A 57,671-nucleotide genomic window follows, 5' to 3' on the forward strand; every position below is an offset into this window, starting at 1 on the left:
GAGACCACGAAATTACAAAAAATCATATAGCTAAACCAATGAATTTCCTTTAAAGAAATGTATTTTAGCAACAAACAAACAATATTGAGTTTTCTTTATAACATTGGCATTAATTTAACGCATTTTGGCTTAAAATGTTTAAGTCCTTTTAACGATAAAATCAAATCCGGCGTTAGAGGGCGTGCAGACACTTTTAACACTTTAAAAAAGCATTTAAATACCGAAAACAAAACCCTTTGGTTTCATTGCGCCTCTTTAGGTGAGTATGAGCAAGGGCTTCCTGTTTTTAAAGCATTAAGGAAGCATTATAAAGATCACAAAATAGTGCTTAGTTTTTTCTCTCCATCCGGTTATGAGATTAGAAAAAACTCACCCATTGCAGACCTTGTGGTGTATCTGCCTTTGGATACAAAAAAGAATGCCAAACGATTTTTAAATATTGTAAATCCGGAGCTTACCATTTTTGTTAAATATGATATTTGGCCCCATTTTTTATACGAAATAAAAACCCGGAATTTAAGAGCCATATTGATCTCGGCCAGCTTTAGAGCCAATCAGTCCTACTTCAAATTTTATGGTAAGCAGCTAAGGCGGGCTTTATTTGCTTTTGAACATATTTTTACTCAAAACGACGTTTCAAAAAAGTTACTCCATTCCATTGGTTACAATCATGCAACGGTTTCGGGAGACACCCGTTTTGATAGGGTATACAGCCAATTGGAATTAAACAATACGTTAAGTTTTATTGACGTATTTAAAAACAACGAATTATGTGTTGTAGCCGGTAGCACATGGCCGGAAGGCGAAGCCTTATTTGTTGATTTTATTAACGCGAATAGACCTAAAAACGTAAAATTCATCATTGCGCCACATAATATCAAACCAAATCAAATAAATAGTTTAAAAGAAAAGTTACTGGTTGAGACTGTTTTATTCTCAGAAAAAGACGACCAACCGCTTAGAGAAGCCCGGGTTTTTATAGTAGATACCATTGGTATCCTTTCTAAAATTTATAGTTATGCTGACATTGCCTACGTTGGTGGCGCTGTGGGAAATACGGGATTACACAACACGTTAGAACCTGCCGTTTTTGGTATTCCCATTATCATAGGAAGTAACCATACAAAGTTTCCCGAGGCCCAGGCGATGATTGATAAAGGCGGACTGTTTGCCATTTCCAGTCAAAATGAATTTGACTTTATTCTGAATAAATTAATCCATAAAGGTGACTTTCGTCGAGAAAGTGGGTCAAAAAGTTCAGAATATATTAAAGAGAATCGGGGTGCTGTCATCCAAATTCTCGATTATTTACGTATATAACTTGAATTTCTGATAGCTTGTTAAGAATTTTAACATATCCTTTTTGATTTTTGTTAAAACCCATTAACTTAGTAGTCAAATTCTTAAACTTATTTAATTAACACTAAAACAATTATCATGAAAAAACTAATTTTTAGTACTGCTATCTTATTAGCATTAAGTTTATCTTTTACTTCTTGTAGAGACACTAAAAAAACAGAAGAAGCTCAGGATGCCGTTGAGCAAGCCGCTGAAGCTGTAGGAGATGCAGCTGAGGAAGCTGCAGCAGATGTTGAAGAAGCTGCCAAAGAAGTAGTTGAAAAAGCTGCTGATGCTGTTGAAGAAACTGCTAAGGAAGCTACAGAGGCTGCAGGAGAAGCTGTAGATAAGGCTGCTGAAGCTGCTAAAGATAAAATTAAAGAGACTTCAGGACATTAATTCCTAAAAAGCCCTTTAAAAATAAAAAGCAGCCAGTTGGCTGCTTTTTTTATTCCGTTCAATCATTAAAATCTTCAAAATAACTTTTTTCACTTACAAGGTCCTTGATCCTTATAAAGTCCAACATTCCAGTACCCTTAAATACATTTTCCAAACCTATTATTTTTCCATTCGCCTGTTCATAAACCCCGGAATAAATTTGTTCATTATTGACAAACACCGAGACATTTTTATTTTCTACCAAAATCCTTAAATCATTCCATGAACCAAGGTTTAACCTAAACAATGACAAATCATCATGAACACCACTTAGAACGGTTTCCCCTATTTTCATCCCGGAAAATTGGGAACACCCTGCTTCCATAAGGTTTAAATGATTAACTTCATTTTCGCATATGATCCTAAAAATAAAATCATAGCATGTAATACCTCCTAATTCTTTAGAATTTTTAAATCTCAGGTTCAATTCGAAATTATCCCCATCAATATCAAATTCCTTAAAAAGCCTATGTGTCACATAATAAACCTGATTGGTATTAAAGCCTATGGAATCCAGGTATTTCGGTGGATAATACAAACTTCCTGAAAGCGGAATCGTATCAATTTTTTTATCTATCCAAAAACTATTGTTAGTGGCTTCATTATTAAAATAACTATCCCATGCATTGGATAGAGCTAAAACCCTTTTTGATTCCAGTGTTTGATCTTCACTGATTAAATCGACAAAATAACGCCCCGGAATTTGATAGGTGAAATTTCGTCTAAATTTACTTTTATCAACTAAGATGGTCTGCGGCCCCCTTACCGGATGGTTAAAGCCAAAATCGATATAGGTGCTATCTGAAGTAACATTTGAAAGATCATAATTTACCGATATAGTATAAGGAACAACACCTATGGAATCTACCAAATCAAACTCAAACGCCTCTATAGCCTTAGAGTTTTTAGGTTTTTCAAAAGGTCTATAAATAAAAAAGACTGTTACCAGCAAAAGAATTAAAACAACAATAAACACAGGTTTATTGCTTCTTGGTTTTGCAGATTCCTTATTACTATTTGTTCTAGTATTTACAAATTGTACAAAGGCTTCCCAACTGGAATACTCTAAATATTTGGCTAATGCTTCTTTAGTGGCCTGCTGAGGATTATAATATTTCTTGTACTTAATTTTCCCAAAAAGTCGTTTTAACGTATGCGGACTAATTGAAATATTTGACTTTTCGGATATAAGTTTTGAAAGCTTTACATACTCGGATTCCCTCCAATCTGCAGATGGTTTCCAGTCTAATTTTCTTTCTATTTCCTGGAGGCAATATTTTAAGTATTCCTGCTCAATCATTTAAATTATGCAAACTTTGAACATATTTTGCACAGCAATTTAAGTTAATATTTAGAAAATACAAGATAAATTTAAAAGGACTTTCTTTAACATTAAAGGGAATATTCCAACTAAAAACCACTAAACTAGAAAACATGAAACGACTCAATCAGACTTCATTTTTATGGACTTTCGCCCTGGTAATACTATTTAATATTCTAACAGCTAAGGCGCAAGTCAAGATTTACGAAGGCACTGAAGTTATTCCAACCTACAAAAAAGGTGAAGATCAAAAGAGTCCGGTGTTTTATACGGGAAGAAGTGTTCAAGGAGCTCAAGGGCATGTTTATCCTTATCCCTCCCAAACGGACTTAGGCCGAGAACTCGTGGATATCACTTATAATATGGTATATCTTGAAAATGAGTATTTAATTGTAAAAGTGCTTCCTGCCTTTGGTGGCAGATTATTCTCGGCTATTGATAAAACCAATGGCCATGAACTGTTCCATACCAATAGTGTAATTAAGCCCGATTTGATCGGCACACTTGGAGCCTGGGTTTCAGGAGGCATAGAATGGTGCTTCCCGCATCACCACAGAACCACCACCATGTTACCAAGCGATTACAGGCTTGTAAAAAATGATGATGGCAGCGCTACCATTTGGATTGGTGAAACCGAAAAAACCATTCGGGCCAGAGGTGTTGTTGGAATGACTCTACGTCCAGGGAAATCTTATATTGAAGTTGATTATAGATTGAACAATACCGATACGAAAACACAAACCTTTCTTTTTTGGGCTAATGTTGCCATCACCGCTAACGATGATTTCAGAACCTTTTGGCCGCCGAGCCAGGAAATTGGTGTTTTTCATAATAATCGAAGTTTTATTAAGTGGCCTATTTCTAATGAAACGGAGAGCTATGGAAGAACCAGTTATAAAGAAGGTGTAGATCTGACCTGGTGGAAAAATCACCCCAATCCCGTATCATTCTTTATGTGGGACATTAAAGAAGGTTTTATCGGCGGCTATGATTATGGTGTCAATGCCGGTACGGTTCATGTTGGAGACCCTCATAAAAACAATGCCTCTAAATTGTGGCAGTTTGGTCCCGGGCTTCAAGGTCAAAATGCCAGACGAAAATTAACCGATGACGGCAAAGCTTATGTAGAATTGATGACCGGAACCTTTTCTAACAACCAACCGGATTATAGTTGGTTTTTACCGCATTCCGTAAAAGATGCTAAAAACTACTGGTACCCCATCAGAGATTTAGAAGTAGTTAAAAATTCGACGGTTGAGGCTTCTGTTACATTACAAATGCGAAATCCTAAAACGGTTTTCTACGGATTCAATACCACCCGGAATTATGAAAATGCCAAATATGTCTTAAAATATGATTCGGAAACAATTGCCGAAAACACGATTCAAATAAACCCCGCTAAACCATTTACCACTACCTACAAATCAAAAAAGCCATTGGACGAGTATAAATTGTTTGTTCAATTAACAGATAATAAGGGTAATGAACTTGTATCATACAAACCATACAAACCCCTTAAGCCAGAATTACCTGAAACACAGAAAAGCGTTCCAAAACCAGTGGAAATAGAAACGGTAGAGGATTTATACCTTGCAGGTAGATTTGTAGAGCAATTCAATCGTCCGGGAAAGAATCCTGATGATTATTACCTGGCGGCTCTTGAAAAATCTCCAACTGATTATCGCACTAATATTGCTTTGGGTATTAGAAGAGTTAATCAAACCAGATATGAAGAAGCCTTAAAATATTTGCAAATAGCCTCTGACAAACTCAATATCAAGTATTATCAGCCTAAAGAAGGAGAAATTTATTATTATAAAGGTCTCGCATACCGAGCTTTAGGCAAGATAGAGGAAGCTTACAAAAATTTTGCGAGAGCAACCTGGTATTATCAATGGTTTGCTGCCGGTAATTATCAGTTAGCACAAATTGAAAGTACCCATGGCAATTACCAAAAAGCCTTAGAATACATTCAAGACGCGTATTCAACAAATACCCGGGATGGAAGAATTAATGTGCTTTACAGTGCCCTCCTCAGAAAAACCGGGAACCCGGATAAAGCACTTCAAATTATTGACGATTTAATTGCTTATGACCCACTAAACTTTTCAGCCTTATATGAAAAGGGCCTAGTTGAAGGCAATGCCTCTTTAAACCATTGGCATAAAAACATGCAGGACTTAAGCAACAACTATATAGAGGTGGCATCTAATTATATGAATGCCGGTTTATATGAAGACGGTATTAAATTATTGTCATCTATTGACAAACCAAGCAGCCCTTTGGTGTATTATTATATGGCTTGGTTTTACAGCCAGACCCAAAATTCAACTAAACTAAACTATTGCTTACAAAGCACCAAAGGGCTTTCATTAGATTACTGTTTTCCATATCGCAATGAGACGGAAACGGTTTTAAAACACGCTATAAAGAATGACCCAAACAGTGCCACTGCTTATTATCTGCTGGGAAATTTACTTTACGACAACCGAAAAGAAGAAGCCATTGAAGCATGGGAAATGGCAGGTAAATTAGACGGTAGTATGGCAATGGTTTGGAGAAATCTGGCTTTTAGTTCCTATTACCATCATAAAGATATGGAACAAGCTATAGACTATATAAGCAAAGCCATTTCATTGGATAATTCCAGTCCGCTTTGGTTCGCTGAATTATCAAAATACTATGATGTTTCCAAAAGTGATCATAAAAAATGTTTAGCCATTTTGGAAAACAATATAGAGACTGTTAAAAAAGACGTTCAGGCACCTAAAACGCTTGTTGCATTGTATAACATTGATGGGGATTACGATAAGGCTTTAGACTTTTTAAAAACGCATCGCTTTAGAACCTGGGAAGGTGGTAGAGAAACCTATTGGAGTTATGTTGACGCTAATATTTTAAAGGCTTTGCAATTGGCTGAAACTAAAAATTACAAAGAAGCGATCGCACATTTAGATGCAGCCATGCTATACCCTGAGAATTTGGAAGTAGGAAAACCAACGCATGATGAAAAAAATGCCATGATCCACTATTTCAAAGGTAATGTTTACAGCCAAATGAAGCATTCAAAAAAAGCCAGGGAGAGTTATCTAAAAAGTACAACATCGGTAAATACCTGGCGTATGTATGACCTGTTATACTTCCAGGCCGAATCTTATAAAAAACTCGGAAAAACAGAAAAAGCCAACGCTATTTTTAGTGATTTAATTGAAAAAGCAAAAGCCTATAGAGAAAATGGTTTGAGCAATACTTTAATTGCTGTTGAAGAAGCTTCTGCCACCAATAATAAAGCTATTTCAAGATCTTACTATCTTGAAGGTTTAGGCAACAAAGGCTTAGGTAATATAACCGAAGCCGATAAATTATTTCAATTAGCCTTAAATGAATATCAAAACAATTTGTGGGCTAAAGTAATGAGTGAACATTAGTTTGTTATTATTATATTTTTAGTTAGTTAAAAAAAGCAGCTGTAATGGCTGCTTTTTTAGTCTATTTTTAAGCTTCCACCTCATATTATAACCATTAATTAGTTGTATTTCTTAAAATAGAAATTGCACCACCTTGTTCCATCCATTGTTCGCTAATTAAAGTTTTTCTTTCTCCTGAAAAAATACTTAAGTTACTTCCTAAAAGAATATCCATATCACCATCGGCATCAATATCCCTGGCCCTAACTAACATGAAACAATTATTTAATGTCTTTAAAGGAGAAAAGGCCTTAAACTGCCATGGCTGTTCCTGGCTACTTACATTTTCAAAGTAAAGAAAAACTTCATTGTCTTTGTTTTCAAGTGAGGCATAGTAGCCTATAGAAGCGATATCTATATCACCGTCACCATCGTAATCCGCACAAGCGGTACCATAAGCTCCTTCCTGTTTATGAAACCAAACTTGCTCAAAACTATGGTTCCCTTTATTTTCAAAGATCCTTATGCCGTGGTATGGCTTTAAGGCACTAATAAAATCATCACTGTCGCCACTGGAACAGATGATATCATCGTCTCCATCCCCATCAAAATCCATTAACTCAAAATGGGTCGTACCATAATAAGGCGGCAATGAAATTAATTGTTGTTTTTCGAATTTAAGACCGCCTTTATTTAAAAACAGATAAACACTTTCATCTTCCTGCGAAATCAGTACATAAAAATCTTTAAGTCCATCTTTATTTACATCTTTTAAAACAAAATTGATCGCCCCTGATTTAGCATGTATTGTGGTCTTATCAATTTTTCCTTTATTAGTATAAATGTTAATCCCTCCCAAATATTTACCAAATTCGGAAATCATAATATCCATGGCGCCGTCTTTATCTAAATCGTCAACAATAAAATCTACCGGCCTTTCCAAATTATTAATAAAAGTATTCGGTTTGTCTATGAGCACCGACAAACTTCCTGTAGGTTCATCTATATTAAACATGCGTCCCATACTTAACAAAAGTTCTGTGGCACCACTATGCTTTACCTGAACTAGCGGAGATTTTATGCTGTAGCTTTCTAATTCATTGCCAGAAGCATCCATTTTGGAATAAAAGGAAGCCCCATCTTCTTTATTATAACCGACCAAAAATTGGTCTTCCCTAAAATTTAGAAAGGTGAGTCCATCACCGGAAGCTTTCCACGGAAAAACTTCATGCTCAAACAAACCCAATTCGGGAATAAACATTGGTTTTTCGGAATCAGGTAAATTTTCAGGTGAATTGTTGTCGTAATATTGAACAATGGCTTCCCATTCTTTATTGGAAACTAAACTTTCTGAAGGAAATAAGCCGGAGGCTGTTAAACGTTCTTTAGCTACTTTATTCTTAAAATCATCCAGAGTCTTTCCTTCAGGCACTTGCCCTAAATGAAGCCCCATTATGGGCAGTACTTCTTGCCAATAACGCTTGGGCATTACCTGTGGCTCAGGAAATTCGTGACAACGCGCACAATGCATTTGTGCTAATGCTTCTCCATCTATAATATTTGTGCTATCAATTTCAGTACTTTTTAAGGCCTTCTTATCAGATTTACAATTGAAACAGAGCAATATAATCAAAACGAATACCTTGCCAGTTTTCATATTTTTAGTTGTCTGTTTCAAATTTGTAATGGCCATAAAGGATAAAAGCACTTATTTTAAATTTAGCTCTAAAATAAGTGCTTTTTATTAACAAACAGCTTTGTTTATACTAATTGAAAAACTTTTTCAAGTTCAATCCATTTTTCACCATCCTTAGCCCAGGGCAGTTCTTGCTGATAGTTCCACATTAAATTTTCCCACTCCTGAACCTTTGGGTTATTGGCATCCATTTCGGCTTTCTTCACGGGATCAAACGTCTCATCTACTCCCATGATCATGAACATGCGGTTTCCGGTTAAGTAGATTTGCATATCTACTATACCGGCATCCTTAATGCTTTTGGTGATCTCAGGCCATGCATTACCGGCTGCATGGTATTCCTTATATTCTGCTATTAATTTTGGGTTATCCTTTAAATCACAGGAATAACAATATCTTTTTGTACTCATTAACTTTGCCTTTTTAAATTTCTTTTGTTACTACTGAATCCATAAAATGCCACAACGGCCAAGCATATTAATGGTAAAATGAATGAAAAATTCACTTCCGGAATAAACCCTAATACCTTCACATCAGAGAAACCATCACCTCCCCAATCTAAAATAGCGCCCTGGGCAACCGGCATTAAAGCACCTCCTACAATGGCCATCACCAATCCGGCAGAACCAATTTTAGCCTCATCACCCATGTCTTTCAGAGCAATTCCGTAAATAGTGGGGAACATGATAGACATGAAAACGGAAATTCCAACCAATGAAAGCAATCCAGCTAACCCCGGTAAAAGGATGGCTCCTGCACTCATTATAACGCCTCCTATTCCAAACAACATCAATAATCTTGATGGATTTACCTTTTTCATTAAAGCAGTACCAATCCAACGACCTGTTAAGAACGAAATCATAGCAGCGATATTAAAATAGGTAGCCGTATATTCTGTTCCGGTTGTGTCATTTAAATTATCGACATATTGGAAAATATAGGTCCAACACATAATCTGAGCACCCACATAAAATGCCTGACTTACAACTCCTTGCAAATAATTTCCGTTAGCAAATAGTTTCTTGAACGATACAGATAATGACATCTTATCCTCCTCGGCTGTTTTGGGCATTTTAGTAGCAATAATAATGGCCATAATTACAAGAACTAACACCCCTAAAGCGATGTATGGTACACTAATAATTCCTAAATCATTTTCACGAATGGCCGCGAGCTCTGCTGAGGATAAAGCGTTGTAAGCCTCTTCAGTATAATCATCGGAACGCAAGGCACCTATCACAAAAACCTGTGCTATTACCATCCCTGTTAAAGAACCAATAGGGTTAAATGCTTGCGCTAAATTTAAACGTTGCGTCGCCGTTTCCTTATCACCCATTATTAAGATAAGTGGGTTAGATGTGGTTTCTAAAAATGCCAATCCACAGGTAATGACCCAAAGTGAAATCAAGAAGTAATTAAACTGTTCATTGGCGGCTGCCGGATAGAATAAAAATGCACCTACAGCATAGAAACATAATCCTAAGATAATTCCCGATTTGTAACTGTACTTTCTAATGAAAAGTGCCGCCGGTAACGCCATAAAAAAGTATCCAAAATAGAATGCAAATTGTACTAATGATGCTTGCACGTTTGATAATTCCGGCATGACTTTTTTGAATGCTGACACCATTGGATTTGTTAAGTCATTCGCAATGCCCCATAAGGCAAATAATGACGTAATAATTATAAAAGGAAATAACAATTCCTTTCTAACAACCGGTATACTTTTTAGTTTATCCATAATCTTATTTTATTGGTATTTAGTTAGGACTGCAAAATAAAAAAGCCAAAAGGCTTTTCTTGGCTTCTTTGTCTTTTATTATGCAACAAATGTTTATTCTGTTAATAAAGATCGGTCTAAATGAACATAACCACCATCTACGGTAATAAACTGCCCGGTAGTATGCGATGATTTCTCTGAAATAGCAAATAAACATTGGTCTGCGATTTCCTGTGGTGTGGTCATTCTATTTTCCAAAGGAATCTTTTTAACAATAGATTTTAGTTTTTCTTCACCATTCTCCAGGGTTTTTATCCAGCTATCGTAAGCAGGCGTCCAGCTTTCTGCAATAATGATGGCATTTGAACGAATCCCTTCTTTAATTAAATCAACGGCCCACTCCCTGGTTAATCCTAACACACCGCCTTTAGAAGCAGCATAACCGGAAGTTCCTCCTTGACCGGTTAATGCTACTTTAGAACCTATATTTAAAATATTTCCTTTTACTTTTTTGATCATAGGCAAGCAGTACTTGGTCATCGCAAAAAAGCTTACCATGTTCAATTTTAAGGAGTACATAAAATCGTCAATGGAAGCATCCAATCCGGCACCATCATTAACCCCTACATTATTGATCAAGGCATCTACTCTACCGTACTTGTCCTCAATAACTTTGGCAGCAGCTTCAATCTGTTTATAATCAGATAAATCGGTTTTTATAAAAATAGTATCCACGCCTTTCTTTTGAAGCGCTTCGGCATAACCATACCCTCTATCATTTCTATCTACAATCACAGGAATGGCTCCTTCATTGGCTACAGTCTGAACGATAGTCTCTCCAATACTGCCTTTAATTCCAGCTGCGCCTGTTACCACAACAACTTTGTCTTTTAATCCTAAATCCATATTTATAAATTATAAAATTTCACAGCGTTAAGCCCCATGATCCTGGCTTGTTCATCAGGACTTAATCCCGCTATAAAATCAGTAGTTAATTGTTTTACTTTACTATAATTCCCTGCTACCAAACACACCGGCCAATCGGATCCGAACATAATCCTATCGGTTCCAAAAGCTTCTAGAACCACATCCATATAAGGACGGATTTGTTCTGGAGTCCATGTATTAAAATCAGCCTCGGTAATCATGCCAGACAGTTTACAGTATACATTTTCCTGTTTGGCTATTTCTTTCATTAGCAAGGCCCATCCATCTATAAATCCATCCTTTATATAAGGCTTGGCTATATGATCAATCACAAATTTTTGATTTCCAAAACGTCTCACCAATTCTAAAACGGCTCCTAACTGATGGGGGAAAACCAAAATATCGTAGGTAAAATTGTATCTGTGCAAAGCGAAAATCCCTTTTGTAAAATCTGGCCTTAGCACAAAATTGTGATCAGGCTCTCCCTGAACCACATGCCTAAACCCTTTTACACTTTTGAAATGCGTATATCTTTCAAGGTCTTCCTCAACAGCATAACTCCTTAAATCTACCCAGCCGACGACACCTTTTATAAAGTCATAGTCTTCGGAAAGTTGAATTAAAAAGTTGGTTTCCTCCAGTGTTTGATCCGCTTGCACGGCAACACAACCATCAACGTTATTGTCTTGATAGACCTGTTTTAAATCTTCTGGCGAAAAATCGCGACGGATCACCTTCATAGAGTCGTCAATCCATTCGTGTTTTTTAGGCTCGTAATTCCAGAAATGCTGATGCGAATCTATGATCATGCCTTACTTTGTAAAATTTTGTAATGTTGCCTGCATACCGTTGTTAACTATACTTTCCAAGTTATTAGTTACGGCATCCAATACTCCTTCGTATTTAGTTAAATCCTCACCCCAGAAATTGGTGTTCTCAAGCGTCGCTTTTGCTGCGGCTGAAATATCGCCGGTGGCCCAGTGTGTTTTAAAGAAATCCAGGGCTGATTGATCATCTTTTAAAGGAATAGCCTCACCGTTTCTATCGCCTTTATAAAAGGCTATCAATGCCGCCAAAGAGAATAATAAGCGCTGTGGCAAGTCCCCTTTTCTTTTAATGTATTCTAAAACGGAAGGCAAGACCCTTGTTTTGTATTTAGAAGTGGAATTCAACGAAATACTAATTAAAGCATGCTCTAAATAAGGGTTTCTAAATCTGTCTATAACATCGTTGGCGAATTGGTTTAACTCGGCTTCCGGTAAATCCAGGGTTGGACAAATCTCTTCAAAAATGGTATCTCTTAGGAATCCTCCAACCACATCATCTTCCAAAGATTCACGTACTCTGTCAATGCCGTATAAGTAACCAACCGGCACCAATGAGGTATGTGCCCCGTTAAGGATTCTAACCTTACGCGTTCTGTAAGGCTCCATATTATCAGTAAATACAATATTCAATCCGCAAGCTTCTGCCGGAATTTCTTCCTTCACAGCTTCCGGGCCTTCGATTACCCATAAATGGAACTGCTCACCCTCCACCACTAAATTATCTTTATAACCTAATTCTGCGGTGATGGCATCCATTTTATCACGTGGATATCCCGGTACAATTCTATCTACCAAGGTATTACAGAAGATGTTGTCATCCTCGATCCATTCTTTAAAATCGGTTCCTAAATTCCAATCATCTGCATATTGTAAAATGATTCTTTTCAGGTTATCACCGTTTCTATCTATTAGTTCACAAGGAATGATGATTAGACCTTTATCTGAAGTACCTCCAAACGTTTCGAAACGCTTATGTAAAAGGGCCGTTAATTTTCCCGGAAAACTCGATTGTGGTGCATCATCCAATTTATCATCGGCATTATATGCAATTCCTGCTTCAGTTGTATTCGAAATCACGAAACGTAAATCCGGATTTTCTCCAATGGCCAAATAATCCGATGGATTTTCGTAAGGATTGATTCCCCTTTGAATACAATCGATTATTTGATGCTCGCTGATAGCTTCGCCGTTTTTTATCCCGTTTAGATAAAGCGTGTACAAACCATCCTGATCGTTTAACATTTTGATTAATCCTTGATCAATAGGTTGTACCACTGTGACACCAGCATCAAAACCTGCCTGTTTGTTCATTTCATGAATCATCCAATTGGCAAATGCCCTTAAAAAGTTACCTTCTCCAAACTGAACTATTCTCTCAGTATACGTGTTTACGCATGCTGTATTTCTGTTTAATGAATCCATTCTTTTTTTCTTTTCCTGCAAGGTCTCCGGACCTTGCAGGTATTGTTTAACTTATTTTTTAAGACTTACAAGGTTTCAAAAACCTTGCAAGTCGATTTGCTTTTTTGTTTGTTGTTTTTTAAACCTACAAGGTTTTAGAAACCTTGCAGGTTCATGTTGATTTATTTCTTTAATTAAAGTGAAACGCCTCTTTTCCAGGGAATAAAATCATTATTACCGTGAAGCACCGCTTTTGAAGGCACTTCTCCACTGGCCACTTTTATAATATGATCTAATATCTTTTCGCCCATAGATTCTATGGTATCCTCTCCGGTAATAACCGTTCCGGCATTGATATCAATAATATCATTCATACGTTCGTATAAATTGGTGTTACTGGACATCTTTAAAACTGGCGCTACAGGATTCCCCGTTGGTGTTCCAAGGCCTGTTGTAAATACAACCACATTGCATCCTGAACCTACCAAACCGGTAGTAGACTCCACGTCATTACCAGGGGTACATAATAAATTTAAACCGGGATCGGTAACCTGCTCTGTATAATCCAACACCTTAACCACTGGCGACGTACCCCCTTTTTTAGCGGCTCCTGCCGATTTCATAGCATCGGTAATTAAACCATCTTTAATATTTCCCGGAGACGGATTGTTTTCAAAGCCTGAACCAACAGCTACAGCAGCAGCGGAATAGGCGCGCATTAATCCTGAGAATTTTTTAGCATCTTCTTCCGTTTCACAGCGATTGATCAACTCCTGTTCAACCCCATTTAATTCAGGAAACTCTGCTAACACTGGTGAACCTCCAAGTCTAACCAATAAGTCGGAAGCATACCCCAAAGCAGGATTTGCTGAAATTCCGGAAAAACCATCGGAACCACCACACTCCAAGCCAAGTACCAACTTACTTAATGGAGCTGGTTTACGTCCAAGCTTATTGGCTTCTGCCAATCCGATAAACGTATGTTTAACAGCTTCTTCAATAAGTTGTCTTTCACTGGCACTTTTTTGTTGCTCCAGGTAATATACCGGCTTGGTGTTTTCCGGATCTATAGCTGAAATAGCCTCCTGTAACATACTGATTTGTGCATTCTGACAACCTAAACTAAAAATGGTTGCCCCGGCCACATTCGGATTGGATATATACCCGGCCAACAGATTACACAATACAATAGCATCTTCCCTGGTACCACCACAGCCTCCATCGTGTTTTAAAAACTTAATACCATCCACATTCGGGAAGACCCTGTTTTTGGTCATTTCCTCTTTAGTGGTAATAATGGGGGTATTCAATATAACTTCGTTTGAAGCTCCTGATTTGTATTGTTCAATAAGCGCATCGGTATTAACCGCAAAATCCTTTTTGGTCTCATAACCTAACTTTTCGGAAAGGGCACCTTCCAGAACATCTACATTTCTGTTTTCACAAAAGGTCAAAGGGATCACCAACCAGTAATTGGCGGTTCCAACCTTACCATCTTTTCTATGGTACCCATTAAAGGTTCTTCCTTCAAAATTTGAAACGTCCGGGGCAGACCAATGATACACTTCCTTGGTATCCTGGAATTCTGCCGATGCATGCTTAACATTATCAATGGTAATGGCACAACCTTCCTGGATGGGGTCGGTAGCCTTACCAATTAGCACCCCATACATATAAATTTGGTCTCCTACATTGAAATCGTTTAAAGCAAACTTGTGCTTTTGCTTGATATCTTCTTTTAACACCACTTCTTTTCCTGCAACCACTGTTTTTAACCCTTTTTCCAAAGGGGTAATAGCAACAATAATGTTGTCTTTCGGGTCTATTTGAACGTAACTCGCTGACATGTTTCTCTTAATTAAAGTTTACAGTTGCTTTCATAACGCCTGTTTCCGGTTTTAACCAGCTATCAAAATGTTCTATCATTTCTGTAAATGGCACATTGTGCGTAATGAAAGACGCTGTCGGGAATTGATTTAAAACACTGATTACATGCTCAAAATCTTCCGTAGTGGCGTTTCTGCTGCACATTAAAGTCATTTCTTTGGCGTGTACCTTTGGGTGCGTATAGGTCAATTCCCCCTTTGATAAACCAACCAAAATAAAACGTCCGCCATGAGACATATAATCCGGACAAGACTCTAAAGCATATTTATTTCCTGAAGCATCAAATACGGCAGTACATAAATCACCATTGGTGATTTCGGACACTTCATTTACAGCATTTTCTCCAGCTTTCACAATGTAGTCCACACCAATTTTTTCTTTAGCATATTGTAAGCGCTGCTCGTTCATATCAATGGCAATCACTTTGGCTCCTGCTATCTGAGCCAATTTCATGATACCAATACCAATGGGTCCACAGCCTACAACCGCAACAGTTTCTCCAGGCTTGATATCAGCTCTTCTAATAGAATGCGCTCCAATGGCCAATGGCTCCACAATAGCCATTTCATCATCACTTAAATTGTTTGCAGGCAATAAAATATCTGCAGGAACCGAAATTTGTTCTTGCATGCCGCCATCACCATGCACTCCTAATACTGTAATATTGGTACAACAGTTGGTTTTTCCATTTCTACAGGCAATACACTTACCACAGCTAACGTAAGGCATCACGACCACCTTATCTCCGGCTTTAATCCCTCTGTCATTTTCGTCAATCTCTAAAACTACAGAAGCCAATTCATGACCTAAAATTCTAGGATAGGTAAAAAATGCCTGATTTCCTGCATAGGCATGTAAATCCGTTCCGCAAATCCCCACTTTATTAATTTGCAATAAGGCTTCGCCTTCTTTTCTTACCGGTGCTTCTTTTTCTTTCAAAAGAAATTCTCCCGGTTTTTCACAAACTATGTACTTCATTTTTATATTTATGTAAAATTTTATTATCTGTTCCAACGATTGAACAATATGTCTTAAAAAATAACCAAACACACGAAAACCCTTGTCCTATCTAAGTTTTTAAATAAAAAACAGAACGCAATAGTATTTTGATTTTTGGTTAAAAGTCACTACTTTTGTTCAATCGATTGAACAAAAGTATAAAAATATTTTAAAATCAAGAAAAAAACAACCATAAAAGATATTGCCGAGGCATTGGGCTTAACACCTTCTGGTGTTTCAAAAGCCATGAATGACCATCCCAGGATTAGTGATAAGACTAAGGAGGATGTTAAAAAAATGGCTAAAAAAATGAACTATCAGCCCAATCATCTTGCCAGTGCCCTGCGCAAAGGCAAGAGTAATTTGATTGGTGTCATCATTCCAAGGAATAATAGTAATTTCTTTTCTTCTGTGGTTGAAAATATTGAAGGGGTTTTAAATGAAAAAGGCTATAACGTCATCATTGCCCAATCCAATGAATCCCATGAAAAAGAATGTGATTGTATTGATGCCCTGCTAAGTGCCCAGGTAGATGGGATCATAGCTTCCATGGCCAATGAAACCACCAATTTAAAGTACTATCAAAAAATAAAAGAGAAAGGAACACCTTTAGTGCTTTTTGACAGAGGGGAAAACGATTTGAATGTAGACTATATCTGTATTGATGATTATAACAGTAGTCATAAAGTAGTGGAGCATTTGGTAGATCAGGGTTGTAAACGCATAGCCCATATAGCAGGTTCCAGCCATATTAGAATTTACAAGGAACGTGAAATTGGTTACAGGGATGCTTTGGAAAAATATAATCTCCCCATAGAAGACGAACTTATTGTTGAATGTAATTTGAGACTTGCTGATGGCAGACGTATCATGCGGCAACTTCTGGAACTGGATGAAAGACCCGATGCCGTTTATGCCTCAGGCGATTATGCAGCCTTAGGAGCACTGCAGGTACTTCAGGAAAGCAATATTAAAGTTCCTGAAGAGATAGCTTTAATTGGTTTTAGTAACGAACCTTTTACCTCTTTTGTTTCGCCATCTATTTCAACGGTAAACCAGCACAGTGAAGCCATGGGAAAGTTGGCGGCTGAAACTTTTTTAAACCGAATTGAAAACCCCTCAGAAAAAGTTTCTTTAAATAAGATTACCCTTAATACCGAGTTGATTATCAGGGAATCCTCAAATAAGACTACTTAACTAACTCCATTTTTAAGGGAGTCCTTAGCTTTTTAGCAAAAGCACTTAGGTACTGCTCCCAGGCATATTGGTTCTTAAATTGGTTGCTTTTGCTCCAGGTAAATCCTGAATAATAAATCACCTTGCCGTTTAGCACTTTTAAGTGCATAAAACCGTTACTAAGGTCTTTCTCTTCTGTTTCGTACTTCTCGCTACCCAGGTAATATTCCGGTGAAGCAACAATAGCTGTTCCCAACTCAGCCTCGGCATGTGGTTGCCAGTAGTTTAACCAGGTTTCATTTTTGTGTGAGGTCACCACACCGTCTTTTTCATGAAGTGTTAATCCCGCCGAAATGGTATCAACACCTTCAAGAGTTACTTCGAACTTTGAAAGGTTGCTGCCGTAATCCAAACTAATGACCCTGGATTCTTTAATCAGGTTGCCTTCCGGCCCCCAAAGGTCATATTCAACCCAAAAACTCGTTCTTATGGGCCCTGTAGTAATAGCTTTATGTTTGGTAAAATTTTTAGAAATATAATAGGTACTGTCCTTTTTGTAAGCCAGACCACCCACACCTCTACTTCTGCCTACGTGGAAATTATCCAGTCCTTCACCATCGTCTTCATGATAGGTCCCGGTTTTTTCAGTATACTTCTTATACCACTTATTGATAATTGAATATTCCACTTTTTTCAACCAGGCATCCACACCACTGGATAAAGTGCCTTCTTTAAGTTTGTTTTCAAACCTGTACTGGGCATCCGGACCAAAAATTCTAAATGCTACCCTATTATTTTCCCACGCATAATCATCAGTTCGCTCCGGAACAAATCTTGAATAACATACAACGTCAGCACTATCACTTTCAGTAGTATTTACAATTTCAAATGTTTTAGTGGCATTGGCCTTGATGGCAGGCTGAAATAACAAAACATCATGAACTCCATCTCCGTCGTTATCCACTAATTGCGACGTCAAAACCTCGTTTGTTTCTAAATCTTTGATACCCAAACCTTCAAGACTTTCAACACTCAAAAAAGATCTTGAAAGTTCTACGGTTTCATAAGTTCTTTCCAAATCCAGTGCATTTGTCACCTGAAATTTCAAACCTTCATTTTTCTCATTACAAGAAAAGAACACACATAAAAATGATACTGTAAAAGCTAACCTCAGAACTTTCATATCTTTTCGTTTTATATAATTAGCATTATTTCCACTTAACTGTTTACCCCAATAGCATAACAAAGTACAATCCTTCTAAGACACCCTCCTCAATCCTCCCTCAAGGGAGGAATCCTTACCAGCAAAACTGTCCCCTTAAGGGGACCATAGGGGTGTTTTTAATCCAATTCGAAAGAACCAATATCTCCTAAAACAATTATCTTAAATCCGGAATGTTTGCCACATCCATATCTGAGTAATCCAGGTTCTCTCCTGCCATGCCCCAAATAAATGTATAGTTGCTGGTTCCGGAGCCCGAGTGGATAGACCATGGTGGCGATATAACAGCCTGTTCATTTTGCATCCAGATATGTCTGGTTTCATCAGTTTGCCCCATAAAATGGCAAACGGCCTGACCCTCCGGAACATCTATATAGAAATACACTTCCATACGTCTGTCATGCACATGCGCCGGCATCGTATTCCAAACACTTCCTGTTTTTAAAGATGTCATTCCCATTTGTAACTGACAAACATCAACCACACTGTTTACAATATATTTTCTTAGGGTACGGGCATTCGCGGTTTCAGGAGCACCAAGTTCTACAACTTCAACGTCATCAACACCAATTTTCTTTGTTGGAAACGCTTTGTGTGCCGGTGTTGAATTCAAATAAAATTTAGCAGGTGCCGTAGCATCTTCGCTGGAAAAAACCACTTCTTTATTACCTTGTCCGATATATAGGGCTTCTTTATTATCAAGCTCGTAAACCGTGTCATCAACTGTGACCGCTCCTTTGCCTCCTATATTAATAATTCCTATTTCTCTTCTTTCCAGAAAGTACTCAGATTTTAATTCATCCACCGTATCCAGGGTGACATTATTAACAGGCACAACCCCTGCAACCATGAATCTATCGTAATGTGAATACACCCATTTTATTTCATCAATTGTCATGACTTCGGCTACTAAAAACTCATCTCTAAGTTCCTGAGTATCCATTCTTTTTACCTCTCTCGGAGAAGCTGCGTAACGCACTTCGCTATTTTTAATCATATCGATATTTAAATTTTAATGACTGTAAAAGTAGTAAATAATTTTAAAAATACAATCGATTGTATTTTTAAATATTTCCCTATCTTTGGTAAGATTCTATGAATTGAAGTTTGTAAATTCACATTTTCAAACAAACAACTAAACTAAAACTAAAATGAATAGGAAAAACATGAATGGTTTAAGTCTGATTCTCGTCGGCCTTATTCTGTTTTTAACGACAGCTTGCACAGAAAGCTCCAGGGAAACTCCAAGAGTTATTGAAGACTTTAATTATGACTGGAAATTTAATTTAGGTGAACTGGAAAATGCTCAAAAAAATGAGTTCGACGACTCTGGCTGGGAAACTTTAAGACTCCCTCACGACTGGAGTATTGAAAACGGTTATACACAGGAAGCATCTGCTGCCAGTACCGGTTTTGTTCAGGGCGGTATAGGTTGGTACAGAAAGTCATTCAACCTAAGCGAAGCAGATAAAGGAAAGGTGATCTCTGTAGTTTTTGACGGTGTTTATAACAATTCCAGCGTATGGATCAATGGCCATTTCTTAGGGACACGCCCTTACGGCTATAGTACATTTTCATATAACTTAACCGACCATTTAAACTACGATACACCAAATATCATTGCTGTTAAAGTAGACAGAAAGGCTTATGCCGATTCCAGGTGGTACACGGGTTCCGGCATCTATAGAAAAGTGCAGCTTGTAAAAACAAATCCGTTACATGTTGCGCAATGGGGCGTTCAAATCACAACTCCAGAGGTATCAGAAAGCCGGGCCACGGTGCATATAAAAACCATATTGGAAAACGCCGGTGAAACATCCGATGACAATTTAAAGTTACAATTATCGATAGTTGACAAAACTAATGCTCTTGTCGCTCAAAAATTAATTAATGTTTCAGGTATAAATGAGGAGACTTCCGCAGATATTCTAATTGAAAACCCACAGTTATGGCATTTAGATTCGCCTAATTTATACACACTTAAAGTCAATGTATTACAAAACGAAAACATCATTGATCACGTTTCTGAAGTATTTGGCATTCGTTCCTTTGAGTTTGATGCCAACAAAGGGTTCTTTCTAAATGAAAAGAATGTAAAAATCAAAGGTGTCAATCTGCATCATGATGCCGGTACGGTAGGTGCCGCGGTTCCAAAAGCCATTTGGGAATACCGTTTGGATCAATTAAAATCAATAGGTGTCAATGCCATCAGAATGGCCCATAATCCGCATGCGGTAGAACTTATGGAAGTTTGTGATGAAAAAGGCATTTTAGTCATGGCCGAGGCTTTTGACGAGTGGTTCAACCCTAAAGGTAAGAGCAAAGCTTACTTAGGTGATAATGCGGCTAAAGGTGAAATAGCCAGGTCTTATCCTGAATCCTTTAACGAATGGGCGGAACGTGATCTCAAAGATTTGATTCGTCGTGATTTCAATCATCCCTCGGTAATTATGTGGAGTATTGGAAATGAAATTGAATGGACCTTCCCGCATTATTCCCAAACATTCGCTGAAGTAAATAAAGAATCCAGTGAACAAGGTTATGAACTGGTTCCTGATTACAACCCTGAGAAAATTGCAAGAATCCTAAAAGACTTCCATGAAGGCGAAGAACCTTTAGCTAAAATGGCCGCACAATTGGTGAGATGGACTAAAGAAGTTGATACCACCAGAGCTGTTACTTGTGGAAGCGTCTTGCCTTCAGTTGGGCTGGTAACTGGCTATGGCAAAGTGGTGGATGTTTTTGGCTTCAACTACAGAGCCACAGAGTATGATGTTGCTCACAAAGCGTATCCTGATTTAAAAATATTAGGCTCCGAAAATTGGGGTGCTTATAGTGAATGGAAAGCTGTTAAAGACCGTGATTTCATTCCCGGGATATTTGTCTGGACTGGATTTGCCTATTTAGGAGAAGCCGGCCCCTGGCCTCGTAAAGGCTTAAATATTTCGTTTTTTGATTTTGTCGGTTTTAAAACGCCCCGAGGACATTTCTACGAATGTCTTTGGAAAGAAACTCCTAAAATATACATGGTAACAACACCGGCCGATGCCTCTGAATTTTCTTTTACAGAAAGAGAAGGCTGGAAATTTGATATGCAGTACACTGCTCCACCGGTATGGAAAATGCTACGCAAATGGGAATGGTATAACGTGTATCCTAAATGGAAGTACAATGACAATGACCCTATTGTGGTTCAAACCTATACTAACTGTGAAGAAGCCGAATTATTCTTAAATGGTTCATCTTTAGGCAAACAAAAACTATCGGATTTTAGTGAAGCGGATAATATTATAAAATGGTTAGTACCCTATAAAGCCGGTGAACTAAAAGTCATTGGTTATAATAAAGGCGAAAAGGTAGATGAATATACCCTTAACACCACCGAAAATAAAGTAGCTAAAATAGAGTTAGAATCTAATAAAGATACTTTATCTGCTGATGATTACGATGCCCTTGTAGTTACGGCTAAACTATTTGACGAAAACGGCAATTTATTAACCGATTTAGATAAAGACATCACGTTTAACCTTTCCGATAATTGTAAAAACTTAGGTGTTGATAATGGTTGGGAATACAATGTACAACCTCATAAGACCAATACCGTTACAAGTCACAACGGGAAAGCAATAGTTATTGTTCAATCTACTAAAGAAGCTGGAACTATTGAAGTTTCAGCATCCAGTAGTGGTGTTAGTTCTGAGGCTTTAAAAATTGAAGTAAAATAATATGCGGTATTTCAAACTTTGGTGCTTTCTTTTAACTATGGGTTTTGTTGCTCAATCATATGCACAAGACACAATAATAACATCATGGAAAGATTTTGAACGTCATGACCTTAAGTTTGAAAATAGGGAAACAAGAGTAGTAATTCCAAAGAAAGCTCTTGAAGGAACCCCCTGGGTCTGGAGAGCCAGATTCCCGGAATATCATGCTGGAATTGATAGTGCTTTAGTAGCACAAGGATTTCATGTGGTTTATATAAATACAGATCATATGTTCGGCAGTCCGGAAGCGGTTCAAGTAAGAAATAGATTTTACGATTTTATTGTTTCGAAATACAAGTTTCAAAAAAAAGTGGCTCTTCACGGACATAGCAGAGGCGGTTTGTTTACCTATAACTGGGCCAAGAAAAACCCTAAAAAAGTAGCCTGTATTTATGTGGATGCCCCGGTTTGCGATTTTAAAAGTTGGCCTGCCGGTTTTGGAAAAAGCGATGGGAGTAAAAAAGATTGGGAACAATTAAAAAAAGCTTATGGTTTTAATTCTAACGAAGAAGCCAAAGCGTATACGGATAACCCTATTAATAATTTAGAATTGTTAGTTAAGGCTAAAGTCCCTATTTTGCATACCATCGGATTAAATGATGACGTCGTTCCCCCTGCTGAGAATTCTATTTTGTTGGTGAATAATTATATTCGTTTAGGAGGTATGGCAACCGTATATCCATGTATTGAAGGCATTCAAAAATCAAAAGGGCATCATTACGCCATCGATAATCCTCAAATCGTTATAGATTTTATAAAAAAATATTCCATTTCAAATTCAAATTAATGAGCATCAAGAAGACCGAACAGATTACCATTCATGATATTGCAAGAGCTTTGAACATAGATAGTTCCACAGTGTCCAGGGCACTTAATGATAGTCCGCGCGTGTCTTCTAAAACCAAACAACGTATCCTTGAAAAAGCTACGGAACTTGGGTATCAACGCAACAGTTTAGCATCAAATTTACGTACCAACAAAACCAATACCATAGGCGTTATTGTTCCCAGAATTTCGCGTAATTTCTTTTCCAGTGTTATTTCCGGTATTGAAGATACTGCCCAGGAAGCCGGTTATAATGTTATCATTTGCCAGTCTTTTGAAAGCCTGGAAAGAGAAAAAAAGATCATGGAGACCTTAATGGCCAATAGGGTGGATGGTATTTTGATTTCCATTTCTATGCACACTGTCAATTATGATCACCTAAAGCCGTATTTAAATCTTGGCGGTTCTATCGTATTCTATGACAGACCCTGCCATTTTGAGAACTGTTCAAGCATCAGTATTAACGATTATAAAGCGAGCTTTCAGGCTACGGAGCATTTAATACAGAACGGCTGTAAAAACATTGTTCATTTCTCCGGCCCGCAACTCATTGACTTATATAAAAACAGAAAACAGGGGTATGTGGATGCCTTAAAAAAGTACGGACTTGAATTTAACGAAGCTTACTGTTTAGAATCAAAACTTTCGGAAGAAGACGGTGTTATTTTCGCCAAAAAAATTCTGGAAATGGGACATATTGACGGTATCTATTCTTCTAATGATACCGCTGCCATTAGTGCCGTACAGTACCTGAAAAGTCAGGGTGTAAATATCCCAAAAGATATTGCCGTAGTTGGATTTAACAATGACCCTATCTCTTCAGTTATTGAACCCGGATTGACCACTATAAACCAACCTGATTTTGAAATGGGTAAAATGGCATCAACTTTACTCATCAATCACATTGAAAACAAAAAGACCAAACCGGAATCGAAGGTTTTAGATATAGAACTCGTTATCAGGAATTCTTCTAAACACAACTAAACTCTTACCAGATGAAAATCACTAATGCCCTTTTATTTTGTCTTGCTATACTCTGCTTTTCCTGTAAAGGGGAGAAAAAAGCAACACAAAATAATGAAACACCGCTTTTAAAGGCTGAAAAGCAATTAGCCCTCTTATTGCAGGATGCAGAAAAAGCAAATAGAATTCCCAGAACCTTAGATGAGGAAGGCAATATACACTGGACCAATCCAAAATTTGATTGGACCGAAGGTTTTTTCCCCGGAAGCTGCTGGTATTTATATGAAGCAACCCAAGATGACCAATGGAAATTGGCTGCCGAAAAATTTCAGGCTTTTTATGAAGCCCACAAATACAAAACCTCTAACCATGACCTGGGGTTTATCTTTAATTGTTCTTATGGAAACGGCTATAGGCTTACCAAAAATGAAGCTTTTAAAGATATCATGACCACTGCTGCCGATTCTTTACTGACCAGGTTTAATCCGAATGTGGGCTGTATTAAAAGCTGGGATGTTGACAGTGGTTGGCAAGCTGAACGCGGATGGAAATTCCCGGTAATTGTAGATAATATGATGAATTTGGAACTCCTTTTTAAGGTAAGTGAATTTACGAGTGATCCTAAATATAAAGAAGCCGCTATTACTCATGCCAATACTACTATAAAAAACCATTTTAGAGATGATAATAGTTCCGTTCACGTTGTTGATTATGATCCTGATACCGGAGCGGTAAGAGGGAAATATACGGCACAAGGATATGCTAATGAAAGTTCCTGGGCTCGTGGACAAGCCTGGGGGCTATATGGTTTCACAGTTTGTTACAGGTTTACAAAAGATAAAACTTATTTAGAGCAAGCTGAGAAAATCGCCGCATATATTTTAAATTTTGAAGGGACTCCCAAAGACGGTATTCCTTATTGGGATTATCATGCTCCCAATATCCCCAACGAACCCAGGGATGTATCGGCTGCAACTATCACTGTATCGGCTTTATTAGAATTAAACACCTATTCTGATCGAGATTACATGCCTGCCATTGATAACATAATGACCTCACTGGCCTCAGATGATTATACTGCTAAAATTGGTGAAAACAAACACTTTGTTTTAAAACACAGTGTGGGAAGTATTCCACACGGAAATGAAATTGACGTGCCTCTTAATTATGCCGATTACTATTATTTGGAGGCATTAAACAGATATAAAAACTTAAAATAACACGTCATGCAAAAAATATGGATTCTAAGTTTGTTCTCAATGTTGGCCTTAAACTCTCAGGAACAGCCTAAAACGGTTTGGGAAGATTTTGTTTATGCCAAAAAAAATGGAACAACACCTATTTTACCCGATTTCTCATATGTCGGTTATAAATATAGTGAAGTCCCAATCCCTGATGTAGACTATAAGACATTTGATGTAACTGAATTTGGTGCTGTTCCTAATGATACGCTTTCGGATAAAAATGCAATCAAAAAAGCTCTTGAAGCTGCCGAGAAAAATGGTGAAGGTGTCGTTTATTTTCCAAAAGGGAAATACTATATAAACACATACGATGACGACTACAGCATCATAAATATCACATCCTCACGAATTGTATTCAGAGGCGAAGGCTCCGGAGAACATGGAACTATCTTGTTTTTCCAGAGAGATTTTCCTCCGGCAGACCCCAATAAACTGTGGACATGTCCTTCCGCAATAAAAGTGGCTTGTAACAAGAAAGATGAGGAAATCACAAAAGTTATTTCGGACTCTAAAAGAGAAACTTTTAAAGTAGAAGTTAAAGATGCTTCAAAAATAAAAAAAGGTGATTGGGTCATTCTAGAAGTGCAAAACAACAGTAAAGATTTGATTGAATATGACCTTCAACCGCTTACTCCGGAGCCCATATGGACATCTATCTTAAATAAGGGCGTTCAAGTTAATGAAAGACACCAGGTGGCAAATGTTAGTGGTAATACAATAACGTTTATGGAACCCATTCATTATGATGTACAAGCCAAACACAACTGGAGTTTAACGACTTTTGAACACTTAGACCACGTGGGGTTTGAAAATATAGCGTTTGAAGGCAATTGGCTCAAGGAGTTTGTTCACCACAGGTCTGCTCAGGACGATGGGGGTTGGAGTATATTACATATTTCAGATGTTATAAATTCCTGGATTAAGGATTGCTCCTTTAAGAATGTAAACAATTGTGCCAGTTTTGCATCCTCAGCGGCCAGTACTGCCCTTAACGTGACCATAGATGGCAAAATTGGACATAGTGCCATACACGCTCAAGGTTCTACGGGAATCCTTCTGGCTAAGATTTATGACAATGCTGGCATGCATCACTCTGTGGGTGTTGCCGGCGGCAGTAATATTGGAAGCGTTATCTGGCGATCTAAATATCCGCCACACACTTGTTTTGAATCGCATTCATCCCAACCCCGTTGTACCTTATTTGATAATGTAGAAGGTGGCTTTATGACCGGACGAGGTGGAGGTGCTAAATTTAACCTGCCAACTCATGGACGCTATCTGGTCCTTTGGAATTATAAGGAAACTGATGGACCGGAGTCTAATTTTGATTTTGTGGCAAAAGATTCCGATTACTGGAGGTTTGTCCCACCAATAATTGTTGGCTTCCACGGTACAGGAACAACCTTTAATAAAGACGAGGTACAGGTTTTAGAAAGTTTGGGTACTCCCGTAAAACCGGAATCGTTGTTTGAAGAGCAGTTAAAACTACGTTTAGGTAAATTGCCGGAATGGTTAGATAATATCAACGATTGAGATTATGCAACTTAGAATTTTCTTTTTGCTGACCCTAGTTTTTTCTTTTTTAAACTGTAAAAACGAAAAAGCAGTCATTAGAATTGAAGAAAGAAAACCAAATGTACTCATCGTTTTCCCTGATCAATTACGACGCTATAGCGCCGGTTTTTGGTCCGAAGTGCCTTATAAAGATTTAGCACAGGGCAAAGGTGATCCGGTTGTAACACCCACCATGGACAGGTTGGCAAAAAATGGGATTGTTTTTACTAACGCGGTTAGTAATTTCCCTTTATGTAGTCCCTACAGAGGTATGATGTTGTCGGGAAGATACCCTGAACAAAATGGTATTTGGAATAATTGCAAAGTTGGGCGTAATGAAAGTTTAAGAGATGATATTGAAACCATTCCTGACTTATTCTTCAAAGCAGGTTATAGTACGTCTTATTTTGGAAAATGTCATTGGTTAAGAAATGACCCCTTATTTGATAAAGACGGGAATTATGTAGGTTCCACAGAATCTCCCGGTGGTCATCATGTGAATCAGTACGATACCTATGTGCCCCCGGGGAAATCACGGCATAACATTGAGTATTTTTATCAGGCTTTAAAAGATGAACATTTTAACCCAAGAGTGTATTCCAATGACCCCGGTGCTATAGAAGGCAAAAAAGATGGTGAATTACACTTACCAAAAATATTTTCGGCTAAAAACGAAGCTGAAAAAATAATTGATTATTTAAGAAATGAACGGGGACAACGTGATGCTAACAAACCATTCTGTATGATCTGGTCCATGAATCCACCTCATAATCCCTGGGATGACGAGAACACCGATTTGGAATCGCTTCGCAAATACTATGACACGGACAAATTCCCTGAAATTGATAACCAATTGGTGGTTAGAGAAAACGCCGATTTAAAAGTTGCCCATTATGCACGTCATTATTATGCCAACGTCACGAGTGCCGATAAATATATTGGTCAGGTTATCAATGAGCTTGACGATATGGGCGCGTTGGATAACACCATTATTTTGTTTAGTTCAGATCATGGTGAAATGATGGGAAGCCATTCAAAAACGGGGAAGAATACTTTTGAAACAGAATCACTTGGCATCCCTTTTATTGCACACTGGCCTAAGGGCATTAAACCGGGAACGGAAGATGTTTTATTTAGTGTTCCCGATGTATTACCAACGGTTATGGGGTTGGCCGGATTACATGATAAAATACCATCGGACATTGAAGGCACTGATTTTTCGTCTTTATTGACCTCAGATAATGCAACTATTGAAAAGCCGAAAGCTGTGTTATTAATGTTAGGGAATTCTCGTGGTGTTTTAACCGACAGATATACATTATGCTTAAAAGAAAGTAAAAAATCCTGGGATAAACACGAGGTTAACACCATTGATGAAGCCTATTTTTATGATAATCAGGCAGACCCTTACCAAAAAAATAAGATCAAATTAGAAGATAACCCTGAGGTTTCAAAAACTTTATTAAACCATTTGGCAGTGCTTCTTAAACAAACCAATGATCCCTGGTTTCAGCAAAAAAAGCACAGCGATTTAATACCATACTAATAAGTCATGTCAACCTGTCCCGATAGCTATCGGGATTCAGGTTCTAATAACACCGCATAAGTAATTGGGCATGATTCTGAAGACACTTCGACTGCGCTCAGTGTGATATAGGAATTACTTTTTTAAATACTTCCTGAGTTTCTATTTATTTACACAAGTCTAATCTGTTGTAAAACTCCAAACCTGCCCAATGGCCTGTCCGCCTTTATCATCTTTTACAACTACCTTCCAATAGTAGGTTGTAGCGGCACTTAAATTAACGCTTAACGTTTTATCTGATTGATTATCTCCAACCTTAGTTGTCGGGTCACTATTGGTATCAAAATACACATCGTAGGTTAACGGATCGTTATCCACATCAGAAGCATCCCATTCTAAAGTAGTAGAAGCCGTATTTAAAGCTGCATCCAGTTGTGGAGCAACCAATTCCGGTGAAAAAGGCAAATGATTGGTTTCGCCTTCGCCCTCCGTATAAAATTGATAGGTTGACGAATACGCACTACTCGCATTTTTACTATCCACCGCTTTAACACGCCAATAATAAGCAACACCTTTTTCTAAAGTGACCGTTCTGGATGTTCCTGAAACCGTAATCGATTCTTCTATGGCGGAAAAATCATTCTTTTTTGATATCTCCAGAACATAAGAAACAGCGTCTCCGTCGGGATCCGTGGCTGCAGCCCATTTAAACTCTAAAACATTTGTGGTGCACAACAAATTATTAGTTGGATAAGTTAAGGACTCTACGGCTGAAGGGGGTTGATTTTCCTTTGGTGGGTCAACAGGATCATCATCACCGCCGCCTCCACCACTGGAACATGATGCTATTAAAATCCCTAATATAACCAGTAAACTTATTCTTTTCATACGTTTAAATTTTAGTAATTATCTATTAATAAATTAATTATAAAATTGAGAACGTATGTAACCACTCCGTTCTCACATTAAAATTTTTAAACATTCTCTTTTATGAAATAATGTTTAAAATTTATTAATGTTCGTTTCATCTTATTTATTCTTTATAATTTTAACAATAGTAGTAGGATCTTTACTTATCACTTTAGCAAAATAGATGCCCGGCGGACTATCTGCCAAACTAAGGTTGATGCTTCCATTCTCAATAACATACCATTTAGAGGATATTAGTTGCGAATGAATATTATATAGTTCTATCTCAATAGTCCCTTCATTAACAGGTAACAAAAATTGAAAATCTCCGGGCGTTGGATTGGGATAAGCAACAATACTTTTATAAAAATCGATGGTCTCCATGATTTCGCCTTCACAATCCTTAGAAGATTTTACGCTAACTATGTCACCCTGATTTACAGTTAAGGAAAGCTCCGAAGCCGATGTTTGGTATAAAAACTCACCATTCACCGAAACATTAAACGGTGGCGTTCCTTCAGTAATACTAACGGAATACGATTCTGCTTTTAAAGACGATTTCCCTGTGATATGAGTACCTTCTTTTATTTCAACACTAAAACACTGACTTTCACTTCCTCCATCTATTGAAATACATAGATCATAGGTTCCCGGATCTATATTTTCTAAAGTCTTTTCATTAGTGAACATGTAATCTGTTCCGTCAAAACTAACGATATAATCCTCTGCAAAATTAGCAGCAATAGTAACTTTTCCATTATTCTTATCCGGACAGGTCTCTGAGGTTACCGCAATGGTAAACTGTGTATCCAGAACAGACCACGGATCGCCTTCACCGGTATCTTCAATAGCATTAACACCTGCCGTCCAGCGCGTACCTCCCACTTCGTAAGCACCAATATCAGGAGCACTTCCTTTATAAGGTTTATCAAAACCCGAAATAACCTGTGCCTGATCCATTACAGAGCTTCCAACTTTCGGCATGAAGTTTTGGTTATCGGCATCTTCAAAAGGCGATTCTGAAGTAATTAAGTTATCCTGAATATCAAAGTCATTAGCAGTTTCACTAAACCAATCTCCTTTGTTAGAGAAGTTGTTATATATTTTGTTATTCTCTTGTACCCGACCATTCACCCAGGAATCCATAGCACGTTCCGCATTCCAAATGGTATTATGGTAAAAATCAAGATGTGTATTGTTCCAGTTTACCTGGTAACCGCTCCAGGACACATTCCAAACCACATTGTGATGCACCGTGTAGCCTTTGCTATCATTATCCAGGTAAATTCCAGCAGCTTTAGCTGGATCACTTGGGTTGTGGGAATAAGCAGGTGCCGTAGCATCATGAAACCAATTGTGGTGAATTTCGTTATTCTTTAAACTAGTGTTCCCTACCGTATAAAACACCCCGGAATCGCTGTTTATTCTTTGGGAAGCAGACACATCATTATAAGCTATTTCACAATTTTGACCTGCCACGTACATACCATCCCGGCCGGTATTAAAAATGGTGTTTTTTAATATTTTCATATTATCACCGCTTGATCTTATAGGAGATGCATGTATACCTACATAATCCGTGTTACTAATAATATTCCCTTCAAGCGTACAATCATCAGCAGCCCAACCGGCAATTAATATACCACTTACGGAACTGTGATTTACGGTACAACCTTTAATGATCGTATTATCTCCTAAAACCTCTATGGCAGCCTCACCCACCTGAGCGGATGTATTTGTAAGGGAATCATGGCCTTCGCTACCATGTGTTATTTTACAATTAAGAATTTCATTATTATCGGCATTATTGTGAATTTTTATACTTCCACCGAAAAAATTAATCCCTTCAATCCTGATATAGTCTCCCTGGATTTGAGCAGCAAACTTACGTGTGGCGTATTCAACTGTATTATCCGCCGGCATGCTACCATCTGCCGTTTGAAAATAAAGCACTTTTGCAGAGGCATCATAATACCATTCCCTGGCATGATCTAATGCTTCCAATTTATTGAACAGGAATAATTGCCCACGGTTATTCCCGGGATAATTTCTCCACGTTTGCGGATTATGGGTACTAAACGGCCATTTTGTAGTGTCAACAGATGTAAAATCTATCCTTGTTGATGTACTGGATGTTATGGTTCTGGTCCAACTGGCCCCGGAGTGAGCACCTAAATAATACACCAAGCCACCGGTCCAGTCTATATTTTGAATACCGCTTACTATAAAATGACTGCCATCCCCATCATCGACAGGATGACAATCTACAGTCCAACGATTATTATCCGCGTTATTTGGCCACCTGGCCAGGTCCATGTAGTTCTCATTATGGTAAACCGCTCTAAAACGACTTTCAATACCCATATCTACACTTACCTTATAAATGTTTCCACTATGTACCTGCCAACCATTTAACTTAGCCGTTGCCCTAATTTCTACATCTTCGCCATCAGCTGCTTTAAAGGTTAAATAGTTTCCAGACGTTCCGTTCTTGTTTATTATTAGTTCTTCTTCATATATGCCACCTTTAATGATACAAACATCGCCGGCAGACATCACTGATACCGCTTTACTGAAGGTTTTAAAAGGACTTGCCTCAGTTCCTGAATTGGAATCATCACCATCTGTTGCAACATAAATATTTTGCGCAGAAACAAATGAACCGATGAAAAAAAGTATAAAAAAGAGTAACCGTGTAGCTTTTTTCATATTTGCAATTTTAAGTTTCACAAAGTTAAGTCAGAAACAAACCACACTAAAATCAATCAGTACAACATATAGCTGATAATGGGTAACAAATGTTCTTTGAAAAGTTCTCTACAACGTTTAAATCCCGGTTATTTATGTTTTATTTATTAAATTCCCGCTTCAATTTTTACCTTAAGAACACCTAAAGCGACAAGTGGTTTAGCATACAACAATGAACCAACAATTTTCAGACATATTAAACCATTTCCACATTTTTGGATTATTGAATATATTTCTATTGTATATTCTCATACTGGCCTATTCAGACAAGAAAATATTACTATGGTATGGCGCTTTCGTTTTGTCTGTGGCATTGGATCTTTTTAATTATATAGGACTTTACTATCTCTATAATTATTCACCCAATTTCACCCTGGCTTATTTGCCATGGATAGGTTTTGCTCCCATAGCACTTTATAAATACACTTTGTTAAACTTGGATATTGACGGCCCTATTCATAAAAGAAATTTGCGTATAATGTTAGTAGGCTTCTTTATAATATTTGGGTATTTTATGGTCAAGTCATATTATGTACTCCTGGGTGATTTGAGCTTAAGGGAACATTTTTTCTTAACCGAATATGCTTACCCGAAAATGGAATACTTGCTTAACAACGGCATTATTATTACCATGGAACTAATAGGAATATGGCTTACGTTTTTACTTGTAAAACCTTATAAGGCGAACTTTAGAAACGACATCTATATACTATTGGTTTTTCTTCTAGTCATCACTTCATTCCATATGCTCTTTTTTATAGATGCTTTAATTTCGGAACCAACGTCCCTTATTTCGTCTCCTAACCATTTTTACCTAACCGTACTTACGGTTTTGGGCATGACCATCTCTTACAGAAAAATACTTGGTCTTAATTACAAACCGGAAATGCCAAGACAAAAAATCACCCAAGCAATCAAATCTGATAATGCCCAATTAAAAACCATTGAAGAAAAGATTTTAGCGGTTATGGAAACGCAGGAGCTTTATAAAAATCCAAAATTGCAATTAAAAGATCTAAGTAAAGCTGTTAAAATCTCTGATAATTATATTTCTGAAGTATTCACCAGGTGTCTGGAAACCAACTACTATGATTTTATAAACAGCTACAGGGTTGAAGAGGTGATCCGACTTATGAAATTAGAAACACACATGGACTACAAACTCATGGCTATAGCCGAAGAAGCTGGATTCAACTCTAAAACTACTTTTAATACGGCCTTTAAAAAAACTACCGGACTAACCCCTTCTGAATACAGGAAACAGCTTGCCAAACCTGTACAATAAAAGAATTTCTTGAAACCAGCTATCCTCGCGGGCATTTCACTTTTTTCTCTTCTGCACTAAGTGCTTCGCATTTTGACCTCAGGACCAAAAACCGAAATTCTGTTATTTAGATTCCCATTTTCTCGGGAATGACAAGTTCAACGGAAACCCGATGCAAGCATACGGGAAGTTCTTTTCAATTAAACGTTCGTTTAAGCTTAAGCGAACCTCTTTTTTTCTGAGCCAAACCCCTTCAAGCTTAAATTGTTCCTTAAACCGGCCCCAGCTCAAGTATTTTTGGCCAAACCAATTATACTAAACATGCTTTTATCAAATCTGGACCTTGTCATTCTATTCGTTTACTTATTAGGAATCATGGCTTACGGCCTTTGGATGTCCCGAGCCAAAAACAAAAATGTTTCCGATTATTTCCTGGCAAGCAAATCCTTGCCATGGTGGATTGTTGGAGGTTCTTTAATAGCTTCCAATATATCCGCCGAGCAGATATTAGGAACCAATGGCTCAGGTTATGCCATTGGACTGGCCATTGGCGGTTACGAATTAATGTCAGCTCTCACACTAATCCTGGTGGCCAAGTTTTTGCTTCCTGTATTTCTTGATAAAGGTATTTACTCCATTCCACAGTTTCTTCAGGATAGATTTGATAACCGGGTTAGAATCTGCTTCAGTTTTATTTTGGTGGTGCTCTATGTATTTGTAAATATTTCTTCGATCTTTTATTTAGGTGGATTGGCTATTTCTAACCTTACAGGTATCCCTATGTTGGCCGGTATCCTGGGACTGGTTATCTATTCAGCCAGTTTCTCCATTTTTGGAGGACTTAAAGCCGTGGTTTGGACAGATGTTATTCAAGCGTTAGTTCTATTAATTGGAGGATTGATCGCTGCAGGTGTGGCTTTAGCAGCTCTTGGTGATGGGAGCATAGTTAACGGAGCCATTAACTTATACGAATTTGCTCCTGAAAAATTTGAGATGATATTGGGCAAAGACCATGAACATTTTGATAGTGTTCCCGGCATTAGTGTTTTGGTAGGCGGCATGTGGATTGCCAACCTATATTATTGGGGCGGTAACCAGTTTATTATTCAACGGGCCTTGGCTTCTAAAAACATCAGGGAAGCCCAAAAAGGGGTTGCTTCCGCAGCTTTGCTTAAATTATTAATGCCTTTGATTGCTGTTATTCCCGGTATGGCGGCCTTTGCTTTACAGGCCGATATTGCTAAACCGGATGCGGCTTTCCCCTGGGTGTTAAGTGAATTGGTTCCCATTGGTATCAAAGGACTTGTATTTGCCGCTCTGGTAGCTGCTATTGGGAGTTCCATAAGCTCTTTGGTTAATAGTGTATCGACTATTTCCACCCTGGACCTTTACAAACCGCTAATCAAAAAGAATGCTTCCGAAAAGCATTTGGTCAAAGTTGGTAAAATTACTGCCACAGGAGCTTTAGTTATTGGTATGCTCACGGCACCGTTTTTGGGCATGTTGGATCTGGATCAGGCTTTTCAATTCATCCAGGAGTTTTCCGGGTTCATCAGTCCCGGGATTTTTGTCACCATAGTATTTGGTTTATTCTGGAAACGTACCAGTGCAAAACCGGCGCTTTGGGTAGCGCTTTTATGCGTACCGTTGTCGGTGGGACTGTTTGTTCTAACCGAATTGCCGTTCTTTTATCGTATGACTATTTCTTTTGTGGCGCTATCCACACTTATTATCATTCTTTCCTATTTCGATAGGGTAAACATTAAGGACAATATTTTAGACATCAAACCGGGTATGGTTATCCTGGGAAGTATGTTATTAATATCCATCCCTTTTTCTATTAGGGTTTTAACAGGTGATATTACACTACCCTTGTGGTTAGGCGGCACGGTGCTTTTCCTGAACTTATGTTCTTTGTATTTTATATTTAGCAACACAAGAAGCAACCCCAAAGCTATTCAAATCAATACCATGTTGTTTAAAACGGAACGATCGTTTAATGTTATGGGAATTCTGGTATTCCTAGTGCTTGCGGTTATTTACGGATTCCTTAACTAAATGTTATCTCTGATCGGCTTTGGCATATTTGGTATACACTTTTCTTCCATAAATAGCCACAATTAAAAGACATAAAAATGACAAGAAGAAAGAGTACCTCATTTCGGAAACCCCTAAAAATAACGTGTCTTCGTAACCAGGTCCTCCAAAATCTAAAATAGAACCTTGAACCAAAGGCATCAAGGCGCCTCCAACAATGGACATCACCAGAAAGGAAGACCCAAATTTGGCATCTTCTCCTTGTCCATCCAAAGCAATTCCATAAATAGTTGGGAACATAATAGAGAAAAACAAAGAGGTAGCAACTAATGAATAAATTCCCATCATACCCGGTAAAAAGATAGCTCCCAGCACTGTTGTCATACCACATAACCCAAATATCATTAATAATTTACCTGAATTTATTCTGGAAAGCAACACCGTTCCTGTTGCTCTTCCAATAAGAGAAAAAACATAGCCGGCCAATCCATATAACACAGCCGTTTGACTATCTATCCCCAGGGTTTCAGCATATTGATATACATAAGTCCAACACATAATTTGTGCTCCTACATATACCCCTTGTGAAATAACTCCAAAAGAAAATTTTGGTTGCTTCCATAAGCGTTTTACGGAATCCAAAAACTTAACCTTAGCACCGTGATGTTTACTTTTAGGCATTTTTACAACGGCAATCAAAACAAAAAATACAGCTACAACCAGTCCTAAAACCACATAAGGATTACGAATGACTTGTAAATCTGATGTTCTCACAGCCGCTTTAGCTGTTTCCGACAAGGTATCATAAATAGGTGTGACCCCGTCTTCGGCAAGGTTGTCCGACTGCAAAGATCCCAACACAAAGTTTTGCGCAATTAAAAGCCCTGCAATAGACCCCATAGGGTTAAACATCTGGGCAAATGTTAATCGCTGTGTAGCCGTTTCTTCGGCCCCCATTGCCAGGATATATGGATTGGCCGTGGTTTCTAAAAATGCCAATCCGAAGGTTAAAATATAAAGTGCCGCCAAAAAGAATCCGTAACTCTCCCAGGAAGCCGCTGGATAAAACAATAAGGCCCCAACGGAATATAAAGCCAGTCCAATCAATACCCCACTTTTATAAGAGTATTTATTAACAAATAATGCGGCTGGAATGGCCATGGTGAAGTAGCCTCCATAAAAGGCCAATTGGACCAAGGACGCTTGTTTATTTGTAAGTTCCAATACTTTTTGAAATCCCCTTACCATAGGATTGGTCATGTCGTTAGCAAATCCCCATAGGGCAAATAACGACGTGATCAAAATAAAAGGTATCAATAATTGCATACCGACTACCGGTATCTTTTTTTGCTCACTCATTTAATTTTGGTTTTTAGTGTTTGTCGGTTTTTGATTTTTTGACATAATACCATCTCTAATGCTTAATTACCCAATTAAAATGCGCCTTTTTGCGCTATACTTCAAAATAAAAATGACTCGTAGCTAAGGCTATGACTAATTTTTCTTTTTCATCTAACACAAAAAATCATCATTTTTATAAGTATAATTTAACATCAGAAATGGTATAAAAAAATACAATGCTAATTTCAAGACATTAAAATCAACATTGTATGTAATGTATGTTTAGATATTTATTTTTTTAACTTTCCGCAACGCTCAAATTTTAATTAAAAACAGCAGGCAATGCTCCCGTACTATCGGCAAAGGTCTCCACCTCAACGCCAACAGCATTCAGCATACTTACAAATAAATTGGACATATGAATGTGTTTGGCATCAAATACTTCATAGGAACCGTGTTTTAATCCCATGTTCTTACCTCCTGCTAATATCAATGGTAAATTATTGGCATTATGGGTAGAGCTACAGGCACTACCGTAAAGCACTAAGGTATTATCCAATAAGGAGCCATGCGCATCGCGGGTGTTTTTCATTCTATCCATAAAATAAGCGAACTGCTTACTCAACCACCGGTCATATTTACCTAAGCGTTCCTGGTAACCCGCTTTTTTATCATGGGTCATCCCGTGATGCCCACTTAGGTTTAAGGCTAATTTCGGGAAAGCATCACCCAAGCCCAGACCATCTTCACGTGCCATCATGTAGGTCATAACCCGGGTTAAATCGGTTTCAAAACCTAATATCATTAAATCCAGGGTGGAACGTAAATAAGCTTCTGGATCTACTGTAGCATCGGTATCTAAATTCAAACGGGACGCATCAAAATCCTTCATGGGAACGTCTAACCACTTCTCGTTGCGCTTTACCTGTTCTTCTACCTGGTTTAGCGTGGTCATATACTCATCCAGCTTGGACTTGTCATTATATCCCAAACGTTTTTTTAAGCTTTTGCTATCCTCTAATACCAGATCTACAATCTTTTTATCTTGCTGCAAGCTTTTCCGTCTTTCCTTGGTTGTGGCTCCGTTGTTAGGCGAAAAATAACGTTCAAAAATTTCACGTTGCCTATGCTCTGACGGAATGGCTCTTCCGTTAGCATCAAAGGATAAGGTAGAGGCCCTGGACTTGTATCCTACACCACCATCAGTAGATAAGGTCAAGTAAGGAATTCTGGTATGCTTACTCAATTTTTGCGCGGCCAGCTGGTCTATGGAAATGGAGTTGTTATACGTATTTCCTCTTAAATCGCCTCCTGTTAGCCATGTATCCCCTGCAATATGACCCAAAACATATCTACTATTGGGGTGACTTAAACCTCCTAAAATGGTCATGTCTTTTTTAAATGGCGATAAAGGAGCTATAGAATCAGTAAACTCATAATCCGATCCGGTCTTGTGTGGAAACCAATTCCACTGACTATACAGTTTATGGTCAGCCCCAGGCACACTAACGCCATTGGGGAAGTACACAAAACACATACGTTTGGGTTTGGCAGGGGCCTCGGCAAACTGACTTAATTTACCCATACCCATACACTCCATATAAGGTAGTAACACGGCTGCTCCAACCCCTTTTATAAAAGTTCTACGGTTTAGATGCCACGATTTTTGCATAATCCAAGTGTTTTGAAAACGATTTACTTAATATGATTTGTTCCAGAACCGATTGAAATTTATAATCGTCCTTTTTTACTGCTTCTACGATCCTGTCAATTTCTTTATCATCGGTAAAATTGACATCCCTTCCCAAGGCATAGGCATACAAGTGTTCTACTACGGACCTTGTAAAGTCATCTCTTTTCAAAGATAATATATATTCTTTAATTCCCTGAATACCATCTACTTCCGTTCCGTCAGGTAATTTTGATTTTGAATCTATGGGCCTGCCTTTAGCCTCTGTTATATATCTGCCAACGGCATCATAATTTTCAAAGGCTACACCGTAGGGATCAATTTTTAAGTGACAATCAACGCAAGAAGCTTTATTACGGTGCAATTCTAATTGTTCTTTTAAAGTTAGCTTCTCAAACCCCGGAGTTTCGGGATCTAATTCCGGGACATTTGGTGGTGGCGGAGGTGGTGGATCTCCCAAAATCTTCTCCTTTAACCAAACGGCCCTTTTAATGGGGTGCGCCTGAACCCCATCGGAATGCCCTGTTAAAAAGGCGCCTTGCGATAAGAGTCCGCCACGGTTCTTTTCCCTATTAATAACTACTGGCCTAAACTGAGTTCCCTTAACGCCTTCAACTCCATAAAACTCTGCTAAATTCTGATTGAGCATGGCAAAATCGGAGTCCACAAAGTTCATAATGCTCATGTTTTCTTTAAGCACATGATGTATAAAACTATAGGTCTCATTAGCCATATCTTCTTTTACAAAACGTGTAAAATCCGGATACAATTTGGCACTGGCGGTCATGTTTTCCAATCGGTCTACCCTAAGCCACTCGTAAGCGAAAGCTTCAATCATTCTTTTGATCTTCGGGCTTTCTACCATACGTTCTATTTGCTGTCCTATGTTGGCTTTTAATTTTCCTTGGGACGATAGTTCCGAAAGCGTTTCGTCCGGCGGTGAATTCCAAAGGAAATAAGCCATTTTAGATGCCAACAGGAACTCATCGGCTTTTATCTCGGGGCTTACCTTTTCAGGCTCTAACATATATAAAAAGTTAGGTGAGCATAATACGGCTACTAACACTTCCTTGATACTTTCTTCAAAAGTTTCAAAACCGGCTCGGGAAGCCTTCCAAAAATTAAAATACTTGTCCAATTCGCCATCAACCAAAGGCCTTCTGTATGCGCGCTCAATAAAGTTTTCCAGGACTTCGGCAGCATATAGTTCTTCATTATTCTTTTTATCGGAATCAAAGAATATAGCCGTATGGCTTTCAGGTGGCCACACGGGATAATAGGGCACTTCCAATTCTATGGATTTCACATTTAAAGGTGGGCCGTTTTCACCTTTTTGCTTAACCAAATGATTGTTCCAAAGCCCTACCATTAAAGTATTTGAAAGCTCCGTATTTTCTCCCGGATCATAAACTGGCACCGGCAAGTTTTCCAATTGCCCATAAAACTCATAAGTTTTTAAATCACCCGCTTCATTAGTGACTTCCCTGGTCACATCAAAGGTTCGGTAGTCCATACCATCATCTGTTCTAGTGGCGACAAAGGTCCTAATCGATGGGGTTAAATGGGCGTATTTCTTCTCGTTCTTTTCTGCTTCGGCCTTGAGTTCTTCGGTTAAGGTGCTTTGTCCCTCCTGAAGGGGTGTTACACGCAATTCCTTAAATCCGACAAAAAACTTCCCTCCCAAAAAGGTTTTATATGTTCCTTTTTTCAAATAGGCCAAAGACACCGGTGTTACAATTTCGGAACTATCTTTTAAGGTTTCATCCAGCTGTAGGCGTTCCTGAATTTTATTGAACTTCCCTATTCTTAAAACGAAAGATGGCATATCTTCATTTGGCACGTAAGGATGTACCAAATCTATTTGATAGAACCCGTCTTTCGGAATCTTAATATCTATATTAGCCGTTGAAAATCCGTCCACTTTCACAGGCGTCAATAAACTATCTTTTTCTACCAGATTATTATTTCCATAGGTATCATTTACAGCTGTTAAATGGATCATCTTACCTGACACCTCAGCGGGCTTATCTTCGCGCAGTTCAATTAAGCCTTCACGAAGTGCGATAGCATGTCCTTTGGAAGCTTCCACACGCAAGGCGAAAGGCCCTGATCTTGGATAGTTATTCTTAATGAGCATTTTTACATTAGGCGAAGGTCCTTGCCAGGAACGAGCGGGAACTTCTTTATGCGGTAAGGCCGAGTACAAAATCATTCCATCTTCTTCAACAGAGTACCTGTCTGATGATGACCCTCGCATACCTATCCCTATCATTTCTTTTATACTATCAGTACTATCAATATTAATTCCATTACCGTCAATCACGTCGATAATAAAATTATCACTTTTAACAGGAGCTGATTGATATCCTCCAAACTCAGCTGAAGGTTTGTCGACCCCTATATTTTTTCCGAAGGTCACCTTGTACTTTTTTGAAACGGGTTTATCCCTTTCTACAATGGCCATATCCAGGGCTTCCCTGGCAATCTTCTGATAGTAATCTAAATGCAGAGTGGACATTTGAAGTACTTCACCGTTGTTGGTAAAGCCCATTTTAGATTTCCCATCATCGGGTAAAACGTCTCCAAAATTAACTGGTAAATGCAATAACTGACTTAGTGTATTGGTGTATTGCGCTTTGGTCAATCTTCTAATGGTGGTTTCGGTTTGGCCTTCCTTTGCTTTGACAGCTTCTTCCAGGGAATTAGTAATCCAATCTACCACCATTCTACGTTCTACATCAGTTAACTGAGGTTTCTTCTTTGGTGGCATTTCACCGGAATTGATCATATCCAAAGCCGCATGCCAGCTCTCGGCATCATGGCCGTTAACCATATCCCAGTTTAAACGATCTAAACGCACATCGCCCTTTTGTTTTTTGGGACCATGACAACTAACACAGTACTTTTTTATGACGGGTTTAATATTATTAACGTAATGCAAGCCTTCTTCCGAAAGGGCTTCTTTCTCAATGGCCTCTTGCTTTAAAGCCAATGCCAGTTCCTTTTTCTCAGCTTCTTCTTCGGCTTTTTCAACTGCAGCTACTTCTTGTTTTAAATCGGGGTTCGCAGCATCCAAAGACGTAGAAATCCACTTTAAAATACTGTTTCGTTGTGCTTCGGTAAGAGGATCTTTTTCTTCAGGCGGCATGTTGCCTTCTTCAATTTCAGTGTAAACCGACTTCCACTTCTTAACATCTTCCACATTGGTAAACTTCCAACCTATATTATCCAATCTTAAATCCCCTTTTTGCTTATTATCGTTATGACACTCAAAACAATTGTTGTCCATGATGGGGTGAATGGTATCAGCAAATACCAAAGCACTGCTAACTTCTTCGGTTTTGGCCAGTTCCTTTATTTCTGAAATGATAGACTCGCTTTCTGTTTCCTTGATTCCGAAGAAGGCCTTCATGTTTTTAGGCATGTCCTTGGTTAGATAATTGGATCCGTGTGTCAGGGTACCGCCGTAATGTCCGGCTACCGATAATAAGATCACATTGACCAAAAGCACACCTCTATATACCTGAACATATAATTTTGATTGCCCATAAGCCCAAAGTCTGTACACTAACAACCAAACACATATGAAAGCGGTTATCCAGCCCAACCATTTGTGATAGGACAAAATTTGATCATTATAACCTCCGCTTGATGCCAAAAAGAACCCAAAAACAGCTGCCGGAATAAAACTAATGGCCGTAAACCAAAGCAACACTTTACCGGCGCTTTCTAAATCTAATTTAGGGGAAACAAGACTCACTATTTCCAATACCAAAACCCCTATCAAGGCCCCAATAGGCACATGCAGGATTAAGGGATGGAAATTACCAAAGTATGAAATGAGTTCATTGGTATGACCTTCACTTATTGGAAACACCAATAGGCTCACCAAAATAAGCGTAAAAGCTGCTGCAATGGAAATGGTTACTCTCATAAATTTTTCTGACTCCCAAAAAGCACATTTCTAAAAAAAGCAAGTCCCTGCCGGTTAAGAATATGTGCCTGAGCATAAAATTACTTAAAAATGCAGATGAATACCATCACATATTGTTCAATTTTTATCAATTATGATTCAAATTAAAAGTTGTTACTTTATATAAATCAAGCATTTAATCTGTAGCATTGCTCATTTGCTAACAAGTAAATCTATTGAAAAAATCCATCAATATTTTTTTTGCAAAGGTTTTGCACAACTTTTGCACAACTATATTTTTACTGTTTGGGCTTTAAATTTTTGATTATGAAAATAACATCGGCCTCGTGCCTCCAGGGGCGTTCATCCCAGAATCCATATTTATGCTTAAAGACTAACTTTTCTTCTTTTGAGAATTCTCCCGTAAGGGTATTAAACCACTGTCGAGTCGCATTCGAGTAATCAAACTCGGCATCCAGTTGTCGTTTTATATCATCAGAATGCACTTCTTTAGGAATGTATTGCATCACGACGCCTTCCTTATAATTGGTTAGGTTATATGACCTAACATTATATTTGGTTACAGGTTCAAAGTTTTCAAAGTTTACGGTTTTAAATAAATCCCGCATGTATTTGAAATATTCGAACTTGGGTTTGTAGACATCGTCCGGTTGCTCAAAAGGATTATGGATAATAGCGTTCCAGGAGGTTCCCTGCCAATAATAGGTAGTATAAGTTCCGGCAAATAAACACAGATAGTTTCTTCTTAAACAGGCTTCGGCATTGCTATAACCTCCGGGAAAGATCTCATAGGGTGATTCTTCATACCCGCCATGTTCAATGTTGAAAATGGGCTTATCAGGAAACTGTTTATAAGCACTTAGCATACTTTCATGTAGCGATAATTTCCAATCCTGAGTAGAAATAAAATCTACTTCATCTTTATATTTTCTACAAAAACTATAAGCATGAACAGATAACAAACGATCATAACTATCTAATTCACGTGTACGTTTAGTTCGCTCTAAAATATGTTCAACAACATTTTTATTTTGAGCAACCGCTATCTTGTTGGTTGCTTCTTTTGATACATCCCAAACTATATTAGGAAATGCCTGATATCTTTTAATTACATGATCGTAGTACATATTATCTGCTTCAGACCTAGCTTCCGGCCAGGCTACACGCTTATTCCATACGTAAATCATTAAATGGCTTATGATTTCATGTTCGTGCATTTGAGCGACTACCTGATCGAAATGTTTAAAGAAACCCATATTCAAGGCACTATAATCCGGATTACTGTTAGAACCTAGAAACGGAAAAATATCTTCTCGTTCGCCATAATTATGCTCCGGATGTTTCAGCAAGTTTTTATCCCTTACCCAATCAAAATCCAAACCATAGGCATATACGTTCATCACAATTTGATTGAAACCGTTCTTGTTTAACAGGCCTAGTAAATGTTTGGTTTTGGGCAAATCTTTATTACCATAATCCAGGGCGTATAACCAATCGCACTCAAAGGCTAAATTGAAGTAATGGGTCCCATCCTCATAAAAGAAATGTCTTTTATTATCGTCGCTTAGAACAATGCCTCCATGCCGATCTTTTTTCTGATTTTGAGTGATATTAATTGCCCCCTTCTTCCCTTTGAGACCTTTAATATCCGACTGAATCACAAAAGACTTTTTTCCGGTATTTGAACTGGAATACCGGAACACCCACTCGTTACCACCGTTATAAAAGAGCGGGACTTTTTGCTCACCTTCTTCTGATCTAACCATAGCATAAACCTCCTGTTGGAATGGTTTTTCAACCTTTTGTTTTGCTATATACACCAAATCATTGACCTGCCATTGTTGGGAGGTAATGGTTCCCGGAGCCTTCCAGACTTTAATTTGGGCAAATCCCAATGGCCCCAATAACAGGGCCCATACTAAAAACCGAGTCATTCTGTTCATAATAGTTCTAATCTAAATATTTGACATAGGTATAATAGACACCGTATTTTTTTTTGCCTTCTATAAAATCGGTAACCAAAAGTGTTTTCCCCTTTTGAAGATACACCTTAAAGGTCACAGCCTCATCTTTTGATTGAATGTCTTTTTCAATCATTTGATTGGCAATACGGATCCTGACTTTATGGGGGTTGATTGTTTTATAATCGTATAAATTTTTCGGATTCTCTTTTGGAATGCCAAGGATGGGTCCCGGACATTCTTTAGGCCATCGCATGCATGAAATTAGATACTCCCCGCTTTGTTCGATTTTTAAAGCATAGGTATTATTGGTATTTTTCATACCGGCTGAGACCTGTTCCGGTTTCCAAATACCACCATCTTCACCAATGGCGTGTTGAATGGTTAACTTGATTTCTTTTTGAGCGGCATTACCAACTCCATGTATAGGCAGTTCGTGGTACTCCGGATTCTTTTTGGTCTCCTTTAAAAACCTCATATTGTCCTTTAAGAGTTGTCTTACCAACTCCGGATATTCATTGACCACATTGTTCTTTTGTTTGGGATCCGCCACAATATCGTAAAGTGCCTTTCCATTTATCAAGCGCCACTGGTCTTTCATGATGCAGGTTTCGGAAACATCCTTTGGCTGTCGCCAATCTTGCCTATGATGCACAAAAACGGACCGTTCCGGCAAATTGGCATTCACATTGGTCAATACCGGTGAAAAATCGATACCATCAAGTTTTGCTTTTCTGGGTAAATTAAGATTACACATTGATGCCAACGTAGGTAACAAGTCTACATGAGCAGCCAAATTATGTATATCCTTTCCACCCTGTACATTACCGTTAGGCCATCTGATAAAAAATGGTACAATATGCCCACCTTCCAATTTAGAACCTTTGATACCTTCAAAACCTTTATTATAGCCTAGTTTCCCATCCGGGCTGTACCCGAACCTAGTACCATTATCGCTCATAAAAATGAGGATAGTATTATCCAATAAGTTCTTTTTCTTTAGAAACTTATAGAACCTGCCAAAATTCTCATCAATGTTGGCGATCATGCCATAAAGATTGGCATCAATGATCTTATCGCTTTCCAAATGTTTATAGGGCTCAGCATACTTCGGGTCTACAATCAAGGGATCGTGTGGTGCATTAGTTGGCAAGTACACAAAGAAAGGCTCCTCTGCGTTTTTATCAATGAATTTCATGGTTTCATTAAACCAGACATCCGTGCAATAGCCTTCAAATTGTTTGGGTTCGTTATTTACATAAAACACATCATCAAAATAACTGTTCCCCCAGTAATCGGATAGTTCGCCTACACCACCTGCCAAATGATGAACAGCCACATCAAAACCACAATCCGTTGGCCTGGTTGGATAATTATCCCCTAAATGCCATTTTCCAAAAAGTCCTGTTTTATAACCGTTTTGTTTAAACACTTCAGCCATGGTAATGGCATTTTCAGATAAAGCATCACGCCCCTTAAAGGTGGCCCAGGCACCGTTATTGATTGGATATTGCCCCGTCATAATAGCTGCCCTGGTGGGTGTACAAAGCGGACTTACATGAAAGTCAGCCATTCTTACGGACGCTTTGTAAAATGCATCCAGATTAGGTGTTTTTAACCAGGGATTCCCATAACAGGACAAATCCCCTATACCCTGATCATCTGTTAAAATTAAAATGACATTTGGACGCGTTTTGGTTTGGGCAAACATCCAATTGTTTACGGCCAACACCAATAGCAATAACAAAACCTTTATTTTCATTAACTCGTAGCTTTTAAGAATTCACAAATTAGTCATAAAACCTGTACAAATCCATTATATATGGCCTTAAAACTACAACTTATGACAAAGTCTTTTGAAGATTGAAACTATACAAAGCTTATACCTGAATTTTAATATAATGGGATTGTTATTATTTTTTATCAAACCCCATATTGCCTTATTTGTCCTTTAGCCGTTGTTTTAAAAACATGGCATGAAGTTTTTTAAGCATTTTTGGATGTTGTGATGCTATGTTTTTAGACTCTTTGGGGTCATCATTTAAATTAAACAATTCCCACTCTTTAATTTGAGGTTCTCCGGTACCGTATTTCACAATTTTCCAGATAATCATTTTTTGTTTTAACCGCCAAACAAGAAACTACCGCTAACGCAAGAACAAGTGGTAAAGCATTTAATCTCATACCTTTGCTTTAAAGATCTCTACCGTAATCCCACCCTTTGCGTGGTACCGGCCCACTAACATATTTATTCAGCTCCGGCCTGTTGGTAATTCCTTTTTCAGGGTCCCATTCTATTCTCCCGCCAACTTTAGCCGCCAGGACACCTAATAACATCATTACCGTAAACGGTGATGCGAAATCAAAATTCGCCCCTGGCTCCGGTCCTTCTCCTTTAATGGCTCTTATCCATTCGGCAAACGGCCCACCCTTAACACGAGGATATTTCTCGGTCGGGAATCCTTTGGCTTCAAAAGCCAACATTTCCTCTTTATTAGCTAACCTTGGATTGTTCGATCTTACATCGGTATACCCTACCGTTTTATCCCCATAATAGAGAGTTCCTCCACCGGGAAGTTTTTCATCCCATGTCCACGCTTCAGGCTTTTCTGGTCGAAACGCTTTGCCTCCCGGACCATTATACCAATAGAAAACGCAGGGTGCTTTACTTCCACGTTCCTTAAATTCCCAACGAACCCGATTTCCATCAGGGCACATCCATGCATTGCCCCCAACTTTTTCTTCTAATTCAACAACCACAGGTTCATAGAGGTCTAAAATAAACACCGGTGCATCTGAAATATGCGGCATCCAGTCGCCAAAAATGCCGTTACCAAATTGATTATACGCTCTCCAACTTTTTGGGTGATAGAACTTGTGAAAGGGGGTGTCTGCAGGCCTTGGCCCCAACCAAAGATCCCAATTTAAATTATCGGGTATTGGGTGTACTTCAGGGGGGAAGGTTTTCATTTTATGCCAGTACCCGGCTTTTCCCGGATATTCCTTTTCAAAATTTGGTCCCGGTCTCCAGGAGTGTACTTCTCTAATTTGTCCAAATACATCGGCTTCATACCATTCTTTCATTTGCCGAATACCATCAAAGGTATGCCCTTGAACTGCCATATTAGTAACTACGCCGTATTTTGCCTTAGCTTTCTGAAGTGTTTGCGCTTCCCATATACTATAAGTCAGGGGTTTTTGGGTACAAACATGCTTACCCATTTCCATAGCGTGCATAGTTGCCACAAAATGCGTATGGTCCGGCGTATTAATACACACCGCATCAATCTCTTTATCCATTTTATCCAACATCTCACGAAAATCTTCAAACTTCTTTGCTTTGGCAATTTCAGGATGCTTATCTAAATGTTGACCGAACATATTGGAGTCAACATCTGCAATGGCCACAATATTCTCGCCTTTACAGCCCGCATAGGCCATTCCTGCAATATTACCTGCACCAATCATGGCAATATTAAGTTTACTATTTGCGCTGGTTCCGAGCTTTCCAATGCTATACGAAGGCAAGATCACCGCTCCTGCTCCTGCTGCCGCAGCGTTTCTTATAAATTGTCTTCTTTTCATCTTATTAATTTTAATATCTAGTTAGGTAAGAACCCTTTATTTACTTTTTTAAGTGCTTTTTCAAACCGGGCCACTACATTGGGATTTTCATTTGCGACATTAATAGTCTCATTGGGATCTTTATTATGGTCAAATAACATGACTTCCTGTTTGTCTTCTTTTTTAAAAACGGCCATACGGTAACGATCATCACGCATACTAATAATATTGCGCCAATAGCTATGTACCATATCTTTTCCCTTGGCTTTTGGATTATCAAGGATTGTAACCATGCTTTGACCGTCCAGGCCTTTGGGTTTTTCTACACCCGCTAATTCACAAATGGTTGGATAAATATCCACCGATGCCACCAATGCATTGGTTGCTATTCCCGGTTTTTTCATGTCTGGAGTTTTAACAAGAAAGGTACTTTTAAGAGCACGCTCAAAAGTGCTATGCTTCCCCCAAATGGTATGCTCTCCCAGATGCCAGCCATGGTCGCCCCAAACTACAATGATAGTATTTTTGTCCAATCCTAAGTCTTTTAGCTTTGTCAATACTTTACCCACCTGGGCATCTGTATAGGTTACCGACGCGTAATAGGCACGTCTTACATTTTTGGCGTATGCATCAGTTAACCGTTTACCTGCGCCTCCCGCTTCCGGATGTTCATACTGTCCGAAAAACTCTGAACTATCGTGTAAAAATGCATTGCTCACGCCTTGTGGTACATCTGGATTTGGGGATAATTTTATATCATCTTCATTGTACATATCCCAGTATTTTTTAGGGGCACAGAACGGTAAATGGGGTTTAAAGAACCCTACTGCCATAAAGAAGGGTTTATCTTTTTTAGCAACTTCCTCTAAAGTTTCTACGGCCTGATTTGCCAACATGCCATCTGGATAGTTTTCATCGGGAACATCTAAAAATTCATACGCCAATCTTTCCCCTTTCCCTCTCGTTCGCCCATTGGCATAAGCATGCAACAGCCCATGGTTCCATGGGTTATTTGGATCGAAAACAAACTTATCCCAACTATGAGGCAGTTCTAAACCACCTTTGTATTGTCCACTGGCCTGATGGCTTATTTTACCCATACCAACAGTGTAATAGCCATTTCTTTTCAGATGATGAATAAATGTTTCGGGGTATTCCGGCTCCGGTTTACCTGCCAATTGTTTTGCCAGGCGCGGATGGGATATGTCACTAATGACCGTCAGGTTTTTACCTGTTAGCATACAGGCCCGGGAAGGTCCGCAAGTAGGCACCTGCACATAGTGACGATTGAACAACCTACCCTGAGATGCCAGTCCGTCTAAATTGGGGGTTATCATTTGCTCATGACCATAGGCTCCTAGCTGAGCCCTCAAATCGTCAATACTTATAAATAAAATATTAGGCTTTTTGGCTTCCTGACTAAATGTTAATTGTCCTGCTAATAAAACAACACCAAGAATAATTGATCTATTCATATTCAATTTTTAAATTTTAAATTTTAAACAACTGAAACTATTTTTTATGCTTCTTTGATTCGGCTTTCTTTTTTACAGTTTCTACAAGCTCCAGATAACTCTTATTTCGTCTTTCAAGGTCGTAATTATCGAAAACGTCTCCATTGCCGAACATACGGGGGTCATGCTGTTGTTTCAGTTTGGCAAAAAGTTCTCTTTTAAGTGCTTCTTTTTGTTTCGAATGCCCTTTCTCTTCTGCCAGGTTATTGAGGCATTCCGGATCTTGAACAATATTGTACAATTCTTCCTGAGGGCGTTTCCCATAACATAAATCGAAAATCAGAGTTCCCGGTTTTTCTTCCAGGGTAACCGATTTGGTCGGACTCCAATCGGTATCCCTATAGCCCGTTTCCGGTTCTCCACAGGGCCAACGGTCCGGTTTAAAATTGTACATATACACAAAATCACCCCTATGAATGCTGCGTACGGGGTAGCCCCAACCGTTCTGCCTTACACAATCGTTCCGCTCCCGGCCGGTAAGTACATAATCTCGCTTCCCGGATTTATTTTGAAAAATATCGAATAGGCTTTTACCTTCTATTTCCTGCATATTAAATTTTCCCCGTGGAATATCGGCGATTTCTAAAAGTGTTGGTGCTATGTCAGCAAAACTTGCAAACTCATTTACGTCCCTTCCGGGTTTAACAATGCTTTCAGGCCAATTAACCACGAATGGAACCCTGGTCGCAAATTCATGAGGGTGCCCTTTATATCTGGGAAAAGGCATGGCATTATCTGAAGTAACAATAATAATAGTATTCTCGAGCTCCCCAATGTCACGGAGATGTTCAATGATATTTCCCAAATGACGATCGAAGTATTCCACCTCAATAGCATAATCAAGAATATCATGTTTAATGGCTTCGGACGCTCCCCAAAATGTTGGCAGGAAATCCAAATCTGAGAATTCCTTACCGTGTTTCACTCCCGATTTAAATTCATAGCCACGATGGGGCTCTTTGCATCCATACCAAAAAAAGAAAGGTTCATCTTTCGGTTTTTCTTCCATAAACTGTTTGAAGTTACCTGTATAATCGAACTTATGGATGCCCTTAGCCGGCACCGACTCAACTTCCAGTTGGTTATAAGGTTTTCCAGTTAGATTCCTGCCTTTAGGATGAATACCGGGGTTCCATCCCTTACCCGTAAAACCGGTAAAATAGCCGTTATCTGTTAGCACTTCCACCACACTTTTAAACTTAACAGGCCAGGTTGGCTGGTGATTGGCAGCTTCTTCCAGTTGCCAGGGGTTTCGTCCTGTTAATATAACAGCACGGGAAGGCGCACACTTACTACTTGGTGTATACATCCTGTTGAACTTTAACCCCGTATCCGCCAACTTATCTAAATTAGGTGTGTTCAAAAACTTAAAACCGTAAGCACTTGCGTGGGACATATCATCAGCGATGGCAAAAAGAATGTTCGGTCTTTTTTGAGCGTTAGAAAAAAACGTTAAACCTAAACAAACGACTAAAAAAGTGCATTTAACATGTTTCATATTACATCCAGGCATCTAATGTCTTTCCACTTTTAACACATAGGCAAAATCGCATGGCTTTTCTTTAGGGAACACAATAGTCAAGCTTTCGGCATTTTGGGTCCATTCCAATTCGGCATTGCTTCCCAACAGGCTTATCTTTTTTATTTCTCCGGGATACAATTTACCGTTGTAACCTAAGGCTTTGATATCCAATACTGCTTCCGGCCAATCTAATACAATAGCATATACATCGCCGTCCTTTTGCGTGTATCGGATATCTTCCGATGTATATTTAGGAATTTCGGTTCCTTTATTTTTACCCTGACCGTGGTGCCCTTCATTCTTGATAAAGGCCGGTCCTTCGCCGTAAATAGTCCATGACGTGGTACCATAGATGGCTTCGCCGTTCAGTTTTAACCAATCCCCTATTTTATAGAGTTCTTCTTTAACGTTTTCAGCAAAAGACCCATCGGCCTTAGGGGGTACATTTAATAAAATCCTACCGTTTTTTGAGGTGATATCGACCAACATATCCACTAATATATTGGCATCCTTGATGTAGTTTTCAGGATTGTAGAACCATACTGTGGGCCAGGTAATATGTTGTTGCATGTTGATATCTGCCATCCAGGGATCGAATTGCAAACCATCCAGATTGCCGTTCTCAATATCGCGCATGGCCACTCCCGGAGGAATATCGAAACTCTTGTATACAAATTCTACTTCTTTGCCCCAGTCTAATGCCGCATTAAAATAGGAACTGATATATTCTTTTTGAATGTCTTCACGGATGCCATCAATAGCAAACTCGCGTTCGGTTTCAACCACTTTACCACCAACCAACTGCTTTCTCAGTTCAGGCCCAACGGTACCTCCAAAACCAACATCTACCCATACCATATCGGGCTGGTGTAATTCATAACCTTCTTTCATTCTCTCTAACCAACCATTTAAATATTCTGAATTATAACGGCCTTCTGGCGTATGCACTCCGGGCGTATTCCCCCTTCTTTTGTAATTCCCTGTGGGTTCCAAATAGATTTGGTTTGTTTTGCTCATAGGCCCCCAAAGAGTAGAACTATGAAAGGAGGCCATAAGCTTCATATCTGTTTTTCTTATCTCCCTGGCCAATTCGCCATATATATCAATTTCAGGGCCTTTTTTAGCCGTGTTCCAATCGGTTATTTTACTGTCCCAATTCAAACAACCATTCACATGCCATGCTACCGGCCCTGCAAATTGAGCCCCTGCTCTTTGAAATAAATCCACCCATTCCTTAGCATTAAACTTTTCACCCTTCCAATTCTGAATGGCTTCATGGTCCGGCATATCGTTTTGTCCGAGTTCAAGCTTTACCGACTGTGCTCCCCAGTGGGAATAAATACCAAATTTGGCATCTAACATCCATTGTGGGGTATCGTGCTTTTGCAGCGAATTCCAATCGGCTTCGTAGTATTCCTTAGATTCTTGTTTAACAACTTGATTCGTTTGTTTTTCTACACATCCGCAAGCAAGAATCATTACTAAAACTATAAATACTGCTTTTTTCATCTGTTTATTTTTTATTGTTTTTTATTTGTCAGATGTAATTCGCCATTAAACATTTCGGTGGGTATTACCGTTTAGTTATTATGGCTCATTTCATATGTCTTATTTTTTCAGTTTTGATAAATCAATTTTAAGTACAGCGCCATTGTTTTCTCTTCCTTCTCGCATTATGGCATTAAATAAATATTCGGGGTGTCCGTCCTTCCATAGAACTTGAACCCTTTCATATCGACATTTTTCACACACCGGAAAATAACGATCCCCTTTATGATGTCCGCGTTGATATGCGCCCCATTGTAATCCGTCTTCAGATTCTAAATAGAGTCCGCTATACCAATCAAAATTTCCCATATCCCTGATCAGACAGTGAAATTTTCCTTTGTAATAAAACATGTAAGGATCTTCTGTTTGTCCACCATATTCAGGGAAGTCAATTATGGGATTCCCCTCATATTTTACATAAGGACCTTCCAGAGTTTTTGACATAGCTACTCCTGTTTTTCGTCTATCATCATTACGCCTGTCCCATGCACGATAGTAAATCCAATAGTCTCCACCTGGGTGTTTCATAAAAGATGGATTAACTGTACAATACCCATCCCAGGCCATGGAGTCTTTGGCAACTTCTATTACCGGTTTATCAAATCGTTTCCAAGGACCATAAGGTGAATCTGAGATAGCCATTCCAACTCGCTGTGTATTAGCGGCTTTTGCTCTGGTTCTCCAATTATCTTGTTTTAGTGTATCATTTCCAATATATAAAAGCACATATTTACCATCCACTTTTGAGATATTGGGGTTATGAATGGTATGCGCATCCCATTTCCCTTTTCTACCTTCCATGATAATACCTAATTTTTTATAAGGCCCTTCCGGATGGTCTGCTACAGCATGCCCAATTTTACTATGGGTTAACCAATGCTCATCTTTGGCCCATGTTGAGTAAAATACATGCAGCTTACCTTCATCATCATAAATAGGAGCACAACCCCAAACCGTGCTGTCTTTAGTTTCTAATATAAATTCACCCCTATCGGCAAGACTTTTTGTTATCCAGGAGTCTTTTAGTATGTCTTTTTTTTGAGCATAACCTATAGTAGTTAAGCATAAAAAGGTTAAACTCAAACACCATATTTTGTGTTTGTCAGTAGTCATTATTTTTTACAGGATTAATATTTTTTAGCTGAATGTTTTTAGTGTTTTTTGAAACTATTCCCGATTGAACTCCGGAAGAAATATCAAATTTTATATCTTCAAATTCACTATCCAAAACGTCGTCCATAACAATGGCCGGACGGTCATCGTGGTTTCTCAATTCCATAGTTATATTCTTGAGCTTAAGTCCTTTTACGTGGCGTAAATACATACCATAACTTGGTAAGACACCAAAGAACAGTTGTTCAGGGTAGCGGGCTTCATCTTCCGGAATGACACGATCCTGAACATTCAAATCGCCAAATCCGGTATAGGAGAAATGGATATTCTCCATAGTTATATCTTCAATGTAATGTCCCGGTAAACCGGTTAACATAATACCTTCGGTTGGTGGGTCAATACGTCCTGTTAGGCGGCCCTCGATATTTTTAAAAACCACGTTTCTGATCTTTCCCACGGGTCGTCCTTCCGGTTTGACATCTGTTTTATAAACCTGTTTTATGGATTTTGAATAGTCTCTTCCACGATTCCCTAAACGCAGAAAGATAGGCCCGCCACAGTTGAACATTTTCACATCTGATATCTCAACATTTTCAATGATAGCCCCATCTACTGCCAATAGTTTTATGGCGCCATGTCGGCTATCAAAAAACTGGCAATTTTTAACCGTGATATTTCTGAAGCCTGTTTTTGAAGCGGTTCCGAATTTTAGGGATGCCCAATAACTACTCACCGTGCAGTTTTCAACATAGATGTTTTCGGTCACCTTATCTACACTACTCTTTAAGCAGATAGCATCGTCTTCCACCTGAAGGTTACAATCGGTGATCCTAATATTGGAGCAGCCGTCGTAATTCATACCGTCATTGTTTCTATTCTCTTTATTATAAACCGAAGTTTTATGAATAAAAACCGAATCACATTCCCTGAAATACATACACCAGGAACCTGAATTCTTGATGATGGCGTTCTCAAAACGTACATTTTTACACGCTTCAATCCTAAACAGTTTAGGACGCTCCGGGCTGTGTTTAAACATATAGCCCTTACCATTTATTTCGGACCGTGGGTGTCCCAGGATAGTAATGTTTTCCTGACCATGTGCATAAAACAGGCATTTGGAAAAGTGTGGTTCTTCTGTGGCTACAGGTACTTCGGCATAATCCTTTAAATCAGAACTTCCAAACAACTCGGTATTGGCTTCCATTTTAAACGTCACATTGCTCCTTAAAAACAAAGTTCCGGTAACGTAAGTTCCTTTTGGTACGATCACCGTTCCGCCTCCATTTTTATGGGCAGCATCAATAGCTGCCTGAATGGCTTCAGTGCTTAGTTCTTTATGTGACTTTTTCGCTCCGTAATCCAGAATATTATACTCCTGAGCGCTAAGTGCCAAGAAAAAAAACAATGTTAATGCCGTTAACAGTTTTGCTTTCATTCCTACCGGTTTGATAGATTATAGTATTTCCAGAAATCAACGTTAACCAATTCGTCATGTGACTTATCCTTTAATTCGATGGCCTTTTGCTTCATTCCTTTTCTCATTTCAGCTACCTTGTCGGCATACTCCGGAAAGTCCGCTAAATTGAAAGCTTCCCATGGGTCTTTGGTAACGTTAAACAATTGAGTTACTCTGGAACCAGAGATGATGTCACCGCGCTTTCTGTCCTTATCAGGAGCTCGCACGTATTCTATCAGTTTATAATCTCCCTTTCGGTAGGCTCTCTGATGTTGACGGTAGGCATGATAGGTATAATCCCTAACCATTTCCGTTTCATTGTTTATGATGGGTAACAAGCTTTTACCTGTCACTGATTTTGGGGTCTTTAATCCAATCATATCACATAGAGTTGGCAGAATGTCGTAATTATAACAAAAAGCGTCCTCACGTCTGCCTTTATTAGCTTCTTCAATCAAGCCTCCGGAAAGAATGAACGGAATGTGTACGCCATCTTCATCATAAATACTTTGTTTCCCCAGCAAACCATGGTTACCAACGGCCAGCCCGCTATCTCCGGCCATGACTATAATAGTGTTTTCATATTGCCCACTTTCTTTCAGAGCCTTGATCACCCTTCCTATTTGCGCATCCAAATGGGAAATAATGGCATAATAATCAGACAAGTGCTGCTTGGCTATTTTAGTGGTTCTGGGCCATTCTGCCAACAATTCATCACGTAATACAATATGCCCATTATCAAATGGATGTTGTGGCATATACGAAGGCAACAGCGCTATGTCTTCTTCAGGGTACATATCCTTGTACTTTTTTGGAGCTTGACGGGGATCATGTGGTGTTGGAAATGCCAGATAATGAAAGAATGGTTTTTTCTTATCGTACTCCATTAGGAACTTAACGCTTTCATCTGCTAACACTTTGGATACATGGGGCCCTGTTTTTTCTGTGCCGGTTGGACCACGTTTATCATCTTTGGTTAACGGACGGCTCACCACCTCGCCTTTATCGTTATATTCCAACAAATAACAATGCTCTCGTTTGTAATTACCATTAGGTTCCCAATCGTGATAAGGCATTCTGTATTGATCCGTCAGGTAGGCTGGTTTCCCGGAAACCTTAGCACCATCGTTGAAAGAACGTGCCAATGACTTCATATCCTGATGCCACTTACCAACATGATAAGCATAATAACCGGCCTCCATGAATAGTTCTCCCATGGTAGTGTGATCCTCAGGAATGTCGAACCCCCTTCCTTTCAATTGAAACAAATTCCTCCCTGTGAGTAACATCGCCCTGCTGGGCACACAGGTAGCTCCGGAAAAGGAGCCTTGCATATAGGCATTAGTAAAGGCAATACCGGTATGTGCCAAATTATCTAAAGTGGGGGTTACTACAGCCTGGCCTCCTAAAGCATGGACACCACTATACCTATGGTCATCAGTATAAATAACCAACACATTAGGCTTCCCTTCAACACCCCTCAGGGCAGGCTTTTTTCTCTGAGCTTGTAGTTGTAAGGTCATTAACCCTAACAAACAAAACGTAATCAATCTTATTGTCATTCTATATAATTTTATATCTACCTGATAAAATTAAAACTCAAACAGGTTTAAAGGGAAAAATCACTTACACAATAACTACACGCACAGAGGCTACAACTACATTTTAACTACATTTAACCCATTTCTAATGTTGAAAAACCCATAACCATACCAGCCTTCCCTATGAAAATCAAACACTTAAGAACCTAGCCTATTCAAGCTGCCGAAGTACGGCACTACATTTTGTCCCTAACTATTCTAAACCACAGAGCGCATTTTAATTTTAGTTACCTAACAACTACCAATCCTTTTAAAACACTTGGTTCCTGACCTTGATGATTGATAATGATTCTGAGGTTAACAGGATTATTCCTTTCTTGAATCTTCTTTCCCCAATAAGACCAAATATTGTCCTCCAATCCATTATTTATATGTCTGGGTTTTACGGCATCAGCACCCCAAACATCAGATCTTAACTCCCCAACATCAGGCAATGGCAAAAACCTATCCATAAATCTACCTCCATAAACCAAACCGTCCCAATCTGTAGGTCTGGAACGTTTCACATCCTGGACCTGAAGCAACAATGCCAACGATATAAATCCTAAAGCCATGGTAAACAGAAAGTGCTTCTTAAGCTTGTATTTACTTGTTAAGTTTGTCATTTTTTATATTAATATGTTATTCCCAGGTAAGTTTATCTACACTCACTCCTCTATAAGGCCATTCCACGCTGGAAATGTACCAATCGCCATGTTCGTCCTGAAAAATTTCCGGAGCGTGGGACTTTAATGTGGTAATTTCCTTTTCATGGTCTGTTCCAAAGTGCAGGGTATCCTTGGAGTGGTACACATAGGTTTTATTCTGATAGGCTCCCTGAATATCCCGGCCATCCCAATTGCCGTCCCAGGAACAAACAAACAGGTAAAACGAATCATTATGAAAAATTAACGAAGGCGACTCCGGATCAAATTTATTGGTTGTTAAAATGGTTTGAGATTCACTCCAATTCATTAAATCTTTAGACTGGCGCATTCTAACACTTTTTTCTGAACAGTATACTATGTAATAAATACCATCATGAAAGAGTAAATTAGGATCACGTGCGCCGCCTTCTTCATCGAACAATTCACCTTTTGGAATCCATTTATGTAAATCTGACGACACGGCCAGACGAATGGGACTATGCCCATAGACCATGTTATATAAGCCGTCCTTTTTTACAATGTACGGTGCATGATTGGCTAACACTTCTCCAGGCCGTTCTTTAGGAGCCAAAATTTTTGGTAAAT

General features: G+C 38.7%; 40 protein-coding genes (1 of these 40 only partly in view). 12 read left to right on the top strand and 28 right to left on the bottom strand.

Annotated features, from left to right (window positions below; translation table 11 throughout):
• Window positions 1–84 precede the first annotated feature (84 nt).
• On the top strand, window positions 85–1,320 hold the full coding sequence (locus Q0983_RS00700; protein ID WP_299547202.1) for a glycosyltransferase N-terminal domain-containing protein: 1,236 nt from the start codon (window positions 85–87) through the stop codon (window positions 1,318–1,320).
• Window positions 1,321–1,437: 117 nt separating this feature from the next.
• The gene (locus tag Q0983_RS00705) at window positions 1,438–1,737 is read left to right on the top strand and encodes a hypothetical protein (protein WP_299547205.1); all 300 of its coding nucleotides are present in this window, start codon (window positions 1,438–1,440) and stop codon (window positions 1,735–1,737) included.
• Window positions 1,738–1,795: 58 nt separating this feature from the next.
• On the opposite strand, the gene Q0983_RS00710 is transcribed toward Q0983_RS00705, so the two are convergent.
• The gene (locus tag Q0983_RS00710) at window positions 1,796–3,076 is read right to left on the bottom strand and encodes a hypothetical protein (RefSeq protein ID WP_299547208.1); all 1,281 of its coding nucleotides are present in this window, start codon (window positions 3,074–3,076) and stop codon (window positions 1,796–1,798) included.
• A 134-nt stretch (window positions 3,077–3,210) separates the two neighbouring features.
• Between Q0983_RS00710 and Q0983_RS00715 the strand changes: the two genes are divergently transcribed.
• Window positions 3,211–6,525: a DUF5107 domain-containing protein gene (locus Q0983_RS00715; protein WP_299547211.1), complete on the top strand. Its 3,315-nt coding sequence runs from the start codon at window positions 3,211–3,213 to the stop codon at window positions 6,523–6,525.
• Between the two features lie 94 nt (window positions 6,526–6,619).
• Here Q0983_RS00715 and Q0983_RS00720 read toward each other — a convergent pair whose 3' ends face one another.
• From Q0983_RS00720 to Q0983_RS00755, 8 genes are all read right to left on the bottom strand, one after another.
• On the bottom strand, window positions 6,620–8,161 hold the full coding sequence (locus tag Q0983_RS00720; RefSeq protein ID WP_299547214.1) for a VCBS repeat-containing protein: 1,542 nt from the start codon (window positions 8,159–8,161) through the stop codon (window positions 6,620–6,622).
• 104 nt (window positions 8,162–8,265) lie between these two features.
• Complete coding sequence (locus Q0983_RS00725) at window positions 8,266–8,610, bottom strand: L-rhamnose mutarotase (RefSeq protein ID WP_299547216.1); 345 nt, start codon at window positions 8,608–8,610, stop codon at window positions 8,266–8,268.
• Window positions 8,610–9,941: an L-fucose:H+ symporter permease gene (fucP, locus tag Q0983_RS00730; RefSeq protein WP_299547218.1), complete on the bottom strand. Its 1,332-nt coding sequence runs from the start codon at window positions 9,939–9,941 to the stop codon at window positions 8,610–8,612. The genes Q0983_RS00725 and fucP (Q0983_RS00730) overlap by 1 nt, the downstream gene beginning before the upstream one ends.
• 93 nt (window positions 9,942–10,034) lie before the next feature.
• The gene (locus Q0983_RS00735) at window positions 10,035–10,826 is read right to left on the bottom strand and encodes an SDR family oxidoreductase (protein ID WP_299547221.1); all 792 of its coding nucleotides are present in this window, start codon (window positions 10,824–10,826) and stop codon (window positions 10,035–10,037) included.
• 2 nt (window positions 10,827–10,828) lie between these two features.
• Window positions 10,829–11,656 (bottom strand): amidohydrolase family protein, encoded by an 828-nt coding sequence (locus Q0983_RS00740; protein ID WP_299547224.1) that lies wholly within the window; start codon window positions 11,654–11,656, stop codon window positions 10,829–10,831.
• 3 nt (window positions 11,657–11,659) lie between these two features.
• Window positions 11,660–13,096: a tagaturonate reductase gene (locus tag Q0983_RS00745; RefSeq protein ID WP_299547229.1), complete on the bottom strand. Its 1,437-nt coding sequence runs from the start codon at window positions 13,094–13,096 to the stop codon at window positions 11,660–11,662.
• 173 nt (window positions 13,097–13,269) lie between these two features.
• Complete coding sequence (locus Q0983_RS00750) at window positions 13,270–14,922, bottom strand: altronate dehydratase family protein (protein WP_299547233.1); 1,653 nt, start codon at window positions 14,920–14,922, stop codon at window positions 13,270–13,272.
• 7 nt (window positions 14,923–14,929) lie between these two features.
• The gene (locus Q0983_RS00755) at window positions 14,930–15,940 is read right to left on the bottom strand and encodes a zinc-binding alcohol dehydrogenase family protein (protein ID WP_299547238.1); all 1,011 of its coding nucleotides are present in this window, start codon (window positions 15,938–15,940) and stop codon (window positions 14,930–14,932) included.
• Between the two features lie 234 nt (window positions 15,941–16,174).
• On the opposite strand from Q0983_RS00755, the gene Q0983_RS00760 reads away from it, so the two are divergent.
• On the top strand, window positions 16,175–17,158 hold the full coding sequence (locus Q0983_RS00760; protein WP_299547242.1) for a LacI family DNA-binding transcriptional regulator: 984 nt from the start codon (window positions 16,175–16,177) through the stop codon (window positions 17,156–17,158).
• On the opposite strand, the gene Q0983_RS00765 is transcribed toward Q0983_RS00760, so the two are convergent.
• Both Q0983_RS00765 and kduI read right to left on the bottom strand, forming a co-directional pair.
• Window positions 17,151–18,320, bottom strand: coding sequence for a DUF4861 family protein (locus tag Q0983_RS00765; protein WP_299547245.1), 1,170 nt, complete (start codon window positions 18,318–18,320; stop codon window positions 17,151–17,153). The genes Q0983_RS00760 and Q0983_RS00765 overlap by 8 nt on opposite strands.
• Window positions 18,321–18,516: 196 nt before the next feature.
• Window positions 18,517–19,356 carry a 5-dehydro-4-deoxy-D-glucuronate isomerase gene (gene kduI, locus Q0983_RS00770; protein ID WP_299547248.1) on the bottom strand — a complete coding sequence of 280 codons (840 nt, stop codon included), beginning with the start codon at window positions 19,354–19,356 and terminating at the stop codon, window positions 18,517–18,519.
• 154 nt (window positions 19,357–19,510) lie between these two features.
• On the opposite strand from kduI, the gene Q0983_RS00775 reads away from it, so the two are divergent.
• From Q0983_RS00775 to Q0983_RS00800, 6 genes are read left to right on the top strand one after another with little or no spacing between them, the layout of a single operon-like run.
• Window positions 19,511–22,084: a glycoside hydrolase family 2 TIM barrel-domain containing protein gene (locus Q0983_RS00775; protein ID WP_299547251.1), complete on the top strand. Its 2,574-nt coding sequence runs from the start codon at window positions 19,511–19,513 to the stop codon at window positions 22,082–22,084.
• A 37-nt stretch (window positions 22,085–22,121) separates the two neighbouring features.
• On the top strand, window positions 22,122–22,910 hold the full coding sequence (locus tag Q0983_RS00780) for a prolyl oligopeptidase family serine peptidase (protein WP_299547255.1): 789 nt from the start codon (window positions 22,122–22,124) through the stop codon (window positions 22,908–22,910).
• The gene (locus Q0983_RS00785; protein ID WP_299547259.1) at window positions 22,910–23,932 is read left to right on the top strand and encodes a LacI family DNA-binding transcriptional regulator; all 1,023 of its coding nucleotides are present in this window, start codon (window positions 22,910–22,912) and stop codon (window positions 23,930–23,932) included. Before Q0983_RS00780 ends, Q0983_RS00785 begins: the two co-directional genes overlap by 1 nt.
• An 11-nt stretch (window positions 23,933–23,943) precedes the next feature.
• Entirely contained in the window at window positions 23,944–25,131 is a 1,188-nt protein-coding gene (locus Q0983_RS00790; protein WP_299547263.1) for a glycoside hydrolase family 88 protein, read from the top strand.
• A gap of 6 nt (window positions 25,132–25,137) precedes the next feature.
• Entirely contained in the window at window positions 25,138–26,688 is a 1,551-nt protein-coding gene (locus Q0983_RS00795; protein WP_299547266.1) for a DUF4955 domain-containing protein, read from the top strand.
• Window positions 26,689–26,692: 4 nt separating this feature from the next.
• Entirely contained in the window at window positions 26,693–28,255 is a 1,563-nt protein-coding gene (locus Q0983_RS00800; RefSeq protein WP_299547270.1) for a sulfatase, read from the top strand.
• A gap of 159 nt (window positions 28,256–28,414) precedes the next feature.
• On the opposite strand, the gene Q0983_RS00805 is transcribed toward Q0983_RS00800, so the two are convergent.
• Window positions 28,415–29,122, bottom strand: coding sequence for a SusE domain-containing protein (locus tag Q0983_RS00805; protein ID WP_299547272.1), 708 nt, complete (start codon window positions 29,120–29,122; stop codon window positions 28,415–28,417).
• A gap of 141 nt (window positions 29,123–29,263) precedes the next feature.
• On the bottom strand, window positions 29,264–31,852 hold the full coding sequence (locus Q0983_RS00810) for a right-handed parallel beta-helix repeat-containing protein (RefSeq protein ID WP_299547275.1): 2,589 nt from the start codon (window positions 31,850–31,852) through the stop codon (window positions 29,264–29,266).
• A 211-nt stretch (window positions 31,853–32,063) separates the two neighbouring features.
• On the opposite strand from Q0983_RS00810, the gene Q0983_RS00815 reads away from it, so the two are divergent.
• Complete coding sequence (locus tag Q0983_RS00815; RefSeq protein WP_299547278.1) at window positions 32,064–33,176, top strand: helix-turn-helix domain-containing protein; 1,113 nt, start codon at window positions 32,064–32,066, stop codon at window positions 33,174–33,176.
• 300 nt (window positions 33,177–33,476) lie between these two features.
• Window positions 33,477–35,213, top strand: coding sequence for a sodium/solute symporter (locus Q0983_RS00820; RefSeq protein WP_299547281.1), 1,737 nt, complete (start codon window positions 33,477–33,479; stop codon window positions 35,211–35,213).
• A gap of 3 nt (window positions 35,214–35,216) precedes the next feature.
• Here Q0983_RS00820 and fucP (Q0983_RS00825) read toward each other — a convergent pair whose 3' ends face one another.
• The 15 genes from fucP (Q0983_RS00825) to Q0983_RS00895 form a co-directional block, all read right to left on the bottom strand.
• Window positions 35,217–36,551 carry an L-fucose:H+ symporter permease gene (gene fucP / locus Q0983_RS00825; RefSeq protein ID WP_299547284.1) on the bottom strand — a complete coding sequence of 445 codons (1,335 nt, stop codon included), beginning with the start codon at window positions 36,549–36,551 and terminating at the stop codon, window positions 35,217–35,219.
• Window positions 36,552–36,855: 304 nt separating this feature from the next.
• Window positions 36,856–38,205, bottom strand: a complete 1,350-nt coding sequence (locus Q0983_RS00830; RefSeq protein ID WP_299547287.1) for a DUF1552 domain-containing protein — start codon at window positions 38,203–38,205, stop codon at window positions 36,856–36,858.
• Window positions 38,177–42,157 carry a DUF1592 domain-containing protein gene (locus Q0983_RS00835; RefSeq protein ID WP_299547290.1) on the bottom strand — a complete coding sequence of 1,327 codons (3,981 nt, stop codon included), beginning with the start codon at window positions 42,155–42,157 and terminating at the stop codon, window positions 38,177–38,179. The genes Q0983_RS00830 and Q0983_RS00835 overlap by 29 nt, the downstream gene beginning before the upstream one ends.
• A 278-nt stretch (window positions 42,158–42,435) precedes the next feature.
• On the bottom strand, window positions 42,436–44,091 hold the full coding sequence (locus tag Q0983_RS00840; RefSeq protein ID WP_299547293.1) for a DUF4038 domain-containing protein: 1,656 nt from the start codon (window positions 44,089–44,091) through the stop codon (window positions 42,436–42,438).
• Window positions 44,092–44,107: 16 nt separating this feature from the next.
• Window positions 44,108–45,880 carry an arylsulfatase gene (locus Q0983_RS00845; protein WP_299547296.1) on the bottom strand — a complete coding sequence of 591 codons (1,773 nt, stop codon included), beginning with the start codon at window positions 45,878–45,880 and terminating at the stop codon, window positions 44,108–44,110.
• A 178-nt stretch (window positions 45,881–46,058) separates the two neighbouring features.
• Entirely contained in the window at window positions 46,059–46,232 is a 174-nt protein-coding gene (locus Q0983_RS00850) for a hypothetical protein (RefSeq protein WP_299547299.1), read from the bottom strand.
• Between the two features lie 79 nt (window positions 46,233–46,311).
• Window positions 46,312–47,703 carry a Gfo/Idh/MocA family oxidoreductase gene (locus Q0983_RS00855; RefSeq protein ID WP_299547302.1) on the bottom strand — a complete coding sequence of 464 codons (1,392 nt, stop codon included), beginning with the start codon at window positions 47,701–47,703 and terminating at the stop codon, window positions 46,312–46,314.
• A gap of 17 nt (window positions 47,704–47,720) precedes the next feature.
• Window positions 47,721–49,157, bottom strand: a complete 1,437-nt coding sequence (locus tag Q0983_RS00860) for a sulfatase (RefSeq protein ID WP_299547304.1) — start codon at window positions 49,155–49,157, stop codon at window positions 47,721–47,723.
• A 37-nt stretch (window positions 49,158–49,194) separates the two neighbouring features.
• On the bottom strand, window positions 49,195–50,694 hold the full coding sequence (locus tag Q0983_RS00865) for a sulfatase (RefSeq protein WP_299547307.1): 1,500 nt from the start codon (window positions 50,692–50,694) through the stop codon (window positions 49,195–49,197).
• Window positions 50,695–50,709: 15 nt separating this feature from the next.
• Window positions 50,710–52,227 carry an alpha-L-fucosidase gene (locus Q0983_RS00870; RefSeq protein WP_299547309.1) on the bottom strand — a complete coding sequence of 506 codons (1,518 nt, stop codon included), beginning with the start codon at window positions 52,225–52,227 and terminating at the stop codon, window positions 50,710–50,712.
• Window positions 52,228–52,326: 99 nt separating this feature from the next.
• Window positions 52,327–53,379, bottom strand: a complete 1,053-nt coding sequence (locus Q0983_RS00875) for a glycoside hydrolase family protein (RefSeq protein WP_299547311.1) — start codon at window positions 53,377–53,379, stop codon at window positions 52,327–52,329.
• Entirely contained in the window at window positions 53,369–54,817 is a 1,449-nt protein-coding gene (locus Q0983_RS00880; RefSeq protein WP_299547313.1) for a glycosyl hydrolase family 28 protein, read from the bottom strand. Before Q0983_RS00880 ends, Q0983_RS00875 begins: the two co-directional genes overlap by 11 nt.
• Before the next feature lie 2 nt (window positions 54,818–54,819).
• Entirely contained in the window at window positions 54,820–56,400 is a 1,581-nt protein-coding gene (locus Q0983_RS00885) for a sulfatase-like hydrolase/transferase (protein WP_299547316.1), read from the bottom strand.
• A gap of 266 nt (window positions 56,401–56,666) precedes the next feature.
• A complete protein-coding gene (locus Q0983_RS00890) occupies window positions 56,667–57,044 on the bottom strand; it encodes a hypothetical protein (RefSeq protein ID WP_299547319.1) in 378 nt (125 codons plus the stop codon).
• A gap of 16 nt (window positions 57,045–57,060) precedes the next feature.
• Window positions 57,061–57,671, bottom strand: partial view of a family 43 glycosylhydrolase gene (locus Q0983_RS00895; protein ID WP_299547322.1) — the 3' portion only. The gene runs 397 nt beyond the window's last position; 611 of the gene's 1,008 nt are visible here — the last part of the coding sequence; the start codon falls outside the window, past its right edge; it ends in the stop codon at window positions 57,061–57,063.

The organism is Seonamhaeicola sp., from assembly GCF_028281565.1.
In the GTDB taxonomy this organism is placed as follows: Bacteria; Bacteroidota; Bacteroidia; order Flavobacteriales; family Flavobacteriaceae; genus Seonamhaeicola.

Bases quoted from the DNA above. Each gene is read 5' to 3' on its own strand.
- Q0983_RS00705 (WP_299547205.1), top strand. From the start codon at position 1,438: ATGAAAAAACTAATTTTTAGTACTGCTATCTTATTAGCATTAAGTTTA.
- Q0983_RS00710 (WP_299547208.1), bottom strand. From the start codon at position 3,076: ATGATTGAGCAGGAATACTTAAAATATTGCCTCCAGGAAATAGAAAGA.
- Q0983_RS00715 (WP_299547211.1), top strand. From the start codon at position 3,211: ATGAAACGACTCAATCAGACTTCATTTTTATGGACTTTCGCCCTGGTA.
- Q0983_RS00720 (WP_299547214.1), bottom strand. From the start codon at position 8,161: ATGAAAACTGGCAAGGTATTCGTTTTGATTATATTGCTCTGTTTCAAT.
- Q0983_RS00725 (WP_299547216.1), bottom strand. From the start codon at position 8,610: ATGAGTACAAAAAGATATTGTTATTCCTGTGATTTAAAGGATAACCCA.
- fucP (WP_299547218.1), bottom strand. From the start codon at position 9,941: ATGGATAAACTAAAAAGTATACCGGTTGTTAGAAAGGAATTGTTATTT.
- Q0983_RS00735 (WP_299547221.1), bottom strand. From the start codon at position 10,826: ATGGATTTAGGATTAAAAGACAAAGTTGTTGTGGTAACAGGCGCAGCT.
- Q0983_RS00740 (WP_299547224.1), bottom strand. From the start codon at position 11,656: ATGATCATAGATTCGCATCAGCATTTCTGGAATTACGAGCCTAAAAAA.
- Q0983_RS00745 (WP_299547229.1), bottom strand. From the start codon at position 13,096: ATGGATTCATTAAACAGAAATACAGCATGCGTAAACACGTATACTGAG.
- Q0983_RS00750 (WP_299547233.1), bottom strand. From the start codon at position 14,922: ATGTCAGCGAGTTACGTTCAAATAGACCCGAAAGACAACATTATTGTT.
- Q0983_RS00755 (WP_299547238.1), bottom strand. From the start codon at position 15,940: ATGAAGTACATAGTTTGTGAAAAACCGGGAGAATTTCTTTTGAAAGAA.
- Q0983_RS00765 (WP_299547245.1), bottom strand. From the start codon at position 18,320: ATGAAAGTTCTGAGGTTAGCTTTTACAGTATCATTTTTATGTGTGTTC.
- kduI (WP_299547248.1), bottom strand. From the start codon at position 19,356: ATGATTAAAAATAGCGAAGTGCGTTACGCAGCTTCTCCGAGAGAGGTA.
- Q0983_RS00775 (WP_299547251.1), top strand. From the start codon at position 19,511: ATGAATAGGAAAAACATGAATGGTTTAAGTCTGATTCTCGTCGGCCTT.
- Q0983_RS00780 (WP_299547255.1), top strand. From the start codon at position 22,122: ATGGGTTTTGTTGCTCAATCATATGCACAAGACACAATAATAACATCA.
- Q0983_RS00785 (WP_299547259.1), top strand. From the start codon at position 22,910: ATGAGCATCAAGAAGACCGAACAGATTACCATTCATGATATTGCAAGA.
- Q0983_RS00790 (WP_299547263.1), top strand. From the start codon at position 23,944: ATGAAAATCACTAATGCCCTTTTATTTTGTCTTGCTATACTCTGCTTT.
- Q0983_RS00795 (WP_299547266.1), top strand. From the start codon at position 25,138: ATGCAAAAAATATGGATTCTAAGTTTGTTCTCAATGTTGGCCTTAAAC.
- Q0983_RS00800 (WP_299547270.1), top strand. From the start codon at position 26,693: ATGCAACTTAGAATTTTCTTTTTGCTGACCCTAGTTTTTTCTTTTTTA.
- Q0983_RS00805 (WP_299547272.1), bottom strand. From the start codon at position 29,122: ATGAAAAGAATAAGTTTACTGGTTATATTAGGGATTTTAATAGCATCA.
- Q0983_RS00810 (WP_299547275.1), bottom strand. From the start codon at position 31,852: ATGAAAAAAGCTACACGGTTACTCTTTTTTATACTTTTTTTCATCGGT.
- Q0983_RS00815 (WP_299547278.1), top strand. From the start codon at position 32,064: ATGAACCAACAATTTTCAGACATATTAAACCATTTCCACATTTTTGGA.
- Q0983_RS00820 (WP_299547281.1), top strand. From the start codon at position 33,477: ATGCTTTTATCAAATCTGGACCTTGTCATTCTATTCGTTTACTTATTA.
- fucP (WP_299547284.1), bottom strand. From the start codon at position 36,551: ATGAGTGAGCAAAAAAAGATACCGGTAGTCGGTATGCAATTATTGATA.
- Q0983_RS00830 (WP_299547287.1), bottom strand. From the start codon at position 38,205: ATGCAAAAATCGTGGCATCTAAACCGTAGAACTTTTATAAAAGGGGTT.
- Q0983_RS00835 (WP_299547290.1), bottom strand. From the start codon at position 42,157: ATGAGAGTAACCATTTCCATTGCAGCAGCTTTTACGCTTATTTTGGTG.
- Q0983_RS00840 (WP_299547293.1), bottom strand. From the start codon at position 44,091: ATGACTCGGTTTTTAGTATGGGCCCTGTTATTGGGGCCATTGGGATTT.
- Q0983_RS00845 (WP_299547296.1), bottom strand. From the start codon at position 45,880: ATGAAAATAAAGGTTTTGTTATTGCTATTGGTGTTGGCCGTAAACAAT.
- Q0983_RS00850 (WP_299547299.1), bottom strand. From the start codon at position 46,232: ATGATTATCTGGAAAATTGTGAAATACGGTACCGGAGAACCTCAAATT.
- Q0983_RS00855 (WP_299547302.1), bottom strand. From the start codon at position 47,703: ATGAAAAGAAGACAATTTATAAGAAACGCTGCGGCAGCAGGAGCAGGA.
- Q0983_RS00860 (WP_299547304.1), bottom strand. From the start codon at position 49,157: ATGAATAGATCAATTATTCTTGGTGTTGTTTTATTAGCAGGACAATTA.
- Q0983_RS00865 (WP_299547307.1), bottom strand. From the start codon at position 50,694: ATGAAACATGTTAAATGCACTTTTTTAGTCGTTTGTTTAGGTTTAACG.
- Q0983_RS00870 (WP_299547309.1), bottom strand. From the start codon at position 52,227: ATGAAAAAAGCAGTATTTATAGTTTTAGTAATGATTCTTGCTTGCGGA.
- Q0983_RS00875 (WP_299547311.1), bottom strand. From the start codon at position 53,379: ATGACTACTGACAAACACAAAATATGGTGTTTGAGTTTAACCTTTTTA.
- Q0983_RS00880 (WP_299547313.1), bottom strand. From the start codon at position 54,817: ATGAAAGCAAAACTGTTAACGGCATTAACATTGTTTTTTTTCTTGGCA.
- Q0983_RS00885 (WP_299547316.1), bottom strand. From the start codon at position 56,400: ATGACAATAAGATTGATTACGTTTTGTTTGTTAGGGTTAATGACCTTA.
- Q0983_RS00890 (WP_299547319.1), bottom strand. From the start codon at position 57,044: ATGACAAACTTAACAAGTAAATACAAGCTTAAGAAGCACTTTCTGTTT.